57 protein-coding genes, 4 tRNA genes and 3 pseudogenes (2 of these 64 cut by a window edge) are annotated in these 57,242 nt (G+C 41.4%); 32 read left to right on the top strand and 32 right to left on the bottom strand.

Translation table 11 applies throughout. From position 1 onward, the window contains the following. The 4 genes from WAE57_RS07645 to WAE57_RS07630 all read right to left on the bottom strand — a co-directional run. On the bottom strand, nucleotides 1–453 hold the 5' portion of the coding sequence (locus WAE57_RS07645; RefSeq protein ID WP_337709749.1) for a hypothetical protein. 72 nt of this gene lie to the left of the window's left edge; 453 of the gene's 525 nt are visible here — the first part of the coding sequence; it begins with the start codon at nucleotides 451–453; its stop codon lies beyond the left edge, outside the window. Nucleotides 454–722: 269 nt separating this feature from the next. After that, a tRNA-Phe gene (locus tag WAE57_RS07640) sits at nucleotides 723–798 on the bottom strand. 135 nt (nucleotides 799–933) lie between these two features. Then, nucleotides 934–1,009, bottom strand: a tRNA-Phe gene (locus WAE57_RS07635). A 198-nt stretch (nucleotides 1,010–1,207) separates the two neighbouring features. After that, nucleotides 1,208–1,585, bottom strand: coding sequence for a GNAT family N-acetyltransferase (locus WAE57_RS07630; protein WP_337709747.1), 378 nt, complete (start codon nucleotides 1,583–1,585; stop codon nucleotides 1,208–1,210). 97 nt (nucleotides 1,586–1,682) lie between these two features. Here WAE57_RS07630 and hisB point away from each other — a divergent pair, with 97 nt between their 5' ends. From hisB to WAE57_RS07600, 6 genes are all read left to right on the top strand, one after another. Next, on the top strand, nucleotides 1,683–2,276 hold the full coding sequence (gene hisB, locus WAE57_RS07625) for an imidazoleglycerol-phosphate dehydratase HisB (RefSeq protein WP_067725592.1): 594 nt from the start codon (nucleotides 1,683–1,685) through the stop codon (nucleotides 2,274–2,276). Next, entirely contained in the window at nucleotides 2,276–2,893 is a 618-nt protein-coding gene (gene hisH / locus WAE57_RS07620) for an imidazole glycerol phosphate synthase subunit HisH (protein WP_337709742.1), read from the top strand. The genes hisB and hisH overlap by 1 nt, the downstream gene beginning before the upstream one ends. A gap of 142 nt (nucleotides 2,894–3,035) precedes the next feature. Beyond that, nucleotides 3,036–3,566: a DUF805 domain-containing protein gene (locus WAE57_RS07615; protein WP_337709740.1), complete on the top strand. Its 531-nt coding sequence runs from the start codon at nucleotides 3,036–3,038 to the stop codon at nucleotides 3,564–3,566. A gap of 104 nt (nucleotides 3,567–3,670) precedes the next feature. Continuing rightward, nucleotides 3,671–4,348 carry a 3'-5' exonuclease gene (locus WAE57_RS07610; protein ID WP_337709738.1) on the top strand — a complete coding sequence of 226 codons (678 nt, stop codon included), beginning with the start codon at nucleotides 3,671–3,673 and terminating at the stop codon, nucleotides 4,346–4,348. A 67-nt stretch (nucleotides 4,349–4,415) separates the two neighbouring features. After that, nucleotides 4,416–5,147, top strand: coding sequence for a 1-(5-phosphoribosyl)-5-[(5-phosphoribosylamino)methylideneamino]imidazole-4-carboxamide isomerase (gene hisA, locus WAE57_RS07605; protein WP_086174636.1), 732 nt, complete (start codon nucleotides 4,416–4,418; stop codon nucleotides 5,145–5,147). A 70-nt stretch (nucleotides 5,148–5,217) separates the two neighbouring features. Continuing rightward, nucleotides 5,218–6,120, top strand: coding sequence for a DMT family transporter (locus WAE57_RS07600; RefSeq protein ID WP_337709736.1), 903 nt, complete (start codon nucleotides 5,218–5,220; stop codon nucleotides 6,118–6,120). 182 nt (nucleotides 6,121–6,302) lie between these two features. Here WAE57_RS07600 and WAE57_RS07595 read toward each other — a convergent pair whose 3' ends face one another. Then, nucleotides 6,303–7,721, bottom strand: a complete 1,419-nt coding sequence (locus tag WAE57_RS07595; protein WP_337709734.1) for an FAD-dependent oxidoreductase — start codon at nucleotides 7,719–7,721, stop codon at nucleotides 6,303–6,305. A 41-nt stretch (nucleotides 7,722–7,762) separates the two neighbouring features. Then, complete coding sequence (locus tag WAE57_RS07590) at nucleotides 7,763–9,094, bottom strand: APC family permease (RefSeq protein ID WP_337709732.1); 1,332 nt, start codon at nucleotides 9,092–9,094, stop codon at nucleotides 7,763–7,765. A gap of 96 nt (nucleotides 9,095–9,190) precedes the next feature. On the opposite strand from WAE57_RS07590, the gene WAE57_RS07585 reads away from it, so the two are divergent. Next, nucleotides 9,191–9,550, top strand: a complete 360-nt coding sequence (locus WAE57_RS07585) for a helix-turn-helix domain-containing protein (RefSeq protein ID WP_337709731.1) — start codon at nucleotides 9,191–9,193, stop codon at nucleotides 9,548–9,550. A gap of 312 nt (nucleotides 9,551–9,862) precedes the next feature. Here WAE57_RS07585 and WAE57_RS07580 read toward each other — a convergent pair whose 3' ends face one another. The 3 genes from WAE57_RS07580 to WAE57_RS07570 are packed head-to-tail and all read right to left on the bottom strand — an operon-like array spanning nucleotide 9,863 to nucleotide 11,873. Continuing rightward, nucleotides 9,863–10,255 (bottom strand): hypothetical protein, encoded by a 393-nt coding sequence (locus tag WAE57_RS07580; RefSeq protein ID WP_337709730.1) that lies wholly within the window; start codon nucleotides 10,253–10,255, stop codon nucleotides 9,863–9,865. Between the two features lie 29 nt (nucleotides 10,256–10,284). After that, nucleotides 10,285–10,908 (bottom strand): DUF1294 domain-containing protein, encoded by a 624-nt coding sequence (locus WAE57_RS07575; protein WP_337709729.1) that lies wholly within the window; start codon nucleotides 10,906–10,908, stop codon nucleotides 10,285–10,287. A gap of 14 nt (nucleotides 10,909–10,922) precedes the next feature. Next, complete coding sequence (locus WAE57_RS07570) at nucleotides 10,923–11,873, bottom strand: homoserine kinase (RefSeq protein ID WP_337709728.1); 951 nt, start codon at nucleotides 11,871–11,873, stop codon at nucleotides 10,923–10,925. Nucleotides 11,874–11,983: 110 nt separating this feature from the next. Between WAE57_RS07570 and hisF the strand changes: the two genes are divergently transcribed. Further along, nucleotides 11,984–12,745 (top strand): imidazole glycerol phosphate synthase subunit HisF, encoded by a 762-nt coding sequence (hisF, locus tag WAE57_RS07565; protein ID WP_337709808.1) that lies wholly within the window; start codon nucleotides 11,984–11,986, stop codon nucleotides 12,743–12,745. A gap of 373 nt (nucleotides 12,746–13,118) precedes the next feature. Here hisF and WAE57_RS07560 read toward each other — a convergent pair whose 3' ends face one another. Further along, entirely contained in the window at nucleotides 13,119–13,715 is a 597-nt protein-coding gene (locus tag WAE57_RS07560; protein WP_337709727.1) for a hypothetical protein, read from the bottom strand. 105 nt (nucleotides 13,716–13,820) lie between these two features. Here WAE57_RS07560 and WAE57_RS07555 point away from each other — a divergent pair, with 105 nt between their 5' ends. Together WAE57_RS07555 and aqpZ are read left to right on the top strand one after the other, a co-directional pair. Further along, complete coding sequence (locus WAE57_RS07555; RefSeq protein WP_337709726.1) at nucleotides 13,821–14,822, top strand: AraC family transcriptional regulator ligand-binding domain-containing protein; 1,002 nt, start codon at nucleotides 13,821–13,823, stop codon at nucleotides 14,820–14,822. 132 nt (nucleotides 14,823–14,954) lie between these two features. After that, nucleotides 14,955–15,627, top strand: a pseudogene (gene aqpZ / locus WAE57_RS07550) (aquaporin Z). Nucleotides 15,628–15,695: 68 nt separating this feature from the next. Here the strand turns inward: aqpZ and WAE57_RS07545 are convergent. Together WAE57_RS07545 and WAE57_RS07540 are read right to left on the bottom strand one after the other, a co-directional pair. Beyond that, nucleotides 15,696–15,941 (bottom strand): hypothetical protein, encoded by a 246-nt coding sequence (locus tag WAE57_RS07545; RefSeq protein WP_337709724.1) that lies wholly within the window; start codon nucleotides 15,939–15,941, stop codon nucleotides 15,696–15,698. Nucleotides 15,942–16,010: 69 nt separating this feature from the next. Further along, on the bottom strand, nucleotides 16,011–17,126 hold the full coding sequence (locus WAE57_RS07540) for a DNA/RNA non-specific endonuclease (RefSeq protein ID WP_086174648.1): 1,116 nt from the start codon (nucleotides 17,124–17,126) through the stop codon (nucleotides 16,011–16,013). A gap of 255 nt (nucleotides 17,127–17,381) precedes the next feature. Here WAE57_RS07540 and WAE57_RS07535 point away from each other — a divergent pair. Continuing rightward, nucleotides 17,382–17,570: pseudogene (locus WAE57_RS07535) on the top strand (hypothetical protein); the annotation flags it as partial. A 736-nt stretch (nucleotides 17,571–18,306) separates the two neighbouring features. Here WAE57_RS07535 and WAE57_RS07530 read toward each other — a convergent pair. Beyond that, a complete protein-coding gene (locus WAE57_RS07530) occupies nucleotides 18,307–20,184 on the bottom strand; it encodes a potassium transporter Kup (protein ID WP_337709721.1) in 1,878 nt (625 codons plus the stop codon). Nucleotides 20,185–20,305: 121 nt separating this feature from the next. Here WAE57_RS07530 and WAE57_RS07525 point away from each other — a divergent pair. The 6 genes from WAE57_RS07525 to WAE57_RS07500 all read left to right on the top strand — a co-directional run bounded on the left by WAE57_RS07525 (nucleotide 20,306) and on the right by WAE57_RS07500 (nucleotide 29,080). Beyond that, nucleotides 20,306–20,395: transfer RNA gene (locus WAE57_RS07525), tRNA-Ser, on the top strand. Nucleotides 20,396–20,578: 183 nt separating this feature from the next. Continuing rightward, nucleotides 20,579–21,781 (top strand): integrase arm-type DNA-binding domain-containing protein, encoded by a 1,203-nt coding sequence (locus tag WAE57_RS07520; RefSeq protein WP_337709720.1) that lies wholly within the window; start codon nucleotides 20,579–20,581, stop codon nucleotides 21,779–21,781. 163 nt (nucleotides 21,782–21,944) lie between these two features. Continuing rightward, entirely contained in the window at nucleotides 21,945–24,986 is a 3,042-nt protein-coding gene (locus WAE57_RS07515) for a type I restriction endonuclease subunit R (protein WP_337709719.1), read from the top strand. Further along, nucleotides 24,976–26,259 carry a restriction endonuclease subunit S gene (locus tag WAE57_RS07510; protein WP_337709717.1) on the top strand — a complete coding sequence of 428 codons (1,284 nt, stop codon included), beginning with the start codon at nucleotides 24,976–24,978 and terminating at the stop codon, nucleotides 26,257–26,259. The genes WAE57_RS07515 and WAE57_RS07510 overlap by 11 nt, the downstream gene beginning before the upstream one ends. Beyond that, nucleotides 26,256–27,458, top strand: coding sequence for an AAA family ATPase (locus WAE57_RS07505; protein ID WP_337709715.1), 1,203 nt, complete (start codon nucleotides 26,256–26,258; stop codon nucleotides 27,456–27,458). The genes WAE57_RS07510 and WAE57_RS07505 overlap by 4 nt, the downstream gene beginning before the upstream one ends. Then, a complete protein-coding gene (locus WAE57_RS07500) occupies nucleotides 27,455–29,080 on the top strand; it encodes a type I restriction-modification system subunit M (RefSeq protein ID WP_337709713.1) in 1,626 nt (541 codons plus the stop codon). The genes WAE57_RS07505 and WAE57_RS07500 overlap by 4 nt, the downstream gene beginning before the upstream one ends. A 280-nt stretch (nucleotides 29,081–29,360) precedes the next feature. Here the strand turns inward: WAE57_RS07500 and WAE57_RS07495 are convergent, their stop codons facing one another. The 5 genes from WAE57_RS07495 to WAE57_RS07475 all read right to left on the bottom strand — a co-directional run bounded on the left by WAE57_RS07495 (nucleotide 29,361) and on the right by WAE57_RS07475 (nucleotide 33,278). Continuing rightward, nucleotides 29,361–29,591 (bottom strand): AlpA family phage regulatory protein, encoded by a 231-nt coding sequence (locus WAE57_RS07495; RefSeq protein WP_067869440.1) that lies wholly within the window; start codon nucleotides 29,589–29,591, stop codon nucleotides 29,361–29,363. Nucleotides 29,592–29,673: 82 nt separating this feature from the next. Further along, nucleotides 29,674–30,603: a hydrolase or metal-binding protein gene (locus tag WAE57_RS07490; protein ID WP_337709707.1), complete on the bottom strand. Its 930-nt coding sequence runs from the start codon at nucleotides 30,601–30,603 to the stop codon at nucleotides 29,674–29,676. 165 nt (nucleotides 30,604–30,768) lie between these two features. After that, the gene (locus WAE57_RS07485; RefSeq protein ID WP_337709705.1) at nucleotides 30,769–31,812 is read right to left on the bottom strand and encodes a lambda-exonuclease family protein; all 1,044 of its coding nucleotides are present in this window, start codon (nucleotides 31,810–31,812) and stop codon (nucleotides 30,769–30,771) included. 152 nt (nucleotides 31,813–31,964) lie between these two features. Continuing rightward, nucleotides 31,965–32,999 (bottom strand): DUF932 domain-containing protein, encoded by a 1,035-nt coding sequence (locus WAE57_RS07480; RefSeq protein ID WP_337709703.1) that lies wholly within the window; start codon nucleotides 32,997–32,999, stop codon nucleotides 31,965–31,967. Nucleotides 33,000–33,065: 66 nt separating this feature from the next. Next, nucleotides 33,066–33,278 carry a hypothetical protein gene (locus WAE57_RS07475; protein ID WP_337709806.1) on the bottom strand — a complete coding sequence of 71 codons (213 nt, stop codon included), beginning with the start codon at nucleotides 33,276–33,278 and terminating at the stop codon, nucleotides 33,066–33,068. Between the two features lie 550 nt (nucleotides 33,279–33,828). Here WAE57_RS07475 and WAE57_RS07470 point away from each other — a divergent pair. From WAE57_RS07470 to WAE57_RS07440, 7 genes are all read left to right on the top strand, one after another. After that, nucleotides 33,829–33,969, top strand: a complete 141-nt coding sequence (locus tag WAE57_RS07470) for a hypothetical protein (protein WP_337709701.1) — start codon at nucleotides 33,829–33,831, stop codon at nucleotides 33,967–33,969. A 69-nt stretch (nucleotides 33,970–34,038) separates the two neighbouring features. Then, nucleotides 34,039–34,317 (top strand): hypothetical protein, encoded by a 279-nt coding sequence (locus WAE57_RS07465; RefSeq protein WP_337709699.1) that lies wholly within the window; start codon nucleotides 34,039–34,041, stop codon nucleotides 34,315–34,317. Nucleotides 34,318–34,327: 10 nt separating this feature from the next. Further along, nucleotides 34,328–34,477, top strand: coding sequence for a hypothetical protein (locus WAE57_RS07460; protein ID WP_337709697.1), 150 nt, complete (start codon nucleotides 34,328–34,330; stop codon nucleotides 34,475–34,477). 50 nt (nucleotides 34,478–34,527) lie between these two features. Continuing rightward, nucleotides 34,528–34,944: a hypothetical protein gene (locus WAE57_RS07455; RefSeq protein WP_337709695.1), complete on the top strand. Its 417-nt coding sequence runs from the start codon at nucleotides 34,528–34,530 to the stop codon at nucleotides 34,942–34,944. Between the two features lie 50 nt (nucleotides 34,945–34,994). Then, nucleotides 34,995–35,567: a hypothetical protein gene (locus WAE57_RS07450; protein WP_337709693.1), complete on the top strand. Its 573-nt coding sequence runs from the start codon at nucleotides 34,995–34,997 to the stop codon at nucleotides 35,565–35,567. A 265-nt stretch (nucleotides 35,568–35,832) separates the two neighbouring features. Next, nucleotides 35,833–36,036 (top strand): hypothetical protein, encoded by a 204-nt coding sequence (locus tag WAE57_RS07445; protein ID WP_337709692.1) that lies wholly within the window; start codon nucleotides 35,833–35,835, stop codon nucleotides 36,034–36,036. A gap of 9 nt (nucleotides 36,037–36,045) precedes the next feature. Further along, entirely contained in the window at nucleotides 36,046–36,372 is a 327-nt protein-coding gene (locus WAE57_RS07440) for a hypothetical protein (protein ID WP_337709690.1), read from the top strand. A 70-nt stretch (nucleotides 36,373–36,442) separates the two neighbouring features. Here WAE57_RS07440 and WAE57_RS07435 read toward each other — a convergent pair whose 3' ends face one another. Continuing rightward, complete coding sequence (locus WAE57_RS07435) at nucleotides 36,443–37,381, bottom strand: inovirus-type Gp2 protein (protein WP_337709688.1); 939 nt, start codon at nucleotides 37,379–37,381, stop codon at nucleotides 36,443–36,445. A 258-nt stretch (nucleotides 37,382–37,639) separates the two neighbouring features. Next, nucleotides 37,640–39,895 (bottom strand): hypothetical protein, encoded by a 2,256-nt coding sequence (locus tag WAE57_RS07430; protein ID WP_337709686.1) that lies wholly within the window; start codon nucleotides 39,893–39,895, stop codon nucleotides 37,640–37,642. A 203-nt stretch (nucleotides 39,896–40,098) separates the two neighbouring features. Here WAE57_RS07430 and WAE57_RS07425 point away from each other — a divergent pair, with 203 nt between their 5' ends. Further along, nucleotides 40,099–40,524 (top strand): hypothetical protein, encoded by a 426-nt coding sequence (locus tag WAE57_RS07425; protein ID WP_337709684.1) that lies wholly within the window; start codon nucleotides 40,099–40,101, stop codon nucleotides 40,522–40,524. Nucleotides 40,525–40,951: 427 nt separating this feature from the next. On the opposite strand, the gene WAE57_RS07420 is transcribed toward WAE57_RS07425, so the two are convergent. From WAE57_RS07420 to WAE57_RS07410, 3 genes are all read right to left on the bottom strand, one after another. Continuing rightward, nucleotides 40,952–41,209: a hypothetical protein gene (locus tag WAE57_RS07420; RefSeq protein WP_337709682.1), complete on the bottom strand. Its 258-nt coding sequence runs from the start codon at nucleotides 41,207–41,209 to the stop codon at nucleotides 40,952–40,954. 137 nt (nucleotides 41,210–41,346) lie between these two features. After that, on the bottom strand, nucleotides 41,347–41,538 hold the full coding sequence (locus WAE57_RS07415; RefSeq protein ID WP_086174652.1) for a hypothetical protein: 192 nt from the start codon (nucleotides 41,536–41,538) through the stop codon (nucleotides 41,347–41,349). A 65-nt stretch (nucleotides 41,539–41,603) separates the two neighbouring features. Then, nucleotides 41,604–41,738 carry a hypothetical protein gene (locus WAE57_RS07410; RefSeq protein ID WP_337709680.1) on the bottom strand — a complete coding sequence of 45 codons (135 nt, stop codon included), beginning with the start codon at nucleotides 41,736–41,738 and terminating at the stop codon, nucleotides 41,604–41,606. Between the two features lie 183 nt (nucleotides 41,739–41,921). Between WAE57_RS07410 and WAE57_RS07405 the strand changes: the two genes are divergently transcribed. Then, nucleotides 41,922–42,149 (top strand): hypothetical protein, encoded by a 228-nt coding sequence (locus WAE57_RS07405; RefSeq protein ID WP_086174653.1) that lies wholly within the window; start codon nucleotides 41,922–41,924, stop codon nucleotides 42,147–42,149. A gap of 140 nt (nucleotides 42,150–42,289) precedes the next feature. After that, a tRNA-Thr gene (locus WAE57_RS07400) sits at nucleotides 42,290–42,365 on the top strand. 100 nt (nucleotides 42,366–42,465) lie between these two features. Here WAE57_RS07400 and WAE57_RS07395 read toward each other — a convergent pair. From WAE57_RS07395 to WAE57_RS07385, 3 genes are all read right to left on the bottom strand, one after another. Continuing rightward, the gene (locus WAE57_RS07395) at nucleotides 42,466–43,287 is read right to left on the bottom strand and encodes a class I SAM-dependent methyltransferase (RefSeq protein ID WP_337709677.1); all 822 of its coding nucleotides are present in this window, start codon (nucleotides 43,285–43,287) and stop codon (nucleotides 42,466–42,468) included. A gap of 3 nt (nucleotides 43,288–43,290) precedes the next feature. Beyond that, nucleotides 43,291–44,589, bottom strand: coding sequence for an FAD-dependent oxidoreductase (locus tag WAE57_RS07390; protein WP_337709674.1), 1,299 nt, complete (start codon nucleotides 44,587–44,589; stop codon nucleotides 43,291–43,293). 427 nt (nucleotides 44,590–45,016) lie between these two features. After that, nucleotides 45,017–45,904: a pirin family protein gene (locus tag WAE57_RS07385; protein WP_337709671.1), complete on the bottom strand. Its 888-nt coding sequence runs from the start codon at nucleotides 45,902–45,904 to the stop codon at nucleotides 45,017–45,019. Nucleotides 45,905–46,219: 315 nt separating this feature from the next. Here WAE57_RS07385 and ycaC point away from each other — a divergent pair, with 315 nt between their 5' ends. Together ycaC and WAE57_RS07375 are read left to right on the top strand one after the other, a co-directional pair. Next, entirely contained in the window at nucleotides 46,220–46,852 is a 633-nt protein-coding gene (gene ycaC, locus WAE57_RS07380) for an isochorismate family cysteine hydrolase YcaC (protein ID WP_337709669.1), read from the top strand. Nucleotides 46,853–46,969: 117 nt separating this feature from the next. Continuing rightward, nucleotides 46,970–47,894, top strand: a pseudogene (locus WAE57_RS07375) (LysR substrate-binding domain-containing protein). 71 nt (nucleotides 47,895–47,965) lie between these two features. Here the strand turns inward: WAE57_RS07375 and ahpC are convergent. Together ahpC and WAE57_RS07365 are read right to left on the bottom strand one after the other, a co-directional pair. Next, complete coding sequence (ahpC, locus tag WAE57_RS07370; protein ID WP_337709667.1) at nucleotides 47,966–48,529, bottom strand: alkyl hydroperoxide reductase subunit C; 564 nt, start codon at nucleotides 48,527–48,529, stop codon at nucleotides 47,966–47,968. 157 nt (nucleotides 48,530–48,686) lie between these two features. Then, entirely contained in the window at nucleotides 48,687–49,319 is a 633-nt protein-coding gene (locus WAE57_RS07365; protein WP_337709804.1) for a TetR/AcrR family transcriptional regulator, read from the bottom strand. Between the two features lie 139 nt (nucleotides 49,320–49,458). Between WAE57_RS07365 and WAE57_RS07360 the strand changes: the two genes are divergently transcribed. Continuing rightward, nucleotides 49,459–49,923, top strand: a complete 465-nt coding sequence (locus WAE57_RS07360; protein ID WP_337709665.1) for a hotdog fold domain-containing protein — start codon at nucleotides 49,459–49,461, stop codon at nucleotides 49,921–49,923. Nucleotides 49,924–50,001: 78 nt separating this feature from the next. Here WAE57_RS07360 and ssb read toward each other — a convergent pair whose 3' ends face one another. The 3 genes from ssb to WAE57_RS07345 form a co-directional block, all read right to left on the bottom strand. After that, nucleotides 50,002–50,595 (bottom strand): single-stranded DNA-binding protein, encoded by a 594-nt coding sequence (gene ssb, locus WAE57_RS07355; protein ID WP_086198969.1) that lies wholly within the window; start codon nucleotides 50,593–50,595, stop codon nucleotides 50,002–50,004. A gap of 51 nt (nucleotides 50,596–50,646) precedes the next feature. Continuing rightward, complete coding sequence (locus tag WAE57_RS07350; protein WP_337709663.1) at nucleotides 50,647–52,011, bottom strand: MFS transporter; 1,365 nt, start codon at nucleotides 52,009–52,011, stop codon at nucleotides 50,647–50,649. Nucleotides 52,012–52,160: 149 nt separating this feature from the next. Continuing rightward, nucleotides 52,161–53,246 carry a DUF475 domain-containing protein gene (locus WAE57_RS07345; protein WP_337709661.1) on the bottom strand — a complete coding sequence of 362 codons (1,086 nt, stop codon included), beginning with the start codon at nucleotides 53,244–53,246 and terminating at the stop codon, nucleotides 52,161–52,163. 237 nt (nucleotides 53,247–53,483) lie between these two features. Between WAE57_RS07345 and tenA the strand changes: the two genes are divergently transcribed. Beyond that, a complete protein-coding gene (gene tenA / locus WAE57_RS07340; RefSeq protein ID WP_337709659.1) occupies nucleotides 53,484–54,155 on the top strand; it encodes a thiaminase II in 672 nt (223 codons plus the stop codon). Nucleotides 54,156–54,337: 182 nt separating this feature from the next. On the opposite strand, the gene WAE57_RS07335 is transcribed toward tenA, so the two are convergent. After that, a complete protein-coding gene (locus WAE57_RS07335) occupies nucleotides 54,338–54,691 on the bottom strand; it encodes a DUF1304 domain-containing protein (protein ID WP_337709802.1) in 354 nt (117 codons plus the stop codon). Between the two features lie 246 nt (nucleotides 54,692–54,937). On the opposite strand from WAE57_RS07335, the gene uvrA reads away from it, so the two are divergent. Beyond that, on the top strand, nucleotides 54,938–57,242 hold the 5' portion of the coding sequence (gene uvrA / locus WAE57_RS07330) for an excinuclease ABC subunit UvrA (protein ID WP_337709657.1). Its footprint extends 527 nt past the window's final position; the window shows 2,305 of its 2,832 coding nt (coding positions 1–2,305); it begins with the start codon at nucleotides 54,938–54,940; the stop codon falls past the right edge of the window.

Raw genomic sequence — 57,242 nt, 5'->3', positions numbered from 1 at the left:
GATATTGTTCAGGTTGATCTGTAGATGACCACGTTCGAGGGGCTGCATACTGTTGCTACGGTCTATGCCAAAGGGTTGCAACATAATATACAAGCCTTGCGTAGGATCACTCGACTGTAAACCCTGAGCAATATTCAATACATGTTGTTGAAGTAAGGGAGGTAAGGAATTGAGGTCTGGCTGTGATTGTAAGGGCTGAATTTCAAGATTGGCAACCACATGACTGTCTATCATAAAGTTTTGAGCTTCACGTGAATTACGAATTATTTGATGCTGTAAAGCACGGCGATTCATCTCATCATTCTGATACGGCACAATCCCTGTTTCTTTACGTAATTCTGGCTCAGCCAACACTTGCAGGGTCGGCAAGGTCACAGTTTCATCCGCATGGGCCATCATGCTTTCTGTACCACCGAATATCAACACCAACGCAGAGATTTTTAGAAGATTCATAAGCTTGACTCGTAACGTAATTTCAAGGCAATGCAGCTTCACACCATGCAAGGAAAATGTTTCTAACTGCAACTTTATAAGTTATAGCCTACATGAAATTCCGTTTTTGCTCACATTGACTCAGATAAACGGTGTTTCAAAACTCCACAATTATGAACGATATTCGATTCTTATTCGTGTTTTATCGCAGCTTGCATGCAGATATAAAACTTATACCCAACAGACAGGCAAAAAAAATCCCCAAACAATGTTTGAGGATTTTTTGAATATGGTGGCGAGACCCAGGATCGAACTGGGGACACACGGATTTTCAATCCGTTGCTCTACCTACTGAGCTATCACGCCAATGCCGTGTATTAAGCCGTATCTGTCATCAATAGTCAATATAATTCATCACATTTTTATTTGATCGAATATTTTTTACCCAAAAAAAATCCCTGATGGGATCAGGGATTGAAATCTTAAAATAGATTTTAAATATGGTGGCGAGACCCAGGATCGAACTGGGGACACACGGATTTTCAATCCGTTGCTCTACCTACTGAGCTATCACGCCGATGCCGCGTATTAAACAGTTTAAGTGTTTTTCAGTCAAGCAAGTTTTGGGCTTTTTAAAGCAAACGTTTATTTTTACAGCAATTTGGCGTTTATTTGCTTATTTTTTATTTAAAACTCAAATCATTATTAAGTGGCATCGATATTTTTCCTCATAAAAAAGCAGCCTCAAGGCTGCTTTTTTATTTGCCAGGCGGGTTTAGATTTTTTCCAGATGAGCCAGACAACGATGAATTGCTCCACAGCCCGGTTCAAATGTCTTCACGCCTTTTTCTTCTTCCATCCGGCACACTTCACTGACCAGGCGTTCTGCAACCCCGCGTCCACGGTTGGCCGGATGTACCACAATATTTTCCAGTACCCGGCTTTCGCCCTGCCCGGTACACCAAATCGCCCCAATCAATTTTGTATTAAATTCTGCTATATAAACTAAGGTATACTGAGCCAAGTTTTGCTCTAGTTGTTCAATGGCATCCTGCCCGTCACCAAATTCCGGGCTGGTGTCATACAGTCGCTCAAGCTGGCTGCGCACTTCGTCATTTTCTAGTGAAGTATAAGCATGTACGGTAATAGGCATTGATTAACCCTCCTGAGCAATCTAATATGCGGGGACTTCGTCACCCGCGAAAAAACATTTTACATCATCATTTTTGACGTTTTTGAGGAACGTGTCTATGACGCAACGTATCAGTGAAGTGGTAAGAAACACTAACGAAACCAAAATCCGAGTTCGTGTGAATCTTGATGGTACAGGTCAAGGCACTCTCAACACAGGTGTTCCATTTTTAGATCATATGATTGATCAAATCAAGCGACATGGCTTATTTGACATTGATATTCATTGTGATGGTGACCTGGATATCGATGATCATCATACCGTAGAAGACTGCGGGATCACACTTGGACAAGCATTTGCCCAAGCCCTGGGTGACAAAAAAGGCTTAAAACGCTATGGTCATTTTTATGCACCACTAGATGAGTCTTTAAGTCGTGTAGTAGTCGATTTATCAGGTCGTCCAGGTCTGTTTATGGATATTCCATTTACACGTTCGATGATTGGTCGTTTTGATGTAGATTTATTCTCTGAATTTTTCCAAGGTTTTGTAAATCACGCCTTAATGACGCTGCACATTGACAACCTGAAAGGCAAAAACAGCCATCACCAAATCGAAAGCGTGTTTAAAGCATTTGCACGCGCGCTGCGTATGGCATGTGAAATCGATCCACGTGCAGAAAACACTGTTGCTTCAACCAAAGGTACTTTGTAATGACCCGTATTGCCCTTCTTGACTATGGCATGGGAAATTTACACTCTGCAGCCAAAGCCCTGGAACATGTTGGCGCAACTGTAGATGTGACCAATGATCCCAAGCTGATTGCCCAAGCCGATAAAATCGTATTTCCCGGTGTAGGCGCAATGCGTGACTGTATGCAAGGCATGCATGAAGCGGGTATTGATGAAGTGGTACGCCATGCCGTATTCAACAAACCTGTTCTTGCGATCTGTGTCGGCATGCAGGCGTTGATGCAGCACTCTGAAGAAAATGGCGGTTCAGATGCGCTGGGTATTTTTGCAGGTGAAGTAAAGCGTTTTCCGGATATGGCAGGCTTAAAAGTGCCGCACATGGGCTGGAACCAGGTGCATCAGGCTGATCCAAGTCATCCAATGTGGAAAGACATTGAACAGGATGCACGTTTCTATTTCGTGCATAGCTTCTATGTCGAACCTCAAGATAAAAGCATTGTGGCTGCCACTTGTGACTATGGTTTAGAATTCTGCACGGCGCTGCATAAAGAGAACCTGTTTGCAACACAGTTCCACCCTGAAAAGAGCCATACCGCTGGTCTACAGTTGCTGAAAAACTTTGTGGAATGGAAGATCTAAACTCATTGCAGTCAGTTTAAAAAAGCTCACTTCGGTGGGCTTTTTATTTATTCGGGATTTTTTCCTTTGTTTTTTGCTAAAAAATGCTTATGCTTTGACCAAATATTCAACATATTTATTTAAAAAATATAGGAAAATAATAATGATTGATACAACAAAAGACTCCGCACTAAACGCAGCCGGCCGTTTTGGGCGCTTATCCTATTTGGGCTGGAATGGTCTGCTATTGTTAGCGGTGATGACACTGGGCATTCTGAGCGCCATCCTGCTTCCCGGTTTTGCACCAGAACCCGGTCAAGGCATGTCAATTTTCCCCATGTTGCTGTTAGGCATTGTCTATATTGCGATGATCTATTTCTCTTTTATTTTTGCGATTCGTCGCCTGCATGACCTGAACCAAAGTGGCTGGTTGTCTTTGCTGATGCTCATACCATTGGTCAATTTGGGTTTAGCCGTGTATTTAACCTTTGCCAAAGGTGATGAACATGAAAACCAGTTTGGTCTACCACGTACCACAGAAACCTGGGAAAAAGTTTTAGCCTGGTTCTATGTACTGGTTTTCCCAATCGGTATTTTAGCTGCAATCGCTATCCCTGCTTATCAAGACTATGTACAGCGCGCACATCAAGCGCAAATAGAAATACAGCAGCAAGCAGAGCAAAACCACTCATAGCTTCCGCTATACATGACTAAAGCCTGCAATATGCAGGCTTTATTTTTGCCTAAAATTTGAAAAACAATTAAGCTGAATGACAATAAACCACGCTATCAATTGTTATGGAAGAGTCGCTGCTTCAAATCCTGCCCAGCAAAGAACAAATTCAGGCCTTCCCTTTATTTCAGAATCTTCCATCAACACAGATTCAGGTCATTCACAGCCTGGAACAGTGTCATGCTTTGGAAGCAGAATTAAAACACTGTGCTGTTCTGGGTTTCGACAGCGAATCCAAACCGACCTTTGAAAAAGGTGAAGTTTCCACTGGTCCGCATTTAATTCAATTGGCCAGTGCCGATAAAGCCTATTTGTTCCAGATTAATCCACAAATATTAGCGTTTTTAAAACCCATTTTTGAAAATCGCGATCAGATTAAAGTTGGCTTTGGCTTAAAAAATGATGCCCATCTATTCCGTAAAAAAGGCATCGAACTGAATAGTGTCATTGAACTGTCGAAATGCTTTTCAGCCTTCGGCTTTTCCAATCCCATGGGGCTAAAAAATGCCATGGCACTGTTGTTTCAGGTCAATTTTCCAAAAAGTAAAAAAATAAGTACCTCGAACTGGGCAAGAAAAATCCTGACTCACCATCAAATTGAATATGCGGCTGCCGATGCCTATGCGCCGGTTTTGGTGTTTGAAGAGTTACTGCGCTTGGGCTTAATCCCGAAACATATTCCCAATACCTCATTAAAATTACGCATTCGCCCGAACAAAATAAAAGCTGTAACTGATGCTTAGAGATTTGCCAATACTTTGTTAAGATGGAACACAATGAATTCAATAAGATTTGGCAAGGAGCGAAAGCATGCTGATCATCCCTGCAATTGACCTGAAAGATGGCAAATGTGTCCGTTTAAAACAAGGCCGTATGGAAGACGATACCGTATTTTCTGACGATCCGGTTGCAACTGCACAGCATTGGGTCAATGAAGGCGCACGCCGCTTACATCTGGTGGATTTAAACGGTGCTTTCGCAGGTACACCAATTCACAAACCTGTGGTTGAAGCCATTGCTAAAGCGCAACCAGAGCTACCCATTCAAATTGGCGGTGGTATTCGCTCGCTAGAAACCATTGAACACTACTTGGATGCTGGCGTATCTTTCGTGATTATTGGTACTAAAGCAGTTCAAGATCCTGAATTTGTTGAAGAAGCCTGCAAGAAATTCGCGGGTCACATTATTGTGGGTATCGATGCCATGAATGGCATGGTGGCAACCGATGGCTGGGCAAATGTCACTGACGTAAAAGCGACTGATCTTGCTAAACGTTTTGCTGATGCCGGTGTATCGAGCATTGTCTATACCGACATCGCACGTGACGGTATGATGCAAGGTGTAAACATCGAACAGACCGTTAATCTTGCAACCTATTCAGGTTTGCCTGTAATTGCTTCTGGCGGTGTAACCAATCTTGATGACGTTCGTAAATTAAAAGGCCAGCCGGGCATTTTAGGTGCGATTACTGGTCGTGCAATCTATGAAGGCACACTGAATCTTCGTGAAGCGCAATCACTTTGGGATGATCAATCCATTTAATATGTCGATCCATTCTTAAGAGGTCTTCGGACCTCTTTTTTATTTCAATAAATTTCTTCGCTGTATAGACATGTCAAACGCCCCTTCCTGGTTTAAAACCAAAACTCCGCAGCTTGCCTTAATTTTAATTACCATAATTTGGGGCGGCTCATTTATCACCGTGCAATACGGTTTAAATTTTGCCAGTCCGATGTTTTTTGTCGGCTGTCGTTTTGCCGCAGCCATGCTGTTCGTGGGTCTTTTTTCCTGGAAAGATTTAAGTGGAATCCAACTCAAGGAAATCACAGCAGGAGCTTTGATTGGTCTGGTGATTGCCTTGGGTTATGGCACGCAAACTATTGGACTGCAAAGCATCAGCAGCAGTGAATCGGCCTTTTTAACGGCGCTTTATGTACCTCTTGTGCCGATTCTTTTATGGTTACTGTTCCGTAAAACCCCGCAATTCATGACCTGGTGTGGCACAGTGCTGGCCTTTTTAGGTCTGGTCTTTTTAACCGGCAATGGCCTTGGGCAAGTACAACTGAACTTTGGACAAATGATCACCATTCTCGGTTCAATTGCTATTGCCATGGAAATTATTCTGATTGGTTTTTTTGCTGCTAAAGTCAATATCCGTCGTGTCACCGTGATTCAACTCGGCTTTGCCTCGATTTTTGCTTTTTGCATGATGCCTTTGGCGGGTGAAAGCTGGAATCCGGTGTTTTCCTGGCCGCTGGTGATCATTTTAATTGGCTTAGGTTTTGCCAGTGCCGTCATTCAACTGGTGATGAACTGGGCGCAACGCGAAGTTGATCCATCTCAAGCAGCGATTATCTACTCGGGAGAACCAGTTTGGGCAGCCCTGATTGGCCGGATCGCGGGTGAGCGTTTGCCCTTACTGGCCATCCTTGGTGGAGTGTTGGTGGTTTTAGGAGTGATTGTCAGTGAGTGGAAACCGAAGTTTTTGAAGAAAAATAAAGAAGTGAATCCTTAAAAGATCTCTTTCTCCTAATATTTCTCTAAAGAAAATTCCTCACCTTCCAGGAGCTGTTAGGACAGATTAATTTCAAGACCATGAGAAATTCGAATTTTTCACTGCACATTGTTGCTCTCTCCTGAATCCTCTCCCACAGGAAGAGGAAGAATCCTTCTCGGTTTTTGTTGAAGGAAAGATATTTAAAACGACACCATCTTCCCCGGATTAATCAATGCACCCAGCCCATAGGCGCTTTTTGCTACCGGAATGACCACGGGTGCCAGTGCACGACCAAACAGAATGTCCTGATGATGAATACGAGTCAGCATATTGAAGTCATCCGCTTTGCCACAGAAATCATCCGCAATTGCCTTACCGATACGTACCGTTTGCGCTACGCCATGGCCGCTCCAACCCTGTACCGCATAAATTGGGAATCTGTTGCCAAACTTGCGGCTATCTGCTGCACCATTCATGGTCAGGTCAGTGGTTCCACTCCAGACAAAATCCAGCTCGACACTTTTTAATTGCGGAAACACATGTTGAATCCGGCCCAATAAATACTGATGGGTTTTTTCAGGATTCCAGCATGAGCCTGTCCCCTCACCACCAAACAATAGGCGGTTTTGAGATACACCACGGTAATAGTCGATCTGGAATTGTGTGTCATATACCGGCGCATCTGTTGGTAATAATTCTTTTAAATCAACTTCTAATGGAGCTGTGGTACAGACATAGGTATAGAACGGAATCGTGGTCTGATTATTCTTTTGCAGCAACTTAAAGGAGGCATGATGCACCCCCATCACCACACTTTTACGGGCTTTGATCACGCCACTGGTGGTGGTCACATAAATACCATCTTCCCGTTCTTCTACTGCAGTGACTTCAGTTTGCTCATAGACTTTGCCGCCATTTTTACAGAAACCATAAGCCAACCCCCTGTTTAAAGCCAGGGGATGAATATGTCCACCCAGAGCATCCAGCAAACCACCACAATAATTGTCAGAGGCAATGTGTTCTTTCAGCTCATGCTTGCCCACCACTTGAGTATGGGCCTCACCCAAAAACTTGCGTGCATCGGCACCTTGAGTTAAACCGACCAGATGCCCTTCATGTACGGCAGCGGTGATATGTCCACGTTTACGCTGCAAGTCCAGATCGTATTGATATGCAATCGAATCAATTAAAGCCATGGCTTCGGTTGAGGTAAAGTGCCAGAGTTTTTTGGCATCTGCATAACTGAAATGTTCAATCATTTCTGCCGCTTCCCAACGTGCCAAACCAGGAGTCAATTGCCCGCCATTTCTTCCAGAAGCCGCACTGCCAATCCGGTTTTTCTCGACCAGAACCGTCTCCACGCCCTGTTCTGCCAGATGCAAAGCGGTTGATGCCCCCAGCAAGCCGCCACCAATTACCACCACATCACATTCAATATCGGCACTCAAGGCATCAAACTGGTGCCATTGTTCCAGTGAACTTTCATAGTAATTCGCAGGATGCCCAAATGCACCATGCTTTGGATTAACCCAGTTCCATTCCTTGCCACTTTGTTGGTTTACGCTGGCTTTAAACTCTACATCATTTAAAAATACTGGCTTTTGTATATTCATGTTCATTCTTCCCATCTTCAATTCATTTCAAAATTTGCGGCAATCTTTTAGTAGGCGTTGCCAATCACAATGGTTTGCTTTTTCAGTTTTTTGTACAGGAAGATCACAATCCCGACAGACAGCCAGCCACAACCAAACAACAGTGCTGAACGCTCCAGGTTGAACCATAAACACATGATCACGCCGACCGAAATAAACGGTAAAATCAGGTTCAAAAAGATATTTTTCATCCCGTGGCGTTGCTGGTCACGGACATAAAATTTGACGAAAACTGAAAAATTGACTGCTGTAAAGGCAATCAAAGCCCCGAAGCTAATCATGCTCACCACAGTTGCCAGGTCAAGGGCGATGGCAGTCAGGGAAATCAAACCAACCAAGAGTACTGCATAAAGCGGTGTACCTAATTTGCTGTGAACTTGCCCAAAAGTTTCTCTATGAAAAATACCATCTTTACCCATAATATGAATCAGACGGGATGCACTGGCATGGGTTGCCAGACCTGAAGCGAAGGTATTCATAATTTGTGCACACAGAAATACCGACTGGAACAATGCTCCACCGACATACAGCACAATTTCAGGCAAGGCTTCATCCGGGTTGTTAAAACGGACATTGCTTGGAAAATAGAGTTGAATAAACCAGGATGCAGTCAGGAAAATGATGCCGCCTGCCAGTGTAGTGAGCATCACCGCACGTGGAATGGTTCGTTTCGGATCTCGAGTTTCATGCGACATGGTGGTCACCGCATCAAAGCCCAGGAATGAAAAGCACAGAATGGATGCCCCTGCAATCAAGGGCAGGATGGAGCTGTCACCATTAAATAATGGCGCAAGAGTCAACACGTGCTCATACCCTTGTCCCTCACCTACACCGCGAATCACCAGATAGATGAATAGCACCATCAGCAATAAAGGTGCGACCACAAAGACCAGACTGAGATTGGCAAGGAAATTAATGCGGAAACAGTTAATGAGTGTGACCAGGCCTGCAAACAGCGTGACCCACATCCAGTAAGGTACGCTGGGAATAACCGCTTCCAGATAAATCCCGGCCAACAAGGCATTCACTAAAGGCAGCAAGATGTAGTCGAGCAAGGAACACCAGCCCACAAAGAAGCCAGCTTTGGCTCCACAAGATTCCGCGGTGTAGGTATAGGCAGAACCGGGTTTTTCAGTTTGCCGGCTAAAGCGTGCATAGCTAAATGCAGTCAGCAGCATCGCCACCAAAGCAAAAATATAAGCCAAGGGTACCCGGCCATCGGTGATTCCGGACACAATACCAAAAGTATCAAACACCACCATTGGGGTCATATAAGCCACACCAAGGATGACGACTTGCCATAACGACATTTTTTTGAAAGAGACTTGTGTTTTCTCCATAGCTGTCACCTGAACATTATTTATTTGAGTTATTTGTTCATTTGCAACGACTATGCCATATAATAAAAAATAAATATTTAATTCAGGCGCGAGTAAATGCCAAAGTACAGTTTAGAAACTCGAAAATCAGCCATTCAAATGTATAAAAAAACTGATTACAAAGTTGCAGTATGCAAAGAATTCAACATTTCTCGTGTGACGCTGGATGCGTGGATCAAGCTGGAAGAAGAAACCGGAGACTTACTACCAAAACCGGCAAAAAACCGCGGCGCACCGAGTCATATTAAAGACTGGAATGAATTTCAAGTATTTGTAAAAAATACAAAATTTAAGAATATTAGCGACCTTGTAACATTATTTGAGCAACGTTTTGGCTATGCAGTTTCTTATGCAGTTTTGGTGCGTGCAATTCATGTTTTAGGACTACGCCGCCGTCGCGGTCGGTTTTATTCTTAAGCCTAAAACCAGGCTAAATTTAAATAAAAAAATAGAAATTAAACTTATATAAATAACTGTACATTAATGTATATTAATTTTATTAAAAATGTAAATTATAAATATTAAAAAAGTAAACTTATTAAAATAAAAAAGTAAATTTTAAATATTAAAAAAGTAAAGTAACTTAACTAAAAAAGTATGCTATAAAAATTAAAAAGGTAAACTGATTTTTTACAAAAGAATTAAATTAATGCATCTGTTTAAACAGATGATTCATTATAGCGCATAAAAAAGGTGGCTATTACCACCTTCATTTTTTTAGATCCGTTGTTATTGATACATAGGCTGATTGTCATTCAGACAAATAATACCGCGAATAGCACGATACACAATCCAGATCCAAGAAATGCCAATTACCAGCAGACAAAATGCACTTGCGCCTAAGGCAACCCCAGTAAATACATCCATGTTTTCACCCGTGAAAAACAGGAAAATAAAAGGAATAAAGGCAATCAGGTTCCAAAACAGATACCACCAGAAGGATCGGATTTGCCAGCTAAAATGACTTTCAAAAATGGAGCCCCGTACCTCATTGCGCTTTATATAGTTAATGATCAGAGCAACAACGGCCAATAAGCCCCCCGTAAAAATGGCAATAATGTACAGGATATAAAGAATTAAAGTGAGCGTACGATTGGGATCTTGATCTATAGAATAATTCATTGTCATGCCTTATAAAGGGAAGGTTCTCCTTAAAATTTCAGCACATTGAAAGGAGAAATCAGCCATAAAATCAAAAGTATGTTCAAGGCTATAGTACAAAAATAAATCTTTCTAAAGGGTTGTTTTTGTGTTTTATGGCGCAGTTTTTCCTGAGCCAGCCATGCAGTAGGCCAGCCTCCCAGAAAAGATAACAGATGCAGGGTTTGCTCGGGTACGCGGCGATTACCTTGCAAGGCAGCTTCTTTATCTTGAGCGTACATCCAGTAAGTGATGGCATTAATCACGCTAATAAATAACAGCACCATGCCACTTAATAAACCCGCTATGGTAAACACGGCCAGAGCCAAAATATAACCGATACAGGCAATTTGCATCGGTTTTAATTTTTGTGCCGGTTGCTTGGAGATCTTTGGCTTGCTCACATTCTTTTTGGTCTGTGACGCTTTAAGATAAGTCACCTGCTGGGCACGATAACGTCCATCTCCATCCAGCAATACCGTATATTCAAGCGCACAACCCACAATCGGACGGGGCCCTTGACGGGCAAAATCCTTGATATGTAAAAACACGCGATCTTTCGAGGCATCATTGGGCTGAATAAAACCATAGCCTTTTTCATCAAACCATTCGACTAATCGCCCCTGATCACGCATTTTTATATCCTATATCAAGCCGTCACAAATTTTAGTCGTTCTACCAGCATATTACGCATTTCCAAAGGATTTTTCTGAAGAATATCATCTCCTGTACGTCCTTGTTGTGCATTTTTTTGTGCGACTTGTAAACGCATCAGCCAAAACCGTGCTGCCGCCATGGCCAGATAAATTTCCAGACAGGATTTTTCATCCTGAGTCAGGGGGCGCACCGTTTCATAGGCTTCTAAAAAGGCTTGGGCTTTCGCTTCATTTAAATGAACTTCAGGATATTCGGTACAGAAGTCATTTAAGGTAATGGCAATATCAAAAAGGAATTCATCTTTGTTGAGTTCGTAAAAATCCAGGATTCCTTTCAATTCGTTGCCTTCAAACAAGGTATTGTCACGGAACAAATCGGAATGAATAAAGCCTTTCGGACGGTTTAGATATACTGCCGTAAGCGCTTCATATAACCCCAGCACTTCACTAAGTAGAATAGAATCTGCCGGATTCAAAGTGGATTTTAATTCCTTAGCCACTTGCAACCAGTAATCATGGTTACGATACTCGGCACGTTCCAAAGGGAAATCCTGTAAGGCAATATGGATTTTCGCCTGAGCAACGGCAATCGCCTGTGCCTGTTCCAACGTTGCCGGCATGGGATGTTTACCCAGCATGCGTGGCGCAATCTGCGCAGGTTTCTCTTTTAAAGTATGAATGGCCTTGCCCGCATAATTCAGCGGTACTGGAACAGCCAGACCCTGTTTACCCAAATGCTCAAGTACCGGAACCAACTCCGCTGCCCCTTGTTCATCCATTTCTTCAAATACGGTCAGCACATACTGCTTTGCATTTTCACAGACTAAAAAATAGTTTGTATTCTGAATACCTCCTTGAATCGGAATCAGCTCAATCACCTCTAATCCATAAGGTGCTGCAAAAGCCTGAACTTCCTGTAAAGTCAAAGTGGTATAAACCGACATAGAAAACCTGCGAAAAAACTTACATAATTTTGATAGAATACCTTCTACAACTACCAAGGTGTAGCACCTTCGTGGCGAAGTTTCATAATCGGCTGTTATTTTTGGAAAAAATTATGCTTGCTAAACGTATTATTCCTTGCCTTGACGTAGATAATGGTCGAGTTGTGAAAGGTGTACAGTTCCTTGATATTCGTGATGCAGGCGACCCGGTTGAAGTGGCTCGCCGTTATAACGAACAAGGTGCCGATGAAATTACCTTCCTGGACATTACCGCAACCTCAAGCGGCCGTGATACTACTTACCGTACCGTTGAACGCATGGCAGAAAGCGTATTTGTACCTTTAACTGTAGGTGGCGGGGTACGTAAAGTTGAAGATATCCGCCTGTTGCTGAATGCCGGTGCCGATAAAGTCAGTATCAACTCTGCTGCGGTATTTAACCCGGAATTTGTTCAGGAAGCTTCGCAACGCTTTGGCGCCCAATGTATTGTGGTCGCGATTGATGCCAAGAAAACCGGTGACAACAAATGGGAAATTTTCACTCATGGTGGCCGTAAACCAACCGGGATTGATGCCATTGAATGGGCAGTGAAAATGGCCAATTACGGTGCGGGCGAACTTTTAATTACGTCTATGGATGCCGATGGCACCAAAGCCGGTTATGACCTGGCATTAATGCGTAACATCAATGACCGTGTGACCATTCCAACCATTGCTTCTGGTGGTGTAGGTAACTTGCAGCATTTGGCTGACGGTATTCTCAAGGGTGGTGCCGATGCGGTACTGGCAGCCTCTATTTTCCACTTTGGCCAATACACCATTCCGGAAGCAAAACAATATCTTGCAGCACAAGGGATTGAAATGCGTCTCTAGATGATACTTGCTAATCTCAAAAAGAGTGGTTCCCCACTCTTTTTTTATTTATAGATCAGCTCTGAAATCAAGCCTGCACAAAAATTGCAGATAAAAAAAAGGAGTCTTGAAGACTCCCTATAAACCAAGAAAACTACAGCGCGGTTTCTTGAAAAGTAAAAACAATAAAATGACATATACAGTGACTCGTCAAGTTAACTAGGCCAACCTGATTTCGAAAACAAATATATAACAAAAAAGTAACAAAAACATTGACCATTAATGCCGAAAATATTGACAAATTACGACAAGATCTCAGTAGTCGTGACTTCTGGCTATTTTATCGCGATATCTTCCTGAACAATAAAAATGACAATCCATTCTGAGAAAATAATCATTTCTCCTGTTTTTCTACCCATTTTGCCGGAAAATAGCGATCAGTTATGCCGTTCAACAGATTTGAAACTGTGCCGGGAAGCTGGATTCCTAATGGATTTTTCTCCTGCAATTCTGGCGATGAAATAACCCGAGTTCCCAGAATGTAATCAAACCAAGGTTTGGTCACACACCAGTTGGCATCCTGATTGGAATTCATATGATGATCATAATGCCAGGGAATTTTTTTCATGGCCCATTCTGGCTCTAAATGGGCACGGCGGTGAATATAATAATAATTACAGGCGCTATATACCGTAGACAGTGCCATGCCTTTGGATACAGGATAAAATAGTGTACCAAACACGCCAGCAACTACTGCTAAGGAGGCAATTTCATTTTTAGTGCGCCAATTTGCAAGACCTTCGACATAGCCATGGTCATGAAATGCCGTTTTTCTGACTTCACGATGATGTTCCCAATGGGACTTCATGCTGTCGGGCACAGGGCTATAACGAGGCTTTCCACTGCGATGTGTACCATGCAAAATATATTTGTGTGCCACCCATTCAAAACCGTTAGCCACCACCAGCCCAACCAAAAAACCTTTCCACATATCTATTTTCTCCTTATTCCATATTGAATATAGATCATAAAATGTGCAAAATGCTAACTATAAAATAATATTTAATTGACAAATTACGATAATAAAAAGATCAATATGCCACATTCTAAAGACTACACAGGCTCCGTATATGGTGGACTTGGACATTTAATTTATGCCTATAGTCAGGCCAAAGGCTTAGCTATTTCTGAAAAACTTGAACAAGTTCAGAATCTGGAACGTTTTGACTTCTGTCTCTGGCGTGATTTGCTAACAGATATAGATCAACATCTGCAAATTCCGGCATTAGGCCTGGATATTGCCGAACATGTCCAGCCTAAACATTTAGGCATCATTGCCTATATCGCCCTGTCCTGCAACACTTTGGGGGAAGCCTTATACCGTTATCATGATTTTCATCGACTGATCTATGATGGTAGTTCCTTAGAGCTCAATATACAGGATGGATATCTTGCGCTTGGCTGGGGATACATCCCCTTTCATTTGACCACGCAAATTACCCAGGAAAATGCCATTGCCCTGATGGTGCAATTTTTAAAACATTTTCTGGAATTTAAAGATATTCATATACATGAAGTGCACTTTATTCATCCTGCACCCAAAAATGTGGCCATCTATGAACAATACTTCAATTGCAAAGTCCTGTTTTCCCAGCCTAAGGCCCAAATTATTGCACCCATTCATCAGCTGACTAAACCTATACGTCAAGGGGATCAGACCTTGCAGCATTTGCTGATGCAACAAGCCCATGCCCTATTAGATAAGCTTCCCAATTCCACCCAGCTCGATCATCGTCTGCAAAAAGCCATTCTCATCGGGCTGCAAAAAAACCAGTATCAAATCGAACCTATTGCCAAACAGTTACATATGTCGGTACGCCAACTGCAACGCCATTTGCAACAACAAGACACCACCTATCAGCAACGCATGCAAGAAGTACGACATTTATTGGCGGAGCAATATTTAAAAGACCGACATCTCAGCCTGCAAGAAATTGCCTTATTGCTCGGCTATTCCGAGCAAAGTGTCTTCCAGCGTGCGTTTAAGCAGTGGACAAGCATGACACCGCAACAATGGCGACAACAACAATATGCATAAAGCTGGATCCAGATGGCCATGTGAATGTCATGTCTGTTCATCATATTGTGATTAAGAAACAAGTAATTTCTCAATAAATATAAAATATACTGAATGATTAAAAAAAATAAATAGCAGCATCTGGAGAATAAAATGAATAATAGATATCTTGCCGAATTGATTGGAACATTCTAGTTAGTCTTTGGTGGTTGCAGCAGTGCCGTACTTGCAGCAACCTTTCCTGACTTGGGCATTGGCTTTGCCGGTGTGTCCTTGGCTTTCGGCCTGACAGGAGTGTATGCCTTAGGTCATATTTCAAGGGGTCATTTCAACCCTGCAGTGAGTGTAGGCTTATGGTTCGGTGGTCGTTTTGATGCCAAACACCTGATTCCTTATATTATTTCTCAAGTGATCGGCGCGTCTTTAGCTGGGCTGGTATTGTATCTGATCATACAGGTTCAGGCCGGTTTTTCCGGTACAGCAGGCTTTTCCAGCAATGGTTTTGCCGAGTTATCGCCTGGGCACTATTCCATGACTTCGGCACTGATCATTGAAATTGTATTGACTGCATTTTTCCTGATTGTGATTATGGGTTCTACGGATCAACGTGCACCGGCAGTTTTTGCACCAATGGCTGTTGGTTTGGCTTTAACCCTGATTCATTTAATCAGTATTCCAGTCACCAATACCTCGACGTAGTACCGGTGTGGCCTTTTTTGCGCAAACTGCGGCTTTAAGCCAACTTTGGCTATTCTGGGTAGCCCCTATTTTTGGTGCAATTCTGGGTGCACTCATTTATAAAGTGGTGGCCCGTGAAAAAGACTAAAACTTCTGACCATAAAAAAGCTCACATCGGTGAGCTTTTTTTTTGTTCCATGTGGAACATGGGACTGCTTATAAGAATGGATTTTCAATTTCCTGTTCATCTTGACGATCAATTTTTTCCGGAAGATCGGGTTCACTTTCCAAAGCACTGACCACGGCATTGATATAATTCTGCAACGCTTTGGCAGCCTGCAGTCCAGCCTGATCCTTGGTCAGTTGTAAATTGCCATAAATACTGACACAGTCTTCTTGGTTTTCTATAGTTAAGTCATGAATGGCGTGCGATTCATTACCATTTACAAAAGGCCTGAACATTGTATTCTCACTGATCGTTGTTGTTATTTAAAAAGTAGGATGATTGCCATCATCCTACCTAAAAAAAGCTTATTTCAACAACTGCAAAATGTACTGTAAAAGTCCTTCAATCAATTGTTTAACAATCGCATCTTGGGTATTTGGAGCGATAGTAGGCGTACTGTTCTTGTTCTCACCCGATGCTGCTTGAGTTGAAGAACTCGGATTAACCGATGAAGATTTAAACTGTTTTTGCAAAGCAGTCAGCTGATCTGTACCGACTTCCTCAGCACATTGGCTTTCTGCATCCCAATGTGAATAAGTGATTTGCTTATTGGCTTTCACAGCCGTTGCGGTTAATGGCAAATTATAAGTATTGCGCTTTTGGTCTTCGGTTAACTGCGGGAAAATATTAATTCCAGTGAGATCTTCCAAAGCACATATACTGATCACCTGAACTTTTGGTGCGGTATCCTTCAGGGTATTGTCGGCATAGTACACACCTGCCGCCCCGGTTTTAGGTATGTAGATGGCTTTATAGGTGGCTGTTGGAACAATCACCCCCTTACCAATCATCTTCAGCTTTTTAGCCGAATATACCGGCCCAGTAACAAGATAAACATCCTGCTTTTGCTTGGTCACAATAGCACGAGTCGCCTCTTCTAGCTCTCGCCACACCTGCTGATTATTCTTCGGTGCCTGTGGCACCATGTTGGCCAACGAGAAGCTGTCAAACTGCGCCGCTTTATTCGGCATATCGGCATTCGGTGCCATGTGTCCGCGGTCATAACCTGATGCTTTGTAATCTGACAAGGTTGCCCGATGTTCTGCTTTTACGCCGGTTTCTTCATGAAAGCTGTCTTCACGAGGAATTTTTTGGCTCAAACGCTGCGGAGTCAAGGCTTCAGCCACCCACAAAGGGGTTTTGGATACCCCAGAATACATCACATTAAAACCGTTAAAACAGAGCGGATACGTATTTTTCTTCAGGCTTTCTTTGGCCAAATAAGGCGGAATATCACGATAAAACTGGTCCAGACAGGCCGAGTTTGATGAAGACGGCAATGAGACCAGCCGTTGAATTTTTTCCTGTCCAAAGGCAATTGCAAAACTGCTGGTCGCGACTACGCCCAAAATAATTTTTAAACTATTCTGGTTTAAAATTTGCATCAAAGATTGACCGGTTTTACGTTTCTTAATTGCCATTGTGTGACCAACACCCATTTTTCACGAGCTTAACAAGCAGAGAAAATGAAGTATATGTAGCAAAATTTATTTGCTTAACATTTAGGCTAAAATTGGTTAACAAAAGCACAGTTGTTGTAACAGTATGTCTAATTTTCTAAAGCTTTTCTAACAAGTCTTAATAGCTTTACGTATGTTTGATTGAAAAACCGATCATGCTTATGACAAGGTAAAAATACGCAAAAATTCTAGATAATTATTTCTACGGAGTATTTTATGCATTTTAAGCTTTTAGGTTTGAGTCTAGTTACAGGAATGATGAGTGCAACCGCATTCGCAGAACCCGCCATTCAACCGGGTGATACTTTAGAAAGCCTATCTCAAGTCAAAGTTAACACTACGGTAAATGGTCAAGCCGGTTCCATTCAAGATTTAGTGGCCAACGGTCAAATCCGTATTGTTGATGCAGACCAAGTTGCTGCTGAAACCGAATTGCAAAGCAATGCTGCTGCGGATACCACTGCAGACCAAGCCGCTCCACAAACTGCCGAGCTCAATACCACAGCACAAAATGCTGAGGCCACCCAAGCTGCATCTGAAACCGAAGCGCAAACCACCTCTGCTTCAGATGCAACTGCAACTCAAAGCCCAGAAATGAATACCGGGGCACAAGCCGTTGACCCGGCTACAAAACAGGCAAATGCACCTGCTACCGAGCAAACAGCTCAGGCTGCATCTAAAAATGTAGATCCAATGCAACCCGATACCGAATTAGCCGCCCAACAAGCTGAACAAATGGGCAATCAAGAAGCGGCAGCTGTACAGGCACCTGTAACTGATAGCAGTTCCGCTGCGACATCAGCGCTGATGCCGGATTCTTCTATCAATGCGGCAGCGAATACGGCCAATATGCCTCAGAGTGGTGTAAACAGTGAATCTGCGGCTGCAACACCAGTAGATACTGCTGACGCGACTGCTACAAATGAAGCATTTGCAGCAACACCTGAAGCTACACAGCCAAATGACGCAGTACAGGCAGCACCTAAAGCTGATGCTACAGATGAACCAGTCAATGCATCTCCTGAAGTGCCAGTGGCTGACGTAACAGAGAACTAATCACACTCTTTTCAGGCTTTCATCCTCCAAATAAAAAACCAAGGATTTTCCACCTTGGTTTTTTATTGTCTACACGATCTGAAACTTATATTTCGATTTGACTACCTAATTCAACCACACGATTGGGAGGAATCCGATAAAAGTCACTCACCGGACTGGTATTGCGCTGCATCGAAATAAACAGCTTTTCACGCCAAGAGGCCATACCATCACCCACTGTACTAATAATTCGTTCACGCGAAACAAAGAAGCTGATTTGCATCAAATTATATTCGAGTTCAATCGATTGATAGACCGCTTCGAGTGCCTGCGGAATATTCATCTCATCTTTAAAACCGTAAAATAGCTCAACCCGATAAAAATGCCGATTCATCATTTCTACTTGGAACCGATCCTGATCAGCAACGTAAGGAACATCTTGAATTTTAACCGTCAAAATAATATTTTTCTGATGCAAGACTTTATTGTGCTTCATATTATGCAACATGGCATGCGGCACCACGGTGGGAGTACCCGTGAGAAATATAGCTTCCCCTTCTACCCAATTGGCTTGCTCATCGATACTTTGCACGAATATATCTAAAGGCAAGGTATCTTGCTGGAGCTTGGCGAAGGTCAGTTCACGCCCTTCTTTCCATGTCATTAATAGAAGGAAAGCAATTCCACCAATCAACAGTGGAACCCACCCCCCAGAGAATACTTTGAGTGAGGTTGCGCTTACCAATACCAAGTCCAATACCAAGAATGGAATAATCAGCAACATCAGTTTCGGTAGGTTCCATTTCCATGTGTAACGAATAAACACAGCAATCAGTAATGTGTCACATAACATGGTCATGGTCACAGCCAGACCATAAGCATGAGATAAGCGTGAACTGGTTTGGAAAATCAAGATCAGCACAATAATAGAGGCCAGCAAAACCCAGTTCAGTAAAGGCACATAAATTTGTCCCTGTTCTGAATCTGAGGTGTGCTTAATGGTCAGTCGTGGTAAATAACCCAATTGAATGGCTTGACGTGCTAAAGAGAACACCCCTGAAATAACAGCTTGAGAGGCAATGACCGCGGCCATCGTTGCCAAGAAAATCATGGGGTATAGAGCCCATTCAGGTACCAACAAATAGAATGGATTTTGAATCGCACTTGGATCGCGAAGTAATAATGCCCCCTGACCTGCATAGTTAATTAACAAACAAGGTAACACCACAAAAAACCATGCCAAGCGAATAGGAACAGGACCAAAATGGCCCATATCGGCATACAGGGCTTCCCCGCCTGTCACGGTCAGCACTACCGCACCCATAATAAAGAAGGTCATTAAGGGATTAGTAACAATAAACTGGAAAGCCCAATGTGGACTAAACATCCCCAAAACCACAGGAGTCTGAATAATGCTGGAGATTCCCAAGAATCCGAGTGCTAAAAACCATAATAAAGTTAATGGACCAAAAAACTTGCCCACAAAGGCTGTTCCATACTTTTGCATGATGAACAATATGGTCACAATCGTCATGGCGATTGGTACAATATAAGGGTCTAAAACATTTGTAGCGATAGAAAGCCCTTCAACTGCAGATAACACTGAAATTGCGGGGGTAATGATGCCATCCCCAAAAAACAGGGAAGCACCTATAAAACCAATTGCGATTAACAGTAACTTTTTTTGATCACTAAAATTTGTATTACGCAAATTTAAGGCCAACAGCGCCATAATTCCGCCTTCGCCATTGTTATCTGCACGCATAACAATCGCGACATATTTAATGGTAATGACCAGTGTCATGGTCCAAAAAATAATCGACAAAATACCCAATACATTTTCAGGATTAATCCCCAAGCCATGTACTGTATGGAATGATTCTTTCAATGCATAGAGTGGACTGGTTCCAATATCTCCAAACACAACCCCTAATGCTGCCAGAGTAATCGCAGGCAATGCGGCTTTTTGTGCAGTACTTTGCATATTTCGTCTTCGTTTTGAACACTATTTTTTCGCAATGATATCACTGAGCAAAAACTTTTGCTCTAAATCAATTGTTTCAACTTGGCAGAAGGGCTTTTTTTCGCTATTATCGCGGCGCAATGGTGAGGTGTCCGAGTGGCTGAAGGAGCACGCCTGGAAAGTGTGTATACGTTTGCGCGTATCGAGGGTTCGAATCCCTCTCTCACCGCCATATTCTGTTCTCATGATGATTCATGAGGTCTTAAAAAGCTTAAACCTAAAGGGTTTAGGCTTTTTTTGTGTCTAATACGATCCACTTTATCTGTTGCAATCCCGATATATTCGGGGGTATAACTGGGGGTATAATTAATTACCCCCATTTTTATACCCCCAGATTTCTACGGAAACCATTGCAATGCTTACAGATGCTTTTGTTAGAAAAATCAAACCAGCAGAAAAGAAAGCTAAATATGCTGATGAAAAAGGCATGTACTTGGAAGTCACGCCTTCTGGCGGTATGCATTGGCGGATGAAATTTCGCTTCAATGGTAAAGAAAATATCTTCAGTATTGGTTCATATCCTGAAACCACGCTTGCGCAAGCCCGCCGCGCCAGAGATGAAGCGCGCTTAAGACTTAAAGATGGGATCAATCCCAATGAGGCCAAAAAGCAAAAAAAATTGCATGCCGATGAAAATACGCTTTTTAAATCACTTGCAATGGAGTGGATGGAAGACCGCAAAGCCGTCATTAAAGAAACCACATACCTCCGGGATCTCTCCGTATTTGAAAAAGACCTGTTCCCGGCTTTAGGCAATATGCCTATTGATCAAATCAAAGGAAAAGATGTGCTCGCCTGCGCCAAAAAAATCGAAGCTCGCGGCGCACTAGAAATGGCCAAACGATCCATCCCTCTCGCTGGCCGTATTTTTCGTTTTGCCATCCGTAAAGGACTTATTGAGAACGACCCTACACCGCACTTAGGAGAGGCCTTAAAACCGCGGAAAACAAAGCATATGGCACGCTTAGATATTTCTGAATTTCCACCCTTCCTTGAACGTATGGACCGCTATCATGGCAATCCAATAATCAAGACAGCCATACAGCTGATGACTTTAACTTTTGTTCGCACTGCTGAATTGAGAATGATGGAGTGGAATGAGATTGATTTTGATAATTATTTATGGAGAATTCCGGCAGAAAAAATGAAAATGGCACAGCCTCACATTGTTCCATTATCTAGGCAGGCAATTGAGCTAATAGAAGGACTACGGCCTCTCACAGGCAATAAGCAATATGTTTTTTATAACCACAGTACAGCCAAACCGATGAGCAGCAATGCTTTGCTCTGTGTGATTCGTACAATGGGCTATAATGGTAAGATGACTGGGCATGGCTTTCGTGGGCTTGCTTCTACAACATTACATGAGCAAAGCTATATGCATGACGCCATTGAAATTCAGTTAGCACACAGAGTAGGTAATGCCGTTTCTCAAGCATATAACCATGCACAGCACTTAGAATACAGAACAAAGATGATGCAAGACTGGTCTGATTTTATTGATGGGTTGAGAGATAAAATTGTGCCTTTACCAAAGCTTAAAATTATTCAAGCTTAATCTCATTATAGTCCTTTAATATCAAATGAAGTATATCGAACATATTTTATCCTGACGGCTATCGTATATTTTTTATATATGACTTAAATCGAGTGAACTATCGTATGATAGCGCTTTTAAATAAGCTATCAGTAAAATAGCCTTGTTTTCATGATGGAGTGATATGACCAGCTCAGAAAATAATCTCGAAGATGCGCTGATTGAAAAGTTGCTCGAGTTAAAATATACCAATAAAAACATTACTGACATAGATTCGCTGAATGCTAATTTTCGTGAACAGTTCAATGAATTAAATCAAGTACAACTTACTGACAATGAATTTCAACGGCTATTAGAAGAAAATATTAGTGCAGATGTATTTGCATGCGCTCATCGTTTACGTGAACAACATGTTTTCGATAGGGAAGATGGCACTCCTTTGTATTACACATTAGTTAATACTAAAGACTGGTGCAAAAATAACTTTGAGGTTATTCGACAATTTCGCCTAAATACAAAAAACAGCCATCATCGTTACGATGTAATTATCCTAATTAATGGCTTACCTTTGGTTCAGATCGAACTAAAAACCCTCGATATTTCTCCACGTCGAGCTATGCAACAAATCATTGATTATAAGAATGATGTTGGTAATGGTTATTTCGATACACTATTTGCATTCACTCAATTATTTATCGTTTCAAATCAAAAACAAACAATGTATTTTAGTAACAACCAACCTCAACATTTTAACTTTAATGCTGATGAACAGTTTTTACCTATCTACCATTGGGCAGATGATGATAATCAAAAAGTAAATAACTTACATGAGTTTGCTGATAAATTCTTAAATAAATGCAAACTTGGTAAGATGATCAGCCGCTACATGGTACTTGTCGCAACAGAACAAAAAATACTGATCATGAGACCATATCAGATTTATGCAGTCGAAGCGATTATTGAAAGTATTAAGCAGAACCGTGGGAATGGCTATATTTGGCATACTACAGGTAGTGGAAAGACGCTGACCTCCTTTAAAGCATCTACCCTACTTAAAGATAATCCCGATATTGAAAAATGCTTATTTGTGGTTGACCGTAAAGATTTAGATCGTCAAACTCGTGAAGAATTCAATAAATTCCAAGATGGTTGTGTTGAGGAAAATACCAATACAGCATCTTTAGTACGTCGATTACTTTCTACAAACCATAGTAATAAAGTCATTGTTACTACGATTCAGAAGCTAGCATTAGCTTTAAGTGACTCACCAGCAAGTGACAAATCGAAAACGAACAAAAATATCCGTTCAAAATATCCAAGCTTTAAGGAACAGCTTAAGCCTTTGCAGGATAAACGCATTGCGATTATTTTTGATGAATGTCATCGATCACAATTTGGTGAAAACCATCAAGCAATCAAAAACTTTTTTCCAAAATCTCAACTCTTTGGCTTTACTGGTACGCCTATATTTGATGAAAATAAAAGTGCAGTACGAATTTATATTAAAGATGATCAAGCCACTGAAGTCCAAACCACCAAAGACATTTTTCATAATCGATTACATGCCTATACCATTACGCATGCCATTGAAGATCAAAATGTTTTAAAATTTAATATTGAATATTTCCGAGCAACGCAGGTTGATCAAGACAAACCTATTACGGCTCGTGTTGGTGATCCAACTACCCAAGCAAAAATTGTTGATGCCATTTTGAATAAACACCATCATGCAACTCATGAGCGTAAATTTAATGCGATTTTCGCTACAAGTTCAATTAATGATGCGATTAGTTACTATCATTTATTTAAAGCAAAGCAAGCTGAGTTATTAGAAAGTAATTCAGACTATCCAATGCTCAATATTGCATGTGTATTCTCTCCGCCTGCTGAAGGTGATGCCGATGTCAAACAACTATCAGAAGACCTACCAAATGAGCAAGCAGATAACAAAGAAAAACCCAATGAGAAAAAACAGGCTTTAACAGCTATCATCAGTGACTACAACACGCGGTTTGGCACAAATCATAGTTTGGCTCAATTTGATAATTATTATCAGGATGTTCAACAACGTATTAAAGATCAAAAATATCCAAATAGTAATGCTACGCCACAATCAAAAAAAATCGACATTACCATTGTGGTCGATATGCTTTTGACAGGATTCGATTCAAAATATTTGAATACCCTATATGTTGATAAAAATCTGAAATATCATGGTTTAATTCAGGCTTTTTCACGTACTAATCGAGTCTTAAATGATTCAAAACCTTATGGAACTATTATTGATTTTCGTGGTTTAGAGTCCGCAGTGAATGAGGCTGTGAAATTATTTTCAGACTTAAACGAAGAGGATGATGCAAAAGAAATATGGTTAGTTGAGTCTGCATCACAAGTCATTGCCAAATTAGCTGTAGCGAAGCAACATTTAGATAACTTTATGCAATCGAAAGGTTTAGCTCCTCTTCCTGAAGAGGTTATTAATCTTCAAGGCGATACAGCAAAAGCTGAATTTATTAATAAATTTAAAGAAATACAGCGACTTCAAACTCAATTAAGCCAATATACAGATTTAAGTGAACAACAAGCAGAATCCATCCAAGCGATTATGTCTAAAGATGAGTTGCGTAGTTTTCAGTCAGTTTATCTAGAAACAGCTAAGCGTTTTAAAGCTCAACAAGAAAAGCCTGATAATCAACAAAATGATGAAATCCAACAAGTCGATTTTGAATTCGTCTTATTCAACTCTGCAATGATTGATTATGATTACATCATGAAACTAATTAGTAATTACAGTCAGGCAACACCTGAACAGCAGAATATGACTCGTGAGGAACTTATTAACCTCATTCGAAGTGATGCAAAATTTGTTGATGATGCTGATGACATTGCCGACTATGTTTATAGTTTAAAAATGGGGAAAGGTTTAAACGAAGCTGATATCAAACAAGGTTATGCACAGTTTAAACGTGAAAAAATTGATCATGAGATTGATGACATTGCTGAAAAATATGGTTTAGAGATTGAGGCTTTAAAATTGTTTGTGGATGCTACGCTTGCACGCATGATTTTAGACAATGATTTGTTACATGAGCTACTTTCTCCACTAGAGTTAGGCTGGAAAGAGCGTAGTAAAACTCGTAAATCTTTAATTCAAGATTTAACTGAACCGATGCAAAAACGTGCCAATGGGCGTGAAATTTCTGGGTGGGATGCACATGTCAAATAATCAGCTAGCAGACAATGATGAAGTAAAATATGTGCCGAAATTGCGGTTTACTGAGTTTAAAAATAATGATGGATGGAAGTTAAAGAAACTGTCTGCATTTGGAAAAACTGTATCAGGACTAACATATTCACCTAATGATATTAGAAATGAGGGATTGTTAGTTTTACGCTCATCGAATGTTCAAGATGGAAAAATATCACTTGAAGATTGTGTATTTGTTGATCCAAATATTAAAGGTGTAAATTTAACAGAAGAAAATGATATTTTAATTTGTGTTAGGAATGGATCAACCTCTCTCATAGGTAAAAATGCTTTAATTCCTAAAGACATGCCGTTATGCACACATGGTGCATTTATGACAGTATTTAGATCAAAAAACTATCAATTCGTTTTCCAATTGCTTCAAACGAATCTTTATAAAACTCAAGTTGCAAATGATTTAGGAGCTAGAATAAATTCTATTAATACTGGAAATTTATTAAATTATGACTTTTTTGTTCCAAGCCTACCCGAACAACAAAAAATTTCCTCTTGCTTTTCTTCCCTTGATGAACTGATACAAAATGAATCAAGTAAACTTGAAGCCTATAAGCAACATAAAAATGGCTTATTACAACAACTCTTTCCAAAAAATGGGGAAAGTGTGCCAACAGTAAGGTTTGAGGGGTTTAATGGGGATTGGGTAGAATCATCTTCCGAAAAAACATTTAGTCGAATAAAAACTAAAAATTTAGTGGGTGAAAAAAATGTCTTAACTATTTCTGCCCAAAAAGGATTAATCAGTCAAGAAGAATACTTTAATAAGTCTGTTTCATCTAAAAATGTTTCAGGATACTATTTAATTAAAAAGGGTGAATTTGCTTACAACAAAAGTTATTCTGCTGGTTATCCAATGGGTGCTATTAAAAAGCTATCTCGATATAAACAAGGAGTCGTATCACCGCTATATATCTGCTTTTCCGTAGATGATAAAATTATAGATAGTGAGTTTTTTCAATATTATTGTGATGGTGGATTTTTAAATTCTGAGCTTGGAAAAATTGCACAAGAAGGCGCAAGAAATCATGGTTTATTAAATATAGGCTTGGATGATTTCTTTAAGAACATTATTTTCAAAATTCCAAAAAAAAATGAGCAAGAAAAAATTGCTTCCTGCTTAACTTCTTTAGATGAAGTGATTTCCAATCAAAATAATTATATTGAGTTCCTTAAAGAGTATAAAAAAGGCTTAATGCAACAACTATTTCCTGTGCTTGAGGACGTTTCTGCATGAGTGATATTAAAAAAGTTCATAAATATAAAACGATTCGTAAAGTGACAGAACGTTTAAGAGATGATTTCACAAGTGGGAGCAATGACTTTTTACTCATTTATGCCTATAACGGTACAGGTAAAACTCGCCTATCTATGGAGTTTAAAGAGAAAGGGAAGACTCGACGTCGAGGGAATAATCCACCTATAACTCGAGACACTCTTTATTTTAATGCTTTTACTGAAGACTTATTCCGCTGGGATAATGATTTGGCTGGCGATACAAGTCGTAAATTACATCTAAATAGAGATTCAAGATTTTTTTCAGGTTTTCAAGAGCTTGCATTAGAAGAAAAAATTTATGCACATTTGGAAAAATATGCAGATTTTAATTTCCGCATCGACTATGAAGCATGGTCAGTATCATTTTCAAGAGTCGAATCCGTCAAGCATCGAGGACAACCCGAACCAACAACGCGGGCAATAGATGATATTAAAGTATCTCGTGGTGAAGAAAATTTATTCATTTGGTGCACGTTCTTAGCAATCTGTGAGTTAGCTATTGATAAGCAGGAAGCATATGACTGGGTAAAATATATTTATATTGATGATCCCATTTCCTCACTCGATGAAAACAACGTGATTGCTTTAGCGAGTGATCTCGCAAAATTACTTCGTACTTGCGAAGATAAAATTAAAGTCGTGATTTCTACACATCACGGTTTATTTTTTAATATCATGAATAATGAACTTAAAAAACATGACCATAAATGCTATTTTTTATACAAAAACAAGCATACCAACGAGTATCAATTACAGAGTACAGGCGATACGCCATTTTTTTATCATGTTGCAATGCTTAAAGAATTGAAAGATGCTTCAGATGCAAATCCTTGCAGACTTTATACATATCATTTCAATATTTTGCGTAGCATTATGGAAAAGACAGCATCGTTCTTTGGTTTCGATGATTTTTCGAGCTGTGTAAGTGGTATTGAAAATGAAGTACTTTTTTCTCGTGCATTAAATTTACTTAGTCATGGTAAGTATTCAGCATATGAACCTCAAGCTATGGGCTTAGATACCCAGCAGTTGTTCAAAAATATTTTATATGCGTTTTTACAACGCTATCCATTTCAATTACCAAATATTGGAGAAATTGTTCAACCAACTTCTTCTATATCTTCTCAAACCGATACACGACAGGAAATTCAAATATGACCGAACAGGAACAGCAAAAACTTGGCGCCTTGCTTTGGGATATTGCGAACCAACTTCGTGGTTCAATGAATGCCGATGATTTTCGGGATTACATGTTATCTTTTCTATTTTTACGCTATTTGTCATCAAATTATGAAGAATCCGTAGCAAAAGAACTTGGTTCAGATTATCCAAAACCAATCAGGAATGATAATGGAACAATTAAGCAAACTGCTTTAAGCATTTGGTATGCGGACAATCCTAATGATGTCGACGACTTTGAAAATACGATAAGAAGTCTAATCCATTATGTGATTAAACCTGAATTTCTCTGGAGCAATATTGCTGAACTTGCTCGTACACAACATAACGATTTACTTAAAACGCTAAACTCTGGTTTTAAATATATCGAGGAACAATCTTTCGCCCGTAATTTTAATGGTTTGTTCTCTGAAATTAATCTAAATTCAGAAAAACTGGGCAAAGAATACAAAAATCGTAATGACAAGCTCTGCTCAGTTATTAGTAGTATTGAAGAAAAACTCATAGGTTTTTCAACCAATAATGATACTTTGGGTGATGCTTATGAATATCTCATTGCACAATTTGCTTCAGGTTCAGGGAAAAAGGCTGGTGAATTTTATACACCGCAGCCGATATCAACGATCTTATCTCGTATAGTGACACTAGATAGCCAAGACCCAAGCACAGGTTATAAGAAAACATTAGAACGAATTATGGACTTTGCATGTGGTTCAGGTTCGCTATTGCTTAATGTACGCCAGCAAGCAAAAGAGCATGGCGGTAAGATTGGTAAAATTTACGGTCAAGAAAAAAATATCACAACCTACAACTTAGCGCGCATGAACATGTTGTTGCATGGTGTAAAAGATACTGAATTTGAAATTTTTCATGGTGATACTTTAACCAATGAATGGGACATATTAAGCGAGCTAAACCCATCTAAAAAAATTACTTTTAATGCGATTGTGGCAAATCCCCCATTCAGCTTAAAGTGGAATACAACTGAAGCTCTTGCAAAAGACTTTCGCTTTAAAGATTATGGCTTAGCTCCAAAATCTGCTGCTGATTTCGCATTTTTGCTTCATGGGTTTCACTTTTTAGCTGAAGATGGTGTAATGGCAATTATTTTGCCGCATGGTGTGTTATTCCGTGGCGGTGCCGAAAAGCAAATTCGACAAAAATTGCTCGATGATGGGCATATTGATACTGTAATTGGTCTACCAGCCAATCTATTTTTCTCTACGGGAATTCCTGTATGTATTTTGATCTTAAAACGTTGTAAAAAATTTGATGACGTTTTATTCATTAATGCTGCTGATTACTTCGAACCAAGCAAAAAACAAAATCGCCTACGTGATAAAGATATTGAAAAAATTGTAGATACTTATCAATATCGTAAAGAAGAAGAGCGTTACGCTAGACGAATAAGTTTAGATGAAATCAAAAATAATGATTACAATCTAAATATTTCTAGATATATCAGTACTTCCGAACCCGAAAAGCAAATTGATCTACAGGCTACAAATCAACAGCTACAATTGCTTGTTAAGCAAATCAAACAGTCGAAAGATGAACATAATACATTTTTAAAGGAATTGGGGTTACCTGAACTACCTTGATAAACAAACTCATTAAATAATAGACTTGAGCTATATTAGTCCCAACTTGATCTGGTACAGGTCATGAAAAAGAGAAAGTTTCACAATTATGATAGCGCTCACCATAAACAATCGTGAGCGCTATCATAATTATTACAAAGGCTTTTCAATAGTGACTATAAAAACACTTTTAAATTCAATTATTTTTATGGAGCATTACCGTTCTCATAATTGTTTTATAAGCGAATTATATATGTAGCCTACTAAAAAACAAAAAAATAAGGGAGCTTTCGCTCCCATTTTATTCACGACTTTGTATCTTATCTTCAATCCACTGATTCACTTCCCAAGCCACCCACCCAATACGTGATTCACTTAAGCGTACGGGTTTTGGAAAGCTTGAATCATAGTACTTTGAATCAACATTGATCATTTCATAGATCTTTGCCCGACTAATGCTTGTGAATTGAATCACTTCTTTAATATTAATAATTTGATTCATCTGAAAAGTCTGACCTGTGAACGCATTCATGATGTTTACTCCTGATCATTGATGCGAGCGGCAATTCGCTCAAATCATAGCGCTCTCCGTAAAAATTAACTTTCTGATGCAGTCAATTCACCGCCCTCACACTCATCTGTAATCCTTGCTGAACATCGTGTACAAAATTCTCAGCCTGATTTAGCCTAGCCTTTGCCTTAACTTTAGATTCAGCCTGTACTGGATGAGTTTCAGAATTTTCATCCGCATAAAACTCCCCCACTACATCCATACCGTCCTCGATATCAGCTTCAAAACATGCATTGGCAAAGCCTTGCCGTGCAGCAAAATCCACAGCCTCCTGATAAAAACCAGCCAGCTTACTTTGCTCATCAATCTGCTTTGCTTGCACAATGGCATCGTTAAGAGAAAACGCATCCCTAAGCGTTAAATCCACGTAGTAAACAGGAGTACGATAGCTTTGTGTGGTGGACTTGCCTCTAAGCGTGAGTTGCAGCGGCAAACATGACAGCAAACCATTCGATGCTGCATGGTAGTAACTTAGCCTTGCGGCTAAAGTTCTTATGCTGTTAAAGCCTGTCGTTCTAAAGATGAAAGCACCAAGCTCATCGGACTCATCTAAATTGACATGCAGCCGCCCATAAGGCTTACAATTGCCGCCTTGAGCCATTGAACATAAATCAGGGGATGGACATGGATGCTGTTCCACACCTTGATTGGTCAACCGCTGACAAGTTTCACCATTGCCCACACAGACAGGCCTGCCTGTCTGACGGTCAAACAAACTATATTCGGCTCTCAAATTAAGTTCAGGATCATTAAAGATCATCCGAACCGGAATGGTTCTGAGTTTTTGATTGGGTGCTTTAGCACGGAGTTGTTCATCCAGTGGATGTTTGACCCAGCCATCTTTATTCTGAATTTGGCTGGTAATCGTGAACTGGTCATCTTTTTCTGGCAGCCGTTTGCCATTTTTCTCGACGACCTTACCGATACTGATGCGCCCTAGAATTGGCGGTGTTATTGCTAGACCCTTAATCATGATGCTGTCCTCAAAGTTATTATTTACGTTTGTCTGGTTGATATGTAGAAATCATTTTTTCTTCGCAATTCAGTCCATATTGTTCTCTGTAAGTACTTCGGTGCTTGCAGGGAACGGGGCTGTTTTGCGCTTTTTTGCAGATATGCACTTATTTGAATATCGGCTTTATGCATCATGGCAATAGATGTTAAAACGCCGGGAACCCTGCTTGCTTTGCGAGAATTGATTCAGATATTCAGGGTGCCGTTTCAATAAAGCTTTGCTGTCCAAGCTGATCGAGTCCTTGGACTTTTTCCAAGTTACTGAACCTGTTTTAAAGGTGGCGCGCTCAGCCTGCTGCATCCTGGCCTGTAGCTGATGCTTCAGCAGGTCAAACTGCTCCTGATACTTGTCGATTTGGTTGCGGACTTGAATCAGCTGTTCAAACTGTTGATTGGCTTGATCATCTAACGATAAATCTGTCGTACTGAGCGGTACATGCTCCGGATACAGCAGCTGCAAAGCTTTAGCTGCGGAGTCACTGGCATCTGCATCAGGCGGTGTATCCTTCTCGACACATTCCCAGAAATAACGTTCAGCATTGATGATGTGCTGAATCACTGATTCAGAACGGGTCACTTTAAAAATGCGGGTTTCATGTCCGCAAATCAGCACGCAGATATGGGCTGTCTTCTTCCCAGTCACTGCCAATTGATGCTGTACCTGACACAGCACATATAAAGGCACACCATCCCGCCACAGCTTGGCGCCGTATTCTCCTGCAGTTTTGCATTCCAGAATCTGCACATCTGCATCACCGACTACGGAATAATCCAAGTTCGCCAGCATAAAAGACTTGTCTGGATCAGGATGCTGCAGCACGGCATTGACGCGGCGGACCTTATTGTTGGTATGCATGCTGTAATACTCAGCAACAAGCGGTTCGAGGCGCCTACCCCAATACAGCGGTGCATGGCCTGCGCTTTCATCTTCAATAGATTGTTTAATCCGTCCTGTTTTAATCATCCACAGTTCCAGCATCGACATATAGGGATTGAGTCCACAGGCTGCTGCACAGTCACTGCTGCCAATACCTTGCCTGCGTACTTCCAGCCATTCGGCCTGACTGAGCTTTTTGGTATCGACAAAGCGTTTGGCGCTGAAGAACTTGGGCGCACTAAACGGTTTCGGCTGTGCAGATGCTGCAGATAGATTTGATACGCTATTCATGGTGAATTCCCCTGTATTGAATTTTGGGCATAAAAAAGCCGCATCCGAAGACGCGGCTTTAAGAGCTAGATATTTGGGTCATGGGTGAAAAGAAATATTTGGCCTTGTTCAGTAATACTTAGGCTAATTCATGGAACTGAGGACTATTCAGCTTAGGCAAGTATACGCAGTGCCTGTTCCAGCCCGCGCTGCTTCAGTCCAGCGCCTGCACCAAACCACGCTGAATCCAGACGGTGATCCTGACTCATCGCCCGGCGTTCGTGATCGGCAAATTCCGTGATACTGCACAGCAAGCCATAAGCGGTGTCTTTGGCTGAGCTGAGTTCTGCCCCGCGACCATGCCCGTTAAACATGGTCATGACTTTCGACATGGCACGGCCATTCGGTTCAGTCTTGTCTTTGCTTTGCGATTTACTGGCTACATTACGGTAGAACTGAATAATGCCTTCATTCTGCTCTATCGGACTCAGGCTGGCATTGTTAAACACGGCATCAAAATAAGCGGCTGCTTCAGTCTGGGTAACTTTACGTTGACTGAGCTGTTTCATCTCGTACATATGCTCATCCCATGCACGGACGGATATTCCTAGCTGCTGCTTAATCTTGCCTGCATCAAAGCGGGTGCTGTGCGGCACTTTCACCACACCGGCACTGCTGTTCTGCCCTTTTAGCGCAATCGCCAAGGTGTTATTGCACACCACACGGATTGAAGTGAATTGCGCAGTCGTCGCCAGTGTGCCGTCACAGCCGGTTGCCAGCAAGATATAGCCATTGCTGACATCCTTGCCTTTTAAGGCTGCACTTTGTCCGGTTTTGGCTAAAGCCCAGAATTTCTTGCCGCCTTTCAGTACCCCAGCGGTTTCCAGTTCAAAGCCGGACTGCTCAGTTAAGTCACGGTAAAACTCTAACACCTCTGCAGGCTGCACTTCCTGATAGCGCTGGCTGACCACAGACAGTGGTGCATGGGTATCTGAGCGGTACAGCACACGCTGTTCTTCATAAGGCATGATGATGCTTTGCCCGCGTTCATTCTGCGCCATATAGCTGACATTGGACGATTCAATACGCCAGTCCATCCCTGCCTGCTGCGCCCAGACTTCAATCGGCTGGTTTTGCGTAAGCTGGTTGCCGAGGCCATGCCAAGGGGTTTCACCGACATAAGCCATTTGTTCAAGTAGATGTGCCATACAATAATCCTGATGGTAAATAATGAATAAATTGAAATTGATAAAAATGCACAAATGAGCTGCGGGCTATTTGCGAAATGGCGGACGATGGGATGTATGTGTCTGCTCGGCAATCACCAGAATCACCCCACCCAGCATTGCTCCTGCAATCCCGCCAATAAAAGGTGAATAGCCCAATGACTTCGCTAGAGACATGCCTAAAACAGCCAGTGTGGTCGGTGAATTACTGAGGCCCAAGCTCTGCACCATCGGCTTTAATGGTTCACGCTGTGGAAACATGGCGTCTTCAATCTGATCAAAATCTCGATACGGCATAAAAAGAACTCCTGAAAGTGTCTGTTTGCATCAGCTGCCGACTCATCATTCAACGGATGAACATTCAGCCTCTGCTTCATTCAGGTGTTATGTATCTGAAATTATTTACAATCTGTTTTTGCTGATTTTTTATGCTCACCCCATTCAATCAGCAAGAAATGAAATTGACCGGCTTTTCGCTTGGCATTATGATGAACATGCTGGCCTACATTGCCAGCCGGTTTTGACAGACCGTTTCCTAAGAACACTAAAAGTTTTTTTACTTTTGGTGCGTAATCTCGTGTCCCCTTCTCGTTGAGGTAGGACGGGAGGGGGACACCTTCGGGTGTGCTGATTCTTAGGTTCAGTCTGTCAACCCCCTTTCGTTCTGCCACCATAATCAATTGACAGTGATTTGGCAGAACTTCTTAGTACCTAAGGAGTCAATCATGACTGTTTTATTATCCGCTGTTTGCAGCATCCCTATTCCTTCTCATCTGCCCAAACCCTACGGTTCTTCTGCCTTGCTTGGGCAATGAAGATCATTGCACGACTGATTTTAATCATTGGGATACTGGTCTGGCTGGGCCCTGCTGTTATTGGCTTTTTGCTGATGATGCTGCTGTTCTGGCTCCTGGTTGAACTGGCTGGCTGGAACAAACCGCCACGCTCCTAACACCAGGCCATAACCTGTACCTCCTTAAAATCAGACGCCGATCATCCTCTATTTATGATGAGAATTATGATGTCTCTTTTTGATCGCCTGCCCTTACTGGGCATTGCGCTGCTGGCGGCTGCCGCTTCAGCTGGCTGCGAAAGCAAATCCAAACGTGAATTTAATGCAGGATGCCAATCCGGCGGCACAAACCGTTCCACCTGCGCCTGTGTCTATGACCGGCTGGAAACACATTATTCAGCGCAGGTGATGCAAAAACTCAGTGAACAGAATGTCAGCCAGCTGGATTTGCCTGCAGATTTCGGTGAACAGATGCTGCGTGCTGCTCAATACTGCCAATCTCGCTAGGGGTGCGAATATGCAAATCAAACATTATCTGATTGGGGTTTACCTGCTGATTGCCCTGCTGTTCTCAGCCTACTTAAAAGGCTGCAGCGCGACAGCAGACCGAAGCTACGCCTACAACCTCGGCAAAGCTATCGTTTGGCCAGTTTCCATGCTAAATTAACGTCGTTCAATTAAAAACTTGCTAAACAACAATAATTTGGAACTATTTTAATGAATAAACAGATCAAGACTTTTCTGCAATCCGGGGTGATTGCAGCCTGCCTAACCGCACCCGTCTTCAGTCACGCAGACATGGCGCAGGTGATGGCGCTGGTCAACGATCCAGCTGCTGCGCCTGCAGTGAAACGCTGTGAAGGCAATGTCAATTGCAATGCGTTTGTAGCGCTCAGCAGACAATGGCAGATGATTCCCAAAGATGACCCTTTGCGCTACTTCATCTATAGCGCTGATCTGAATGCGCTCATCCGGGAAGGCAAAGATCTGCATGAGCAGAAACTCATGGATCTGGATGACTTTGCCTATCAGGTGTTTGATTATCACGCTGAAAATTTCAATGACCGCTGGCTGTATGTCAAAGGCTTATGCGTACTGAAGTATGTGCAGCGCACCCAGTTCGCACAGCCGTAATCAAGCCCTTTGGATTTATCCGCATTCCCGATTTTAAAGGACATACCGCCATGAAAAAAATGATCATCACGGCTGCAATTTGCACCCTGCTCACCGCCTGCAGCAAAATACCTGAAAGCCCAGCTTCTGCTGCTGATAGCGCACATGAATCTGTTTCACCTGAGGACAGCGCCGCGAAAGATGAGGCAAAAGAGCGTGAGGCCGAAGCAGCCGCCATCGCGCATGACCGCTATGACCCGGACAGCATTTATGAAGGGGCTGAGAATATTGATATTCCGCCTCCGCAGCTGAAAAGAAAGCTATTGCCCGGTGAAGCACTTGAAGTGAAGTTTAGGCCTGCCGAAGCTTATGTTGGATTTAAGGTGCGCACAGAGACGGTCTTGGATACCACACGCTTACACGTTTTTTCTGAAATTGACGATGTGCTGGATAAGGTGGAAATGGACAATCCCAACTGCAAAGTTATTGGCATAGAACCATATACGGTTAAATTTCCTAAGCGAACCTACTACGGCGATAAATTCAACCTGCTGCTAAAGGGATGTACTGCGGATGAAATCAAGGAAATCTATCTTTACACCGCACATGGCAAATTAACCTACAGCGCCATTGTTGATGAATAGCCTCCTCAGCAGCTATAGCTGAAACTCTGACAGGTGCTGTAATGAAGATTACACGCTTTGCTGAATCAGGTGATGCCTTGATCGTTAAAACACGCTCTGGGGAGTGCTGTAGGGGCTATCCCCCCGCGAAATCAGCTCTTTTTAGCACAGGTCTATAAACCATTTTCCTCTGTCTTGGCTTATTCTGCCTATCCATTGAATCAGCGCAAAAAATTTCAATCCCCCGGAAGAACTGAGACAGAGAACATTTACCAAGAAGAATGACATGACCCATATAAAATTATTCACTACTGCCTGCTTATCGATAGCATTACTCAGTGCTTGCAGCCCTTCACAAGATAAGGCCAAACAGCAAACTGATCAGCCACAGGCAGAGCTTGATCCAAAAACCCAGAAATTCATGCAAACGGATTTAAGCGAAACGCTGCCCGAGGATGAAATGCCGGCTTCATCTGCAACAGCTATGTAGAATGAAAATTTGGACACGGCATCGATTGCTGATGAAGAAACGGAAGCTGAAGCCATGCCTGAAGAAGAACTTGACATACGCGTTTACCGCGCTGAATCGCAAGGTTCATTGACGGGCTATATCGATAAGATCGACATTATTTCACTCAACGATCAGCCCACCACCATTACCGGCATACAAGTCAACCGCGGCAACTGCGGCATTACCCGCATGTATGATTATAAAAACATGCGTTACGGCTCAGCGGCTTTAGCCTACCCGCGCTGCAAAGTTGAGAAAATTCGTGAAGTCAGCATCAGTACCGCCAATGGAACTTATGCTTATCGGATTGGGTAATTTCAACATAAGATGTGTAATGTTGTAATACATTACACATCCATTTCATCAAGGATAATCACTACATAACTTAAACCCTTGAACAGCAGGGGATAGCAACTACACAATCGCGGCGTTTGCCAATCTCGTACTGCCCTTTACCAAATGAACGCATACCACTTACTTTCACTCGTAGATGCTGATGGTCTTTTTCAGGATTGACCAGATACATTGCAGCATTGATTGCATTCTGTACTTGCTGGGGATTGCTTCGGTAGATCATACCAATGCCTAAAATGCCTTTTTGATTAAAGCGTTCTTTGTACTCAGGAGAGTTAGAAGTAAAGACATAACCTTTACCCTCTGTTATCTTAGTCCAGCATTGCCCAACCTGTATGGCCATACCGAAATCTTTTTGGTGCTTATGTCCGTCGTAGATCAGTAATACATGGCTGTGATAACCCTTTTTCTCCCCTTGTTCAATAGCCCATATATACCCCTGCAGGTCTTTGAAACAGGTATCTTGATTCTGTACACGGTTAATGAAGATACGTAGGTAATGATTAAACTGCTCAATACCGACTTCATGCTGGTGCTCTAGTGCTATACTTAAATCAATCCGTATAAACAGCAATTTGGAATAGTGTTTAGTCAGCTGAGTTAGATATTCTTCTAAACCATTACGATTTCTTTTCTCTTGATTCTTAAACCCTAACAATTCTAAATTAACATCATTAAAATAAATTAAAGCATTATTCCATAAAAACCTTAATTCATAATTACTTAGATCATCAATGCTCTTAGTTCCAAGCAATATTTCATCTAATGAACATACCATTCTCTTAAAGACACAGATACTCTCACTGTACTTCAAATAAAGTTTATAAACTGCTTTGAACTTAGGAACGAGATCATTCAATATATTTTTAAATAGAGTTTCATTAAGTTCAGTTTTATAGATTGACTGTATAAACCGATCTACATCAATCAAGACTTTTGATTCATTATTAATTGATAGTATTAAGCACATATAATATCCTAGTGAATGTTTAATGCATATCACTAGGCATTAAGTTTTCTTTTACATACACATAAATATTATGCAATAAACCTAAATGGTTAATATAGAAAATATACTAACACTAAGATATATTCATTATATTAATAACCTGTTCATCAGTAGTGAAAAATCCCCTTGTTACATAGACAGTTATTTTCAAGTATAGCCGTGTAACACAGAAATTTATCTTAAAGCGACTTAAGCTAAAGTTAGGTCACCTAAACCCCATCATTTTGATGAAGTTTTTGATGTTGATGACCCTTTACTGAACATTTTGATCTTTTTATTCTTTTTCACATCATAAAATTTTGGCAAATAGAAATGTCTATAAGTAAAGTAAGGAACTAGCTTTTCCAAAAGCACTTTTTTCAGTCTTGTATTTCTCTTCTCAAAGTGCACCAACGTTGAGGTTAAAAGCTCTTCAGAATTCATCAAATTTACAGACACCAAACCACTAGATCTAAAGTACCTTATATGTTCAGATGATAGTGCATTTTTACCCTTAAATTTTTCCCATGCTAAAATAAGATTTTGTTCAAATGAAGAAAAACAAAAACCATATGACGGCTCAACGAGTAAAACTATATCGACATATGGATCGACTTTTTGTTTCTCAAATTGATTATGAATGAATTTATTTGACCAAATCAAAAAATATCCGTTAAGGTCTTTGAGTAAACCACTCCGTTTATGAACTCTTAAAAACTCAGTAAAATTCACTGAGAATGTTTCTCTTTCTTTCAAAATTGAAACATTACCAACCTCAGCATAAAATTTAAAACGGCAGATCAATTGATCATGCTTTAGTAAACCGCCTAAATATTCTTGAGCATCTCTCGTACGTCGCTTACAAGCAAAAGATTCATCAAAATTAGTGATTGCATGGTTTTCATTACTTATATCGAATCCAGGGCTCCTAGCTGACAGTGGGTCTGGATGGAGGTCTCGCAATGTATTAAGATGCTGTAGAGTTTGAACATCCGTAATCGCTTGACTACCATTCAGTGATAACCTCTCTAATTCAGACCATAGTTTACTATTCAAAACTTTCTGAAAGCGTTGCCATAGCCATCCATCAAGTTCTTTGATGTGATATCTAAGCTCAGGTTGTTGACACAATAAATTAAAAAGATAGATCAATTGGCAACCTAGCTTACTCGGCTCTACAGACGTAATCAGGTCATTAAGTTTTTCAACGAAAAAAAATGGTTCACTGCCAATATTTAAAAATGTTTGAAAAACTTGTAAGCAACCAAGTATTTCTCTATTCAACGTTTTAAGTTGCTCTAATTCATATGGAAGTTCAGATAAGAAAATTCTATCAATCTCTAATTCCTTTTGAAGTTGGACTGATAAAATTTTAGTTGACCAAACCTTCTCAGTATCAGAAATATAACTCATTAATTCTGCTTGGCTGATATGTGTAAGATTTTTAAGCATTCCCGCTTTATCTGGCTTAAGACTTAAGGTCCAAGGTTTCCACACTTGTTCATGTCGAAATTCTTCATCACTTAATTCGCATATTGGAGAAGCGTAATAAAAAAAATCATCGTGCCTGTAAAATGAACCAACAGCCCAATATAAAAAAATTTCTAATTTTCCAATATTATTGATTAATCCGACTACATCCTCTCCTGAGATCCGACTGAGTTCACTGCCCCAATTTCGAAATTTTATCTCTATATCATTTATGCACATTTCAGCCAGCAACTCGAGCTGACCTATACATTTATTAATGTTCGAAAGGGCCTGACTGGGATAGATTAAAATACAATTTAAGAAACACCCTTGCTGACCATCATCTTCAAACTTGAATAAAACTTTAAGTAAACGGGTATCTGATGCGATCTGCTGTTCGATTAAACGAAACACGTGAAACTGCTGCCTCTGATCTTTGGTCAGTCTTAACTGGTATATCACGTTTATTGTGCTCAAGCTGCCATAGCGCTTATAAAGCTCATAAATCTCACTTTGACTCGCAACAAGTCGTTGCTGATTCATAGAGATCCAATTTGACCCACTACCACCTAAATCTAGTTGTTGTTTAAAAATAGAATAGAACTTAACACAAGCGCCAGCAGGAAATTTTTGCCCATATTCGGCATGGTGACTCAAACTTTGAAGAAATTTATTGTGCCCAAAACCTATTACCTGTTGATCATATAGTTCCAAGCATTGTTTAAAAACATGAAATAACTCAAATCGAATTTGATACGGGTAATCAAAAATACCCCTATGTTCTTCACCAAGACGTTCAAATATATTTTGAATAGTTGACGCTATTTGAAAGTCACTTTCATTTAACACTGAGCCATTAATAGCTTTGTTACCGAGATAACAAAGAGCATCAAAGAGCCGCATCCAATTTTTGAAAATCGCAATGTCTTTAACATCATCACTTCCCCAATCTTTGTAATCGATATCGTATTTATTTTTTAGAATTTTTATCATACTTCTATCAGAAGTATATTGAATATCAGGCATAAATACCAACTAACTAATTGTAATTTAATAATTATACCTATTAAAAAATACATTTAACAACATATTATTCCAACTAATTAACTTAATAATTCAGTTCTTAACTATAAAAGTCATCTTATAAATCTTATTAATCCACACTAAATTTTAGATTTTTTTTTGATCAGTGTAGAATTCTACATATCTACTTAAGCTACTTTTTTGACATGACTGCCAAAATAACCATTGCTGAATTTTGTAAAAAATACGAGGTGAAAAGACACCTTCTTAATTACCAATTTGAAAAGAATGCAATTGAAAGAGATTTCGACAAAAAATTTGATGAACAGAAAATGTTAACGTTGCTTAACATCCAAAAAGAAGACAATGTAGAAATTCAACATTTGCAAAAACAACTAGAAAAACAGAAGAGTCATATTGAATATTTGACGAATTGCAATATTGAAAATCGGACAAAAATAGTAGAATTAAAAAGTCGCATACTTGAAGCTGCTGTATTTACAGGTCTCCATCTATTTCCACAAACCCAAGCATTAGCTTCACCAGTTTCAGGAGCAATAAGATCCATTTACGTGATGAGAGAACAAAATAAAAATATACAAACTACTGATACTCCCTTAGAAATTAAGTAGACGCATCATAATCAAACCATCTTAGTCATATTGGGGGTATAACTAGGGGTAAAATAAATATATAATTTAAAAATAAATAATTATTTCATAATATTAAGTTAAAAATATGACTCCCTCTCTCGCCAAATTCGAAAGAACTGCAATCCAAAGCAGTGAAGAAAGGCTTAAACTGTAATGGTTTAGGCCTTTTTATCGTATACCATTCAGCAAAAATACCCAGCAGTTCTAAAATCGTGAAAATAAACTGGGAAAAATCGTCAAGATTGAGGTTTTTATATTATCTACTGCGGCTTAATAAGCTCAGATCAGGCTAGCGGGTGTCACATTAGGCAGCCAATTTCGCCTCTATATATAATTTATATTTAAAAATGATTTAAACAGAAAAGAACTGAGCAACAGACGGTTTATATTCACTGCTTTTGAAGCCTTATTTATCTTCAAAATATTTCTGGCATCCCTGAAAAAACTCCTCGTTGAAATTCATGGACGGATCATCTTTATCATCATCGCATTGATCTACAGATTTAAGATTGTCTTGTACATAGCGATAGCCATAGTATTGCTCTGTACCCTCCTCAAAGCCACCAAATTCCTGTTCTTTGTTGGACTGAAAATACAGCAATACAGCAATGGCGATAAACATAAGTACCACGACAGTACTGATCATTCTGGTCCGTTTTGTCATCTTATATATTCTCCTTGAGCCTATTGACCTATTGATAAGCAACCCTCATCCGGGCACTTTGCCAGAAAAAAGTCACTTATCCCTACCGATGAAATGATAAGAACGGGATTCCTCATTCAAGCCCCACAGAAGATCCTTTATTTCTGTTGTCTGATTGGATTTTCAGGCTGTTCGTCCGGATTTTTTTGCGGATTGGCTGTCCCGATATGCTGGTCGGGTTGGTCCGGTTGAGGGTTGGGTGGATTAGGGTGTTTCTGCTGATCAGGATGTTGAATTAAAGGAACAGGCTGTTTTTGCTGATCTGGTTGTGAATTATCTTGTTCAGTCATGTTTATCTATCCTGTGCATTGCCATTGATCACTGCGCTACATCAGCATTAATCTACGCCTTAAATTTAATCTTCCAACTCCAGCCATGTTTCAATTTCCATCATTGTAAATGTAATATCTCTAGATGATTGATCTGCAACAAACGCGATGAAATCAGCTTCACATTGATTACCAAAAGCCTGTAAAGTCCGATCTTTCATTAACATGTCACCTAAATGGCACAATTACTGCATCTCATTACTTCAAGCTCACAAGGTAAAAAAACTGTCGAGATATGATCATATAAATGCAATATTTCCATGATAACAATCATATAACAGAGCCTTAATTCGACCTGTAACAGCACATTGAACACATAGAAAAACTGCTATTCGGGAGTAGATATGAATACCAGCAATAATTATGTCAAACAAATCAAGAATGCTAAACGTGGTGGTTATACTCCAACGATTGCCAAAGATATGAATAAACATAAAATTCAAAAAGCGATTCGACTCATTGAACAGTGGCGAAAGCTTGCCAATGAACTTAAACCACAAATGCAAATCGATATGGCTTTAACCCTGGAAGAATGTGCACAAGACCTGGATCAGATTTTAAGGAGCAAATAACCGATTCAATGGCAAAAGCACATGAAGGTAAATAGCGGATGTAGAGGATGATTGAGAATTTCCAAATCCATTCACCAAATCCAACCGCTCATTTTTTGGCTTGCGTTTTCAAAAAAAATCGCTATTATTCTCTGCACGTTGCCGGCATAGCTCAGTTGGTAGAGCAACTGACTTGTAATCAGTAGGTCCACAGTTCGAATCCGTGTGCCGGCACCATTTTATACTTAGCCTCGCTTTTTAGTGAGGCTTTGTTGTTTTTAGATGATTACTTTTAAAACTTAGATTTTAAAACTTACAATATTCAACAGCCAGTTCTTTAGGGTGTGTGCGCCGTGATTTGCACATATTTGACCAGACCATCTACATACAGCTTATGACAGAGCTTTGCGGTCATGCGAATTTTAAAGGCATCCAGATCGGTATTGTGCTGGGGTAATTGCTGAATGTAATTTGCAAAGCCCTGCAAAACGGCAGGCGATAAATCCCGAATGGTTATATCGGTAAAATCATGCTGCCGGAATGTCTGTTCTAATGCCGATACCGTCATTAAATCATCTAAATGCACATCGGCAGCTTTTAACAACCATTTATATTTCTGCTTTTGCACTGCGCTTAAATTCAGCCATTGCTCAGACAACATTAAATAATGCATACCCAAGCGGCCTTTTTCGTTTAACACCGCGCTGACCGCATAAAGAAATGAATTTAAATCGCAATGATAAGCAGCATCGATACATAGCACCACATCAAAGCACTGCTTGAAAGGAATCTGTTTTAAATTTAAAAAAGATTGCTGATAGATGGCTGCAAGTTGCGGAAGATGCTGTTGAATTTGCTGCACGCAGCTGGATTGTAACTCGACTGCTTCAATATGCCGAACCTGATAGTGCTGCTGCCAGTGCAGCAGACTTGCCCCCTGCCCACAGCCTAGATCCAGCAAACAATCATTTGCATTTAAAGCGACCGCTTGCGCCAATTGATCTGCCAATTGGGCACAAGCTTCTGGATAGGACAACGTTGCATCCTCCCAATAACCCAGATTGCTCCAGGCGAGTACGGCATCATCTCCTAACTGTTTTGCGTTAATCGCGTATTTATGTTGAGGAAGTTTCTGCCGAATCGCTTGAAGCCATTTCATATTTTAGTAGCCGAGTTGTGGGGCAACCTCAACTTTAGGTTTTAATCCAACAAACGGCAATGGAGCACCTAAAATTTCTGCAATATGCATCGCTGAAGTCACGGCAGATTCGAGCACTGGCAAACCATCACAAGACCATGAACCACAGTAGAATACTTTACGGTTCATATCTTTATGCCGAATTTGCAGTTCTTTATTCAACGCAACGGTTTGAGAATCTACCACCGCACGGGTTAAGGTCACGGATGAAATGATTTTTTTCGGGTCAATATCCGTCACCGGCTGCCAGGTTTGGAACACTGGATTTTTACCGACCAGACTTGGTTCGACCGAATTCAACCAGACTGTAAATTGCTGACGGGTAAATTTACGGTCCATCATATAACTGAGCACCGCCCAATCTTTACGCTTAGGTGGCATGACAGTCTGGTCGGTATGAATGACCAGCTGCCCCTGTTCAAATTTAAATTGCTTTAACAATGCAAGATCATCAGCAAATTGTTCATTATCCAGGAATTTTTCGATTTTATTGGTGGGTGTGGCCACAATCACATGGTCAAACACATAGTGTTCGCCCTGTGAATTTTCAATCAACACGCCCTGCTCTTGCTGTTGAACATGAGTAATGGCCGAACCACCACGAATTTCAATGCCTTCAATCAGCTTGTCGACCAGGGCCGGGGTACCGCCCTGTAAACGTAACAAGGCATCACCATTGGTCAATTGACGCAAGAAAACCAACAAGGGTTTTGCCGGCCATTCCCCAATGGTTTTCGGATTACAGGTACAGATGGTATACAGCACCGGCATCACTGCGCCATGCCAGAACACTTCTTCTATATCATTGTCATTGATGAATTCAGCCAGTGTAATGTCCTGGTTCTTCGATTTGAAAAATTTGGCGATGGCTGTTTTGAGTTGCAGCATGCCTTTAACCAGGCGCCAGCCGTATTGCTGGATACCTTTACGGTTATTAATAATCGGGAAATTACCAATGCGACTACGCGAAGTGGTCAACCAGGTTTCAGTACGGTCTTCAAACAACCAGCTGCATGCCATATAAGTGCGTACAGGAAAGGTTTTGATTCCCAAGTAAGTTGCCAGACTGAGGGTGTTTTGCCACAAATGCGGATTCATGACGCGCAAAGGTGCATCAATTAAGCCGCCTTCGAATTCAATGCTATGGCTATCCATACCACGACCCGGTAGAGCTTCAAAAATAGTGATGCTATGCCCTGCATCTTTAAGAATTCTTGCAGTAGCTAGCCCAGCCATGCCACTACCAATAACTGCAATATCCAAAATTATTATCCGTCAGTTACACATATGATTCTTGAAATTATGAACCAAGCGAGATTAAAAGGGGGTATTAAAATATTCCAGAATATGTTTTTTTAACAAAAGTCATCATAATTGGAATTAGAAATTTTTTTACATTTATTTATACAACAAATAACATAAAATAAATTCAATATATTATTAAAATTTACAATCTTAACAGATAAAACTGTTTAAAAAAGCATATATATATTAACCAATATTATAACGATTGTTTTACAAAACCAAAAAATATCACTATGATGCATCACATAATAATTGGACTAACATATCCACTTTTAATCACCTATAACTATGCAAATGCTGTAAAAACAAGAAAATTTATTTCGCAAAAAGCCCCTAAAAATTTAGGGGCTTCTTTATTTTTCGAGTGACCAATGAATGGCTAAAATTAACCGGCAACCGGAATCTCACCAAACTTGCCGCTATTAAAGTCGTTAAAGGCTTGAACGATCTCATCTTTGCTATTCATCACAAAGGGACCATAGCCCTGAATTGGCTCATTCAAAGGTTGGCCGGTCAGTAGCAAAAATTTGCTGTCTTTAATCGCTTCCAGTTGAATATCGGCTTCACCATCTTGAGCAAACATGACAATAGAACTGTCTTGCACATGCTGCGTTCCATTCAACTGCATTTCACCTGACAGCACCACAACCAACACGTTGTGATCGACAGGGACATGCAGATGCTGAACCTGCTCTGCCTTGAGTTCGCCATCCCAGACATTGACCGGACTATGGGTTGAAGCAGGACCGCGATATTCTGCATCACCGTCCATATAGCGGCCGGCAATTACCCGGATATGTCCTGCACCCTGTTCAAACTCAATCACAGGAATATCATGTGATTGAATAGCCTGATACTTAGGCGGGGTCATTTTGTCCGCTGCCGGCAAGTTGACCCACAGTTGGACCATTTCAAACAATCCGCCATTCTTGGCAAAATCTTCAGAATGAAACTCTTCATGTACCAAACCTGCACCGGCAGTCATCCATTGCACATCGCCACTTTGAATGGTGCCACCACCACCCGCCGAGTCTTTATGTGTCACTTCCCCCTGATAGGCGAGGGTGACGGTTTCAAAACCGCGATGTGGATGCGAGCCGACACCATGCTGCTGCGTCGTCGGACTAAAATGATAGGGTGCAGCATAATCCAACAGTAAAAATGGACTAATCGCCTGGCCTAAACGGTCGTAGGAAAACAGGTTCTTGACCGGAAAACCATCACCCACCCAATGCATGTTCTGGTTACGGTAAACGCCAATCACTTTTTTCATCTTTTAAACTCCTATATTCTCGATAGGATGAACATGAGCTTATATTAGTGCGTTCATTGTTCTGAATATATAGCGACCTCAATACACAGTGTCCCATGAATAAGACAAAATGACTTTATAGAATAATCATCAAGTTTAAATATTTAAAATAAAGGCTCATCTTTATAAATTATCCTATTTTCATGATTAATCTTCTCGAAATCAGCGCTTTCATTGTCCTATTTTCACACTTAGCATAAAAAATATCACGACATCACCACACTGTTATTTTCGGTTGATGTCAGTATGTTTTTCATCACAAGGAGGAATAGAAAAATGGGCAAACCCTATGTTCGTTTAGATAAAGATAATGCAGCGGTTCTGTTGGTCGATCATCAAACCGGTCTGTTATCCCTAGTACGTGATATCGATCCTGACAAATTTAAAAATAACGTACTGGCACTTGCCGCAGCTGCCAAATATTTCAATCTTCCGACCATTTTAACCACCAGTTTTGAACAGGGCCCCAATGGTCCATTGATTCCTGAACTGAAAGAAATGTTCCCGGATGCACCCTATATTGCCCGTCCAGGTCAAATTAATGCCTGGGACAATGAAGACTTTGTCAAAGCAGTTAAAGCAACAGGCAAAAAGCAACTGATTATTGCCGGTGTGGTGACTGAAGTCTGTGTGGCCTTCCCGGCACTTTCAGCGCTTGAAGAAGATTTTGAAGTTTTTGTGATTACCGATGCGTCCGGTACTTTTAACCACCTCACCCGTGATTCTGCCTGGGAGCGTATGTCTAATGCCGGTGCGCAACTGATGACCTGGTTTGGCGCTGCCTGTGAATTACACCGTGACTGGCGTAACGATGTTGAAGGTTTGGGGACTTTGTTCTCGAATCACATTCCTGATTATCGCAACCTGATCAACAGCTATAACCAGCACAGTGGTCAAAAACAACCATAATCTTTTTTAGAATAAGCGGTCTTCGGATCGCTTATTCTGTCTTATTCAATATCCGTTATCTGGCTGATTTTCAGCTAGAATAATAGCTATTCCCTGATTCAGTTTGGAGCATGATGTATGCATTCATTTGATGATGATTATTACTTTTTCCTGGTGGTCAAACACGGCGGATTTAGTGCAGCAAGTGAAGCTAGCAATATCACCAAATCAAAACTCAGCCGCCGCATTTTAGACCTGGAAAGCCAGTTTAATGTCAGCCTGATTCAGCGTTCCACCCGTCATTTTAAAGTGACGCCTTTGGGGCAGGAATTTTATCAGGAATGTTGCAAGGTCATTGCTCAGGTCGAATGTGCCAATAATGTGTTGCTGAAACAGAAAAGTGAGCCACAGGGCCTGATTAAAATCAGCTGTCCTGCGCTGATGATGCAGTTTCAGGTGCGCACTTTACTCAATCAATTTTTAAAAGATTATCCCAAAGTCCAGATTGAACTGGAGCTGACCAGCCGCCGTGTCGATCTGCTGCATGATGATATCCGACCTGGCGATCCGTACCAATTTTCAGGCCAATGAAGATTCCAGTTTAATTGTCCGTGATGTGATTAAAACCACGCATTGTCTGATGGCCAGTCCGGAACTGCTACAAGGACGACAAATCCAGCATTTCACCGAATTGCATGAATTTCCGAGTATTGTTCTCGGTACGCAAAAATCACAATATTACTGGCATTTGCACAATCGCGAGCATGATGAAGCCATAGATATTCCACTGCAACCGCGGATCAAAAGCAATGATCTGGCAGGAGTCTACTATGCCGTACGTGACGGTTTAGGCATTGCTGACTTGCCCTATTTGGCGGTTGAACAGGATATCCAGCAAGGCAAGTTGATTCATGTGTTACCGGAATGGTGCTCGAATTTAGGTACGGTACAGCTGGTGTATGCCTCGCGTAAAGGCCAGCGTCTGGTGATGGAAAAACTGATTGATTACCTGATTGAAGGTTTAAGGGATTTAGCCAAAGATCATCTCGGCTATATGCCTTAATTTGCAGATCATAGACATAAAAAAACCAGAACCGAAATTCTGGTTTTTTTACAGAAAATGTAAATCTAAACTTAGATTTTACCAATCAAGTCGATTGAAGGAGCAAGGGTTGCATCGCCTTCTTTCCATTTTGCCGGGCAAACTTCCCCGGGGTGAGCATGGACATATTGTGCAGCTTTGACCTTACGTAGAAGTTCTTGAGCATCACGGCCAATACCGCCAGCGTTGATTTCGATAATCTGGATTTTACCTTCTGGGTCAATCACGAAAGTACCTCGGTCTGCCAGACCTTCAGCTTCGATTAACACTTCAAAGTTTTTCGCCAAAGTCCAGGTTGGGTCGCCGACCATTGCATACTGGATTTTTTTGATCTCATCTGAAGAATCATGCCAAGCTTTATGGGTGAAATGAGTATCTGTAGATACTGAATAAATCTCTACGCCCATTTTTTGGAATTCAGCATAGTTATCCGCCAAATCACCAAGTTCTGTTGGACAAACGAATGTGAAATCTGCAGGATAAAAGAACATCACTGACCATTTCCCGATCATGTCTTGTTCAGACACTTGAATGAATTCGCCATTTTTATACGCTGTTGCATTGAATGGTTTCACTGCAGTATTAATTAAACTCATCAGATATTCCTCTAGCTCGTTTCTGGGATTGCTTATCTTGTGAAGCTAGAATACGAAAATTATATAAATAGGTAAAACCGTACTTTTTTATAAAAATTATCGGATTTTTAGATCCTTTAATTCTATCCTGTTTTACTGTTTAATTGCTGTATCCGATTTAGGCATGAGCGGGAAACTGCGCAATGGATTGCCAGGCGGCATCAATCAAGGCCTGCTTATATGCACTTGGATTAGTACTGACTTTGTGCGACAACCAGGCTCGACAATAACTTTCAGTTGCTCCCAGCATTAAAGACAACAGTAATTCACGCGGAATTTTTGCAAGTTGCGCAAGCTCTTCATCAGGCTGCTGTTGCAACCAGGCAAATACCGCCTGATTACGTTGCTGGTTTTGAACGGCAACTGCTGCATGCTGTTCTGCACCTAAACCCATGCGCGCCATAAACAGGAACCGGGCAAAGTCGGGGTTCTGCACCACCCAATCGACATATTGGCCAATGATAACCGCCAGCCCCTGTTGCACGCCTTGAGCTTGCTGTAAGGCTGCTGTGCGCTGCTGCATCTGATCTTGCAAGGCCGCACTAAAGAGGGCTCCAACCATGCCTTCCTTGTTTTTAAAATGATGATAAATCGCCCCGACACTACTGTCAGCACGCGCACGAATCATTTCAATGCTGCTGGCTTCAATACCGAATTCGGCAAAGCAATTCAGAGCATGCTGCAGCAAAATACGCTTCAGTTCGGCACGGCGTCCGGGATAAATACGCTGGAGTAAATCGGCTTGCTGCATATCCATATGCTTCGATACATGATGAGACCAGGCAAAATCATAGACCATTTTTTATCAAAAAGCAGTCAGTTGCGCCAAATAACAGAATAATATTCTGTATTAGAATTATATTCTTGAAATTAAAATATGGACAATTCTGATGAGCCAAGCACTAAAAGTATGGAAAGCTTTAGAAAATAAACCGGCAGGCAAATGGACATTTTCCAAAATGCTGTGCTTAAAAGCTCCGTATTTCAGCAGTATCTCTCCCCTATTTGAAAGACTGGAACCGGAATACTGCGAAATCAAGATGAAAAAGCACCGCGCTGTACTGAATCATCTGGGCACGGTACATGCCATTGCCATGTGCAATATGGCAGAGCTTGCCGGAGGAACCATGACCGATGCCACCGTACCTAATACGCATCGCTGGATTCCCAAAGGCATGCAGGTGGAATATCTGAAAAAAGCCAACACCGATTTAATTGCAGTTGCCACACCGTTGCAAGCCCATTTCCCGTGGAATGCAGGCAGTGATTATCTGGTGCAGGTTGAAGTCAAAGACACGACTCAGGAGGTTGTGTTCCGTGCCGTCATCACCATGTGGGTTTCTGCCAAGAAATAAAAATTACTGATCATTTGCCCATTAAAAAACCCTCCGCAATGGGAGGGTTTTGAAGACGATTTGCCGTTTTAATTGCGATTAGAACGGTAGATCATCATCTAAATCTGCCGGTGCAGCCGCTGCTGGCGCTGGTGCAGGCTGTTGTTTTGGCGCAAAACCACCCGGGTTGTTGTTGCCATAACCACTACCCTGATTGTTTTGGTTGTTGTAACCACCTTGGTTAGCACCGCCATAACCGCCTTGGTTATTGTTGTTATTGTTATAGCCGCCACCTTGGTTATTATTAAAACGGGGTTGGTTAAAACCGCCGTTGTCTGCACCTTGTTCACCTTGCTGACGGTTGCTGTCCAGCATTTGCATTTGTTCACCACGAATTTCCGTAGTATAACGTTCTTGACCGCTTTGATCTGTCCACTGACGCGTACGCAATGAACCTTCAATATAAACTTTAGAACCCTTACGTAGATATTGCTGTGCAATTTCACCTAGGCGGTTATGTAACACAATACGATGCCACTCAGTTTGCTCTTTACGCTCACCGGTATTTTTATCAGTCCACGAATCGCTGGTTGCAATCGAAAACTGAGTAAGAGAACCACCATTTGGAAAGGTTTTTGTTTCAGGATCTTTACCTAAAGTTCCAACTAAAATAACTTTATTAACACCACGCATCAGACGTACACTTCCTATTTATTTCTGTATTTTACTTTATAAGAGTTATGCTTAAATGGCTACCTCTTTACCCAACAACTGCGTTAAATCTTGTCGCGCAGCTTCATCTATAAGCTGTTTATCAATTTTAACATAAGCAAATTGCTGATCGGGCATTACCACAACCTCTTCAATACCACGAATTGCCAAAAGTTGAGAAGTCCACTCATCCGTTTGTTTCGCCTCTGGTAAAGGTAATACCAATGAGGAAAGATAACGAGGCTGGGCTAAACCAAAGCTGATCAATAACCAGACAATTGCGAGTGCTGCCAAGATACTCCAACCCATTGAAGTATTATTTAGTAACAAGAGTTGACCACCAATCATGCCACCAAAAAATGCACCTAAAAACTGGCTACTGGCATTCACACCCATCGCAGTTGCTTTGGACTGAATCGGAGCCGATTTGGATAGCCACGATGGCAATAAAGCTTCCATCACGTTAAAGGCAATAAAGAAGCATCCCAAACCTACCAGTAAAATATATTTGGACTCATAACCAAAAATCAGTACCAGCAAGCCTAAAATAATACCGCCAATCGCAGTCAGGAAAATACCGCGCATTTTGCGATATTTTTCCGCCAAAATAATGCTCGGGAAGGCAAAAAATAAGCTAATGATCAGCAGTGGCAAATACACCAGACCATGACTGGCCAATGGAATATTGGCAAACTGAATCAGTTGCGAAGGCATATATACAAACATCGCGGTGAGCAATAAATGCAGCGCAAATACCGAAACATGCAGACGGTTTAAATCGCCCATCTTCAATACCTGTTTTAGTTGCGCGAGATAACCTTGCTGGTAATTTTTATGATGACGGGTCACTTTCGGAACCAAAAGCAACATCGAGATTGCCGCCAGCCCCATAATGGTCGTGACCCAAAACAGGCCGGAAATTCCCACCAGACTGGTTAGCCAAGGCCCCAGACTGAAGGCCACCATAAAGGACACACCAATACTCATACCCATCACAGCCATGGCTTTGCTGCGCTGTTCTTCACGAGTCACATCGGCCAAAAGTGCCATCACTACTGCTGAAACCGCACCACCACCGGCAATGGCACGCCCTACAATTACGCCATAAATGGTTTCAGACATTGCGGCAATTGCACCACCCAAAGCAAACAGCAACAAGCCCAGAATGACCAGAGGCTTACGGCTAAAGCGGTCTGCCAGCAAACTAAATGGAATTTGTAAAATGGCCTGAGTTAAACCATACACCCCGACCGCCAAACCAATCAGCGCAGGTGTTGCCCCTTGATATGACTGTCCTGCTACTGAAAATACAGGAATAATCATGAACAGGCCCAACATACGCAGTGCAAAAATACTGCTTAAGGCAAAGGTTGAACGGCGTTCTAAAGCATTCATCATATCAATTGGCTTGGATCTATAAGTTTCATTTCGATGGATTATCCTACAACATTCATTGTTACAGATGCTGATTTATTCAGGAATGAACCACCATAAAAAAGGGCACATTTTCATGCGCCCCTATTGTACTCGGTTTTCTTAAAAAACGATTAACCGATTCGTTCTTGACGTTTGCTATATTGAATGGAGGCAATAACTGCCCATACAATAAAGGCTACACCAATTAAACCGGTGACCACTTCAGGCACATGCACGCCAGTACCACTTGCCAGCATAATCAGGGCCAAGGCACCAATCGCATAATGTGCACCATGCTCAAGGTAAACGTAGGCATCCAATGTACCTTTCTCTACCAGGTAAATAGTCATGGAACGCACGAACATGGCACCAATCGCAAGACCGAGCATAATAATCACAACGTCTGAAGTAATGGCAAAAGCACCGATTACACCATCAAAACTGAACGATGCATCCAGCACTTCCAGATAAATAAAACCGCCAAAACCGGCTTTAATCACGCCTGTTGCAGCGCCACTGGCATCATGACCGACCGCATTGCCCTGTTCATCAATTTCAGGTTCACCGCCTAACAGGTGGCTCAGTACTTGAACCCCAATGTAGATCACAATCCCCCAGATACCGGCCATAGTTACGGCTAGACGTGTGGCTTGTTCTACATTTGCTGCCATGATCAGCAAGCCAATTAAAGCCAGGAATACTGACATTGCAGGTACGTTGGCCAGATTGGATAAACGCGCTTCAAGCCATCTGAACCAGTGGGTATCTTTTTCGCTATCCAGAAAGAAATTCAGGAACACCAGCAACAGGAATGAGCCACCAAAGGCTGCAATTTCCGCATGATGAGCCATCAGCTTTTCCGAATAACTAATCGGATCATTCAGCGCCATACTGACCACTTCCATCATGCCCATGTCCGCAGTCACGGCAACAATTACAATTGGGAAGACTAAACGCATACCAAATACGGCAATGATAATCCCAACCGTCAAGAAGATCATTTTCCAGAAATGATTCCAGCCTCTGAGTACAGAGGCATTCACCACGGCATTATCGAAAGAAAGCGACACTTCCATCACGGCCAGGATGGCAGTAATGGTCAGTGCTGTGAGCATGGTCTTGACACCTGCTTCCGGGCCATGCGTAAAGCCCCAGTATGCAGATATAGCCAGACACACGATCGTAAAAATGATTGAGAAACCAAAATGTTTCATCATGATAGATCGACCTATAAATAGAGATTTATACCGAGTGAATTCGGTAAAACTTACAAAAAGTACTTAAGATTTTATGCGCATAATTATGACGACTTTTTGATATTAAGCCAAAGTTCTTCGTATGATTTTTTTTGGGTACAAATACACTATTTTTTTTGCTGCATATCTTGAGCTGAAAACTCTTGTTATAGTCCCGCTTTCTGTAAATTCTTCTTTTAATATCGACAGGATGATGACATGAGCTTTTCTCAAGATGTATGGCAGCGAAATTTAGCTTTATATCAAAAAACTTTAGCCTTGCCATTTAACCAGCAACTTGCACAAGGGACTTTGAGCAAAGACATTTTTAGTCATTATGTCATTCAGGATGCTCACTATTTACTGACTTATGGTCGTGTACTGGCAGTCTGTGCTGCAAAAGCCTTTACTGCTGAGGATGTGATGCAGTTTGCTGATGCTGCAAAAATTGCCATTGTGGTTGAACGCAGCCTGCATGCTGACTTTATGCAGGAATTTGCCATCAGCAAAGATGAGTTTAGAACCACGCCACTCACGCTGGCTTGTCACCACTACACTTCATTTTTAACAGCCACTGCTTGGTCAGAAAGTTATCCAGTCGTTTTGGCTGCATTACTGCCCTGTTTCTGGATTTATGCCGAAGTGGGCAAAGCGATTGTCCAACATTCCATTCCGAATAATCCTTATCAGGCCTGGATTGATACCTATGCAGGTGAAGAATTTAATCAGGCAGTCGATCAGGTGATTGCCACGATTGATAAAGTTGCGGCACGTTGTGATGCCGATACCCTGGAAAAAATGCATCATGCCTATACTACCGCGGCCAAACTGGAATGGCTGTTTTGGGATAGTGCTTATGATCAACGCCAGTGGTTGGGTCTGGATGAATAATTATGTGAAACCCCATTACCATGCCGCTTGATCCTTCTAAACGGGTTTTTCCAGTCTACCTTTGATTTGACCTGCTTTTCTTTCGAGAAAAGCAGGAAAATCCTTGCCATCTGCAAAATCCGGCAATATCCCACGCTTATCTAATTTTTTACAAAAAATTCCAGCTTTAGAATATCGTTTGCTTAGAGGAAATTCACCGCCATTAAGGCCAGCAGTGCCGGCAATGCCTGAATATAAATAATTTTTTTACTTGCGGTAAGACCGCCATAAATCCCAGCAACCAGCACACAGCCCAAAAAGAAATTCGCCAGTGCAGTCGCATAGCTTGCAGGTGCAAGCAGCGACCAGATCAAACCTGCGGCTAAAAAGCCATTATAAAGTCCCTGATTTTGTGCCAGCACTTTGGTGAGTTTTGCCTTTTCCGCAGTATTGCCAAAGGCTTTCATGCCCAGAGGCTTATCCCACAAAAACATTTCTAAAATTAAAATATAGAGATGCAACACTGCAATCAGGGCAATAAGAATTTGTGCAATCATCATGAGATTTCCATTTTTTATTCTTTAAAGGATATTTTGCATTTTAACGATGAATCGGTCGAAATACTGAATTTCAATATTTAAATGTATGACTTGCAGGTGCAGAGAAAGACCATTTTCATGCATTGAGTTTCAATCCTTGACCAGTCCGACACAGACTGACGTTTTATTTTTATTAAATAAAGCTTGAACATTTTTCATGCGCTATCATATATACGTTTTTGATGAATTTTCTAGGATCATTGCATGAGCCAAAGTCACATCCGTATTCGAGGTGCACGTACCCATAACTTAAAAAATGTGTCACTCGATATTCCACGCGACAAGTTTGTGGTGATTACGGGGCTTTCGGGTTCAGGTAAATCATCCCTTGCCTTTGATACCTTATATGCCGAAGGTCAACGCCGTTATGTGGAATCACTTTCTGCCTATGCACGCCAGTTCCTTTCGCAAATGGAAAAACCTGAAGTCGACTCGATTGAAGGTTTAAGTCCCGCGATTGCCATCGAGCAGAAATCGACCAGCCATAACCCGCGTTCAACTGTGGGAACAATCACGGAAATTTACGACTATTTACGTCTGTTGTATGCACGCGTCGGCACACCCTATTGTCCTGAGCATGATTTGCCCATGGTGGCACAGACCGTATCGGAAATGGTGGATGCAGTTAAAAGTCTGGAAGAAGGCACAGCCTTGATGTTGCTTGCGCCGGTGGTGCGTGAGCGTAAAGGTGAATACAGCAACCTGTTTGAACAGCTGCAAAGTCAGGGCTTTGTCCGTGCCCGTGTCGACGGTGAAATCATTGAAATTGATACGCCGCCAGAACTGGACAAAAAGAAAAAGCATACCATTGAAGTGGTGGTTGACCGTTTTAAAGTACGTGATGACTTAGGCAATCGCATCGCTGAATCCTTCGAAACTGCGCTGCGTTTAGGTGGCGATATTGCCATTTTGGCCTGGATGAAAGGCGAGCAACCTGAACGGGTATTCTCGGCCAAGCACTCCTGCCCTGAATGTGACCGTGCCGTAGCGGAACTTGAGCCACGGTTGTTTTCATTCAACAACCCTTTCGGTGCCTGCCCGGTATGTGATGGCCTGGGAACCCGTAGCCATTTCAGTGCCGATAAACTTATTCCGAATGCTGAAGTTTCGATTAGCCAAGGTGCGATTCGCGGCTGGGACAGACAGCGTCCTTATTACTACAGCATGATTGAAAAAGTCGCAGCGCATTTTGGTTTTTCTTTAGATACGCCGTGGCATGAACTGGATGCAGAGACCAAAAAGAAATTTCTTTACGGGACGGGTAAAGACAAAGTTGATTTAAGTTATATCGATGAGCGTGGTCGTCACCATAAACGTGTGCAACCTTTTGAAGGAATTTTGCCGCATCTGGAGCGTCGCTACCGTGAAACCGAATCAAATTATGTCCGTGATGATTTAGCACAATATTTATCCAATGCCGCCTGTGATGCCTGTGGCGGTTCGCGTCTGAATGAAATTTCCCGCAATGTCCGGGTTAAAGACAAGACCATTGCGCAAATTACCAAAATGTCGATTGGGGATGCCGAAAGCTATTATCAAGATTTAAATCTTGAAGGTGCCAAAGGCGAAATTGCCGACAAGATTTTTAAGGAAATCCGTGAGCGTTTACACTTCCTGGTTTCTGTCGGCTTGAACTATTTAAGTCTGTCCCGTTCTGCCGAAACCCTGTCGGGTGGTGAAGCACAGCGTATTCGTTTAGCTTCGCAAATTGGTGCCGGTTTGATGGGGGTGATGTACGTACTCGATGAACCGTCGATTGGTTTGCATCAGCGTGATAACGACCGTTTGCTTGAAACATTGGTTCGCCTACGTGACTTGGGCAATACCGTTCTTGTAGTCGAGCATGATGAAGATGCCATTCGTGCTGCGGATCATATTATTGATATTGGCCCGGGTGCCGGTGTGCATGGCGGTCATATTATTGCCGAAGGCACCTATGAAGAAATTTTGGCAAATCCTGAATCGCTTACAGGCAAATATCTTTCAGGCAAATTAAAAATTAAAGTGCCGGAAGTTCGCACTCAACCACCAAAACCTGAAGAAAAAATCAAGCTGATGGGTGCGGCAGGTCATAACTTACAGAATGTCGATTTGACCATTCCTTTAGGCATTATGACCTGTGTGACGGGCGTTTCAGGTTCAGGTAAATCGACCTTGATTAACCGTACCCTGTTACCGCTTGCCGCAACGCAATTGAATGGTGCAACCACTTTAACCGCGGAAAAGTTTGACTCGATTGATGGCTTGCAATTCCTGGATAAAGTCGTGGATATTGACCAAAGTCCGATTGGACGTACGCCACGTTCTAACCCTGCGACCTATACCGGTTTGTTCACCCCGATTCGTGAATTGTTTGCACAAACGCCTGAAGCCAAAGCACGTGGTTATGCCGCGGGTCGTTTCTCGTTTAACGTGAAAGGTGGTCGTTGTGAAGCCTGTGAAGGCGACGGCATGATTAAGGTTGCTATGCATTTCCTGCCCGATATGTATGTGCCTTGCGATGCCTGTC

Origin of the sequence: Acinetobacter sp. NS-4, assembly GCF_037402435.1 — a bacterium.
Classification (GTDB): domain Bacteria; phylum Pseudomonadota; class Gammaproteobacteria; order Pseudomonadales; family Moraxellaceae; genus Acinetobacter.
Note: the sequence above shows the minus strand (reverse complement) of the source record. Positions and strands in the feature narration are given on the sequence as shown.

Bases quoted from the DNA above. Each gene is read 5' to 3' on its own strand.
- WAE57_RS07630 (WP_337709747.1), bottom strand. From the start codon at position 1,585: ATGCCTATTACCGTACATGCTTATACTTCACTAGAAAATGACGAAGTG.
- hisB (WP_067725592.1), top strand. From the start codon at position 1,683: ATGACGCAACGTATCAGTGAAGTGGTAAGAAACACTAACGAAACCAAA.
- hisH (WP_337709742.1), top strand. From the start codon at position 2,276: ATGACCCGTATTGCCCTTCTTGACTATGGCATGGGAAATTTACACTCT.
- WAE57_RS07615 (WP_337709740.1), top strand. From the start codon at position 3,036: ATGATTGATACAACAAAAGACTCCGCACTAAACGCAGCCGGCCGTTTT.
- WAE57_RS07610 (WP_337709738.1), top strand. From the start codon at position 3,671: ATGGAAGAGTCGCTGCTTCAAATCCTGCCCAGCAAAGAACAAATTCAG.
- hisA (WP_086174636.1), top strand. From the start codon at position 4,416: ATGCTGATCATCCCTGCAATTGACCTGAAAGATGGCAAATGTGTCCGT.
- WAE57_RS07600 (WP_337709736.1), top strand. From the start codon at position 5,218: ATGTCAAACGCCCCTTCCTGGTTTAAAACCAAAACTCCGCAGCTTGCC.
- WAE57_RS07595 (WP_337709734.1), bottom strand. From the start codon at position 7,721: ATGAACATGAATATACAAAAGCCAGTATTTTTAAATGATGTAGAGTTT.
- WAE57_RS07590 (WP_337709732.1), bottom strand. From the start codon at position 9,094: ATGGAGAAAACACAAGTCTCTTTCAAAAAAATGTCGTTATGGCAAGTC.
- WAE57_RS07585 (WP_337709731.1), top strand. From the start codon at position 9,191: ATGCCAAAGTACAGTTTAGAAACTCGAAAATCAGCCATTCAAATGTAT.
- WAE57_RS07580 (WP_337709730.1), bottom strand. From the start codon at position 10,255: ATGAATTATTCTATAGATCAAGATCCCAATCGTACGCTCACTTTAATT.
- WAE57_RS07575 (WP_337709729.1), bottom strand. From the start codon at position 10,908: ATGCGTGATCAGGGGCGATTAGTCGAATGGTTTGATGAAAAAGGCTAT.
- WAE57_RS07570 (WP_337709728.1), bottom strand. From the start codon at position 11,873: ATGTCGGTTTATACCACTTTGACTTTACAGGAAGTTCAGGCTTTTGCA.
- WAE57_RS07560 (WP_337709727.1), bottom strand. From the start codon at position 13,715: ATGTGGAAAGGTTTTTTGGTTGGGCTGGTGGTGGCTAACGGTTTTGAA.
- WAE57_RS07555 (WP_337709726.1), top strand. From the start codon at position 13,821: ATGCCACATTCTAAAGACTACACAGGCTCCGTATATGGTGGACTTGGA.
- WAE57_RS07545 (WP_337709724.1), bottom strand. From the start codon at position 15,941: ATGTTCAGGCCTTTTGTAAATGGTAATGAATCGCACGCCATTCATGAC.
- WAE57_RS07540 (WP_086174648.1), bottom strand. From the start codon at position 17,126: ATGGCAATTAAGAAACGTAAAACCGGTCAATCTTTGATGCAAATTTTA.
- WAE57_RS07530 (WP_337709721.1), bottom strand. From the start codon at position 20,184: ATGCAAAGTACTGCACAAAAAGCCGCATTGCCTGCGATTACTCTGGCA.
- WAE57_RS07520 (WP_337709720.1), top strand. From the start codon at position 20,579: ATGCTTACAGATGCTTTTGTTAGAAAAATCAAACCAGCAGAAAAGAAA.
- WAE57_RS07515 (WP_337709719.1), top strand. From the start codon at position 21,945: ATGACCAGCTCAGAAAATAATCTCGAAGATGCGCTGATTGAAAAGTTG.
- WAE57_RS07510 (WP_337709717.1), top strand. From the start codon at position 24,976: ATGTCAAATAATCAGCTAGCAGACAATGATGAAGTAAAATATGTGCCG.
- WAE57_RS07505 (WP_337709715.1), top strand. From the start codon at position 26,256: ATGAGTGATATTAAAAAAGTTCATAAATATAAAACGATTCGTAAAGTG.
- WAE57_RS07500 (WP_337709713.1), top strand. From the start codon at position 27,455: ATGACCGAACAGGAACAGCAAAAACTTGGCGCCTTGCTTTGGGATATT.
- WAE57_RS07495 (WP_067869440.1), bottom strand. From the start codon at position 29,591: ATGAATGCGTTCACAGGTCAGACTTTTCAGATGAATCAAATTATTAAT.
- WAE57_RS07490 (WP_337709707.1), bottom strand. From the start codon at position 30,603: ATGATTAAGGGTCTAGCAATAACACCGCCAATTCTAGGGCGCATCAGT.
- WAE57_RS07485 (WP_337709705.1), bottom strand. From the start codon at position 31,812: ATGAATAGCGTATCAAATCTATCTGCAGCATCTGCACAGCCGAAACCG.
- WAE57_RS07480 (WP_337709703.1), bottom strand. From the start codon at position 32,999: ATGGCACATCTACTTGAACAAATGGCTTATGTCGGTGAAACCCCTTGG.
- WAE57_RS07475 (WP_337709806.1), bottom strand. From the start codon at position 33,278: ATGTTTCCACAGCGTGAACCATTAAAGCCGATGGTGCAGAGCTTGGGC.
- WAE57_RS07470 (WP_337709701.1), top strand. From the start codon at position 33,829: ATGAAGATCATTGCACGACTGATTTTAATCATTGGGATACTGGTCTGG.
- WAE57_RS07465 (WP_337709699.1), top strand. From the start codon at position 34,039: ATGTCTCTTTTTGATCGCCTGCCCTTACTGGGCATTGCGCTGCTGGCG.
- WAE57_RS07460 (WP_337709697.1), top strand. From the start codon at position 34,328: ATGCAAATCAAACATTATCTGATTGGGGTTTACCTGCTGATTGCCCTG.
- WAE57_RS07455 (WP_337709695.1), top strand. From the start codon at position 34,528: ATGAATAAACAGATCAAGACTTTTCTGCAATCCGGGGTGATTGCAGCC.
- WAE57_RS07450 (WP_337709693.1), top strand. From the start codon at position 34,995: ATGAAAAAAATGATCATCACGGCTGCAATTTGCACCCTGCTCACCGCC.
- WAE57_RS07445 (WP_337709692.1), top strand. From the start codon at position 35,833: ATGACCCATATAAAATTATTCACTACTGCCTGCTTATCGATAGCATTA.
- WAE57_RS07435 (WP_337709688.1), bottom strand. From the start codon at position 37,381: ATGTGCTTAATACTATCAATTAATAATGAATCAAAAGTCTTGATTGAT.
- WAE57_RS07430 (WP_337709686.1), bottom strand. From the start codon at position 39,895: ATGCCTGATATTCAATATACTTCTGATAGAAGTATGATAAAAATTCTA.
- WAE57_RS07425 (WP_337709684.1), top strand. From the start codon at position 40,099: ATGACTGCCAAAATAACCATTGCTGAATTTTGTAAAAAATACGAGGTG.
- WAE57_RS07420 (WP_337709682.1), bottom strand. From the start codon at position 41,209: ATGACAAAACGGACCAGAATGATCAGTACTGTCGTGGTACTTATGTTT.
- WAE57_RS07415 (WP_086174652.1), bottom strand. From the start codon at position 41,538: ATGACTGAACAAGATAATTCACAACCAGATCAGCAAAAACAGCCTGTT.
- WAE57_RS07410 (WP_337709680.1), bottom strand. From the start codon at position 41,738: ATGAAAGATCGGACTTTACAGGCTTTTGGTAATCAATGTGAAGCTGAT.
- WAE57_RS07405 (WP_086174653.1), top strand. From the start codon at position 41,922: ATGAATACCAGCAATAATTATGTCAAACAAATCAAGAATGCTAAACGT.
- WAE57_RS07395 (WP_337709677.1), bottom strand. From the start codon at position 43,287: ATGAAATGGCTTCAAGCGATTCGGCAGAAACTTCCTCAACATAAATAC.
- WAE57_RS07385 (WP_337709671.1), bottom strand. From the start codon at position 45,904: ATGAAAAAAGTGATTGGCGTTTACCGTAACCAGAACATGCATTGGGTG.
- ycaC (WP_337709669.1), top strand. From the start codon at position 46,220: ATGGGCAAACCCTATGTTCGTTTAGATAAAGATAATGCAGCGGTTCTG.
- ahpC (WP_337709667.1), bottom strand. From the start codon at position 48,529: ATGAGTTTAATTAATACTGCAGTGAAACCATTCAATGCAACAGCGTAT.
- WAE57_RS07365 (WP_337709804.1), bottom strand. From the start codon at position 49,319: ATGCAGCAAGCCGATTTACTCCAGCGTATTTATCCCGGACGCCGTGCC.
- WAE57_RS07360 (WP_337709665.1), top strand. From the start codon at position 49,459: ATGAGCCAAGCACTAAAAGTATGGAAAGCTTTAGAAAATAAACCGGCA.
- ssb (WP_086198969.1), bottom strand. From the start codon at position 50,595: ATGCGTGGTGTTAATAAAGTTATTTTAGTTGGAACTTTAGGTAAAGAT.
- WAE57_RS07350 (WP_337709663.1), bottom strand. From the start codon at position 52,011: ATGATGAATGCTTTAGAACGCCGTTCAACCTTTGCCTTAAGCAGTATT.
- WAE57_RS07345 (WP_337709661.1), bottom strand. From the start codon at position 53,246: ATGATGAAACATTTTGGTTTCTCAATCATTTTTACGATCGTGTGTCTG.
- tenA (WP_337709659.1), top strand. From the start codon at position 53,484: ATGAGCTTTTCTCAAGATGTATGGCAGCGAAATTTAGCTTTATATCAA.
- WAE57_RS07335 (WP_337709802.1), bottom strand. From the start codon at position 54,691: ATGATTGCACAAATTCTTATTGCCCTGATTGCAGTGTTGCATCTCTAT.